Here is a 57,671-nt window from a genome sequence, read left to right on the forward strand (position 1 = left end):
GTCATGGGTTCGCATGACAGACGTCATGCGAACCCATGACAGACCGCACTGCCGTCCGCCGCGTACCGCCGGGAGTGTGGAGGGCATGAACACCGTCATTGAAGCCGTCGGACTGAGGCGGAGCTACCGGGGTTTCGACGCCGTACGCGGCATCGACTTCACGGTCGCCCGCGGAGAACTCTTCGCGCTGCTGGGAACCAACGGAGCCGGCAAGACCTCGACACTCGAAATCCTGGAGGGCCAGGCCGCCCCCACCGGCGGGACCGTCCGGGTCCTGGGCCGGGACCCGTTCCGCGAGCGGGCGGCCGTGCGACCGCGCACCGGGGTGATGCTCCAGGAGGGCGGATTCCCTCCGGAGCTGACGGTCCTGGAGACCGCGCGGATGTGGGCGGGCTGCACCAGCCACGCCCGTCCCGTGGACGAGGTTCTGGACCTGACCGGCCTCGGCGAGCGCCGTACGGTGCGGGTCAAGCAGCTCTCCGGCGGTGAACGCCGCCGCCTCGATCTCGCGCTCGCCCTGCTGGGGCGCCCCGAGGTGCTGTTCCTCGACGAGCCGACGACCGGCCTCGACGCGCAGTCCCGCCGCGACACCTGGGAGCTGATCCGCGAACTGAAGGCCCAGGGCACGACCGTGCTGCTCACCACCCACTACCTGGACGAGGCGGAACAACTGGCCGACCGGCTGGCGATCATGCACCAGGGGCTGATCGCCACCACCGGGCGGGTGGCCGACGTGGTGGCCGAACGGCCCTCCCGGATCAGCTTCGAGCTCCCCCAGGACTGCTTCCTGGGGGAACTGCCGCCGCTCGCGCCGATGGGCGTGACCCGTCACGAGACCGTGGGCCGGACCGTGCGTCTGGAGACCCGGGACCTGCAGCGCACCGCCACCGAACTGCTCGTCTGGGCGCACCGCGCCGGGATCGCGCTGCACGCCCTGGACGCCCGGTCCGCATCGCTGGAGGAGGCGTTCATGGAGATCGCCAAGAACCTGGACACCGAGGAGACACGATGACGTCGACCGCCCCTGCCCGACCGGCCGCCGCCGCACGCGTACGATCCGGTGCCGCGTCCCGCATGGCCGCCCTCGGCCGCGCGGAGCTGGCACTCCTGCTGCGCAGCAGGGCCTCCCTGATCACCGCGCTCGCGCTGCCCGCCGTCATGGCCTTCTCGTCGCGCAGCCTGGTCAACGGCCTCGACCTGGGCGGCACCGGCCTGTCGATCGCGACCGTCCTCCTCTCCGGCACCCTGGCCATGGCCCTGTTCTTCTCCGTCTACACGAACCTGGTCGGCGTGTACGTCACGCGCCGCGAGAGCCTGGTGCTCAAGCGGCTGCGCACGGGTGAGGTGCGTGATGTGGAGATCCTCGCCGGTGCGGCGCTCCCGGCCGTGGTGCTGGCGCTGGCCCAGTGCGTGCTGCTGGCCGTCGGTCTGACGGTGGTCCTGGACGCACCCCTGCCGCAAGCCCCGCACCTGCTCGTTCTCGGCCTGCTGCTGGGTGTGGTACTGCTCGTGGCCGGGGCCGCGCTGACGGCCGCCTTCACCCGGACCGCGGAGAGTGCTCAGTTGACGTTCCTGCCGTTCCTGCTGGTGAGCATGGCCGGATCCGGGGTCTTCCTGCCGCGCGGGGTGCTGCCCGGTGTGGTGGCCGACATCGGCGCCTGGCTGCCGTTCTCGCCCGTCATGGATCTCCTGCAGGGCGGCTGGACCGGCGATCTCGGCGGCGCGGACCAGGGCCGCGCGGTGCTCGTCGCGCTGGCCTGGACCGGTGCGGCGGCCCTCGGCGTGCGGCGGTGGTTCCGCTGGAGCCCGCGCTATTGAGTACAACGGACCGTGGGACAAGGGAGCTGGGACCGTGAACATGAGCATGAGCATGAACTTGAATGTGGACGACTGGGTGGAACGTCTCGGCGGCCCGGACGGCCCCGGCCGGTACCGCAAGTACGCGCTCGCCACGGTCGCCTACTTCGCGGTCTTCGAGCTCGGTCTGTGGGCGCTCTGGGTGGCGCAGACGGACACCGGCAGGGCCAATCTGGTGTCCGTCGCCGTACTGGGCGGGGCGCACGCCGTCGTCCAGGTGCTGCTCTGCCGGGCGGCCCTGCACCGCTACCTCGGCTCCGGTCCCCGGCCCGACCTGCTGCTCGCGGCGTACACGACCCTGACCGCGGCCATGGCCGCCCTGGGATGTGTGCTGCTGGCCACCGGCCACATCGATGACAAAGGTCTGGCGCCCTACCTGTTCTGGCTGCTGATGCTCTACGGCGGCCCGTGCGCGCTGGCACTGTCGCGCCGCGCCGGCGCGGCAGCGGTCGCGGTGGTCTCGCTGTCCATCGTGGCGGGCGGCGTGATGGCCGGGCTCTCCGGTGCGCAGTTGGGGCTCGTGACCGGCGCCGCCCTGTTCATGGCTCCGTTCATGGCCGCGGCGTTCCGGGCCACCGGCTGGGGGGTCCGGCTGATCGAGGAACTGGCCGCGGCCCGCCAGACACAGGCACGGCTCGCCGTGGCGGAGGAGCGGCTGCGCTTCGGCCGTGACCTCCACGACGTGCTGGGCCGCAATCTCGCGGTCGTGGCGCTCAAGAGCGAACTCGCCGTACAGCTGGCGCAGCGCGGCCGGCCCGAGGCGGTGGAGCAGATGCTGGAGGTGCAGCGCATCGCGCAGGAGTCGCAGCGGGAGATCCGGTCGGTGGTCCGCGGGTACCGTACCGCCGACCTGCACACCGAACTCGCCGGAGCACGCTCCGTCCTGGAGGCGGCGGGCATCGACTGCCGTATCGAATACGGTCCGGCGGCCCGCCTGCCCGGCGAGGTGCAGGCCGCCTTCGGCTGGGTGGTCCGCGAGGCGACCACGAATGTGCTCCGCCACGCGCAGGGCGCGTCCCGCTGCACGATGTCCCTGCGCACCGCGGGCCCGGCCGCGGCCCTGCTGCTGATGGAGAACGACGGTGCGTCCGACACGCCCCCCGGGGCCGGCACCGGCCTGAGCGGCCTGAAAGAACGCCTGACGGCGGTGAACGGCACGCTGACCACCGAGCAGTACCCCGGCGGGGTCTTCCGGCTCACCGCGGAGATCCCGTGGGAGGAAGGCGAATGATCACGGTCCTGCTGGCGGACGACGAACACCTCATCCGGGGCGCACTCGCCTCCCTGCTCGCCCTGGAGGACGACATCACCGTCGTGGCGCAGGCCGGAACGGGCGACGCGGCCCTGGAGCTGGCCCGGGCGCACCGGCCCGACGTCGCCGTTCTCGATCTCCGGATGCCCGGCCTCGACGGACTGGCGGTCGCGGAGCGGCTGCGTACCCTCGCGCCTGCTTGCGCTTCGGTGATCGTCACCGGCCACGCCCGCGCCGGTGCGCTGAAGCGCGCGTTGAGCGTCGGCGTGCTCGGTTTCGTGTCCAAGACGGTGTCCGCGGGGCACCTGGCACAGATCATCCGTACCGTTCACGCCGGCCGCCGCTACATCGACCCGGACATCGCGGCCGACGCCATCGACGCCGGCGCGTGCCCCCTGACACCCCGTGAGGCGGAACTCCTCTGGTACGCCGGGGAAGGGGTGCCGGTCGCGGAGATCGCCACCCGCACCTCGCTCTCCCGCGGAACCGTCCGTGACCACCTCTCCGCCGCCGCGATGAAGCTGGGCGCGGAGGACGGTCAGGCCGCCGCGCGCATCGCCCGCGAACAGGGGTGGCTCTGAGCATTCACCCCTCCTATTGTCACAGCGCTGTTATATTAGCGCTGTGACATCTTCCGACCCCACGGCGCTGCCCGATCCCTGGCAGCCGCTGCACGAACTGCTGGCCGCCATGGACGCCGAGATCGAGCAGGTCTACGTCGCGCGCGGCATCGAGGGGGTGCGGCCGCGGTTCGCCTATCCGCTGATCCGGCTCGCCCACACCGGGCCCCTGACCATCCGCGAGCTCGCGGAGTCCCTCGGCCGGTCGCACTCGGCGATCAGCCAGACCGTCGCCGCCCTGCGCAAGGAGGGGCTGGTCGTCTCCGAGCCGGGGCCCGACGCCCGCACGCGGCGGATCGACCTCACCGGGCGCGGCCGGTCCCTGGTGCCGTTCCTGGAGGCCGAGTGGCGCGCCACGCACGCGACGGTCGCCGAGCTGGACGGTGAGATCCCGTACGCGATGACCGCCGTGGTCGAGGAGGTGCGGCGGGCGCTGGAGCGCCGGTCGATGCGGCAGCGCGTCCTCGACCATCTCGTCGAACCACCCCGATGAAGGGACGTGTCCGGTTCCTCGACACCCGTCCGCTGCGCGCCAGCCGGCCGTTCCGTGATCTGTGGATCGGCTCGGCGGCCTCGCAGCTCGGCGGCCAGGCGGCCACCGTGGCGGTGCTGGCCCAGGTCTGGGACCTGACCGGCAGCCCGGTGGGCACCGGTGTCATCGGGCTCGCCACCGGCCTGCCGACGGTGCTGTTCGGGCTGCTCGGCGGCACGCTGGCCGATACCGTCGACCGCCGTACGGTGGTCCGCGCCACCAGCGTCGGCCAGCTGCTGGCCGCCGCTGGGCTCTGCGTCCAGGCGCTGGCGGACAACCGGAACGTGGTGCTCCTCCTCGGCCTGGTCGCGCTGGGGACCGCGTGCGGCGCGCTCGGCGCCCCCGCCCGGCGCACCTTCCCGGTCCGGCTGCTGCCGGCCGACCAGGTCGCGGCCGGTCTCGCCCTGTCCAACGTCTCCTTCCAGGCGGCGATGCTGGCCGGGCCCGCGCTGGCCGGGCTGGTCATCGCCCGCTGGGGTCTGCCCGCCGCCTACGCCGCGCACGCCCTGGCCGTCGCGGTCGCGGCGCTCCTGGTGATCCGCCTCCCGGCCATGAGGCCCGAGGGCGCCGGTACGGCGGGTGGCGGGCGCCGGGCGGAGCGCGGCGGCTGGCGGATCGTCCTGCGCCGCCCGACGCTGTGGGGCTCGCTGGCCACCGATCTGTCCGCGACGCTGCTCGCCATGCCGATCGCGCTCTTCCCGCTGGTCAACGAGGTCCGCTTCGGCGGCGACCCGGGGACCCTCGGGCTGTTCCTCTCGGCCGTCGCGGTCGGCGGGATCACCGCCGGACTGCTCTCCGGCACGGTGACGCGGCTGCGCCGCGGCGGCCTGGTCCAGCTGACCGCGGCGGGCGTCTGGGGCCTGGCCCTGGCCGGCTTCGGTCTGGCCGGGCCCCTGTGGGCGGCGCTCGGCTGCCTGGCCGTGGCCGGGGCGGCCGACACCGTGTCGGTGGTCACCCGCGGCGCTCTGGTCCAGCTGGAGGCTCCGGACGCGCACCGGGGGAGGGTCTCCTCGCTGGAAAACGTCATCGGCGTCGCGGGCCCCGAACTGGGCAACTTCCGCGGCGGACTGCTGGCGTCGGTCACCTCGGTCCCCTTCGCCCTGGTCGCGGGCGGCCTCTCCGCCACCCTCGCGGTCGCCGCCGTGGCGGCGGCCAACCCTTCCCTGCGCTCCTACCGCACGCCCCTGGTTTCCGGGCGGACCGTTCCCGGGCCGACCGCTCCGGGAGCCGCCGACACCGCGACCGGAGCCGCGACGGCCCCGGGTCCGTAGCGACGTTCCACAGGCCGGCACGAGCCTGACGCGCCCCGTCGTCACGAGCCCGGCACGCGCTCGATCCGCAGATGCCGGGGGCCGCGCAGGATCGGGCTGCTGCGGTACGGCGGTGGCTCCTCGGCCAGTTGGAAGCCTTCCAGCCGGGGGAGGAGCGCGCGCAGGGCGAGTTGGGTCTCCAGACGGGCGAGCGGCGCGCCGAAGCAGTTGTGGACTCCGCCGCCGAAGCCGAAGTGCTGGTTGTCCTCGCGGGCCGGGTCGAACCGGTCCGGCTCGTCGAACCGCAGCGGGTCACGGTTGCCGGAGGCGAGTACGAGGATCAGCGGGGCGCCTTTGGGGACGGTGACCTCCGAGACCTCGACATCGGCGAGCGGGGTGCGCTGCGGGAGCAGATGAACAGGGGGCTCGTAGCGCAGGAGTTCCTCGACGGCCCCGGGCATCAGCCCGGGGTCGTCCCGCAGTCGCCGCAGGGCGGCGGGGTGACGCAGGAGCGTGAGCGCTCCGTTGGTGATGAGGTTGACCGTCGTCTCGTGCCCCGCGATGAGCAGCAGCGTCGCGGTCGCCATCAGCTCACCCCTGGTGAGGTGCCCGTCGGGGCCGGAGTCGTGCACGAGGGCGGAGAGCATGTCGTCCGACGGATCGTCCCGGCGCCGGTCGGCGAGGTCCCCGAGATACACGCCCATCGCCTGCCGGGCTTCCAGACCCTTGGCGGCGCGGTCGTCCGCGTCCTTCCCGGGCCGCAGGTCGAGACCGGCGACGACGTCGTTCGTCCAGCCGCGGATCCGGGGCACGTCCTCGTGCGGCACCCCCAGCAGCCGGCAGATCACGGTGACCGGCAGGGGGTAGGCGAAGTCCTCGACGACATCGATCCGGTCCCTGTCCCGGAAACCGCCGACCAGCTCGTCGGCGATCCTGGTGATGTCGGTGCGCAGGGCGTCGATCCGGCCGGGGGAGTGGGGCGGCCCGAAGGGCCGCATCGCGATACGGCGGAGCCGGTCGTGCTCGGGGTCGTCGAAGCCGATGAAGGCCGCCGGCTGCGGGCCCCTCCGGAGCAGCGGAACCGTGTCCTGGTCGGTGCGGTTGCGGGAGTCCGAGCTGATCCGCGGATCGTGGAGCAGCGCGGCGATGTCCTCGTACGTACCGACCAGATAGCTGCCGTCCGTCTGCCGTGTCACCCCGTTCTCGCGGAGTTCGGCGTACAGCGGATAGGGGTCGGCGCGGTTCGCGTAGTCCGTGATGCGCTGGAGAAGGGTGTCCGGGGGCATGCGCGGGGCTCCTCATGGACGGTGGACGGCGGCGGGTGTCGGTTCGTGCCGGACCAGGGTCAGGCGCCGGTCCGGCAGATGGCCGGTGAGCGCCACGGTCGGGCCGTGCGAGAGCTGCCGGGGGTCCGGCACGTCGGAGGGGACGGGTTCGGCCGATTCGGGCCGGTCGGCCGCGCCGCGCGCGGGCGGGAAGGGGGCCGCCGTCTCGATGAGGTGCCGGTAGTGCTCCAGCCACTTGGCCCGGTTCACACTGACCGCCGCGGTGACGCGTCCCCGGTAGCCGTAGACCGCGACGAGACGGCCCTCCCGCAGCGACCCCTGGGCGATGACCACGTGGTCGGAGAAGGTCGGTACGCCGACGGACTTGATGTTGAGACCGAACTGGCTGGACCAGAAGGCGGGCACCGCGAGGTGCGGACGCCGGTCCGGCCCCGTGGCGACCATGTTGTGGGCCGCCACCTCGGCCTGCGCGATCGCGTTGCCCCAGTGTTCGAGGGCGAGCATCTGATACTCGAACAGCGGATGCGGGAAGCGGGCGACGTCACCGGCGACGAACACGTCGTCGGTGACGATCCCGTACATGTTGAAGGCGCGGCATCCCGCGTCGCACGCGACGCCCCGCGGCCCCGCGGCCAGATCCGATCCGGCGAGCCACTCGGTGTTCCGTACGGCGCCCAGGGCGACCACGGCGACATCGGCCTCGATCCGGCCGCCGTCGGAGAACTCGGCGCCCGTGAGCCGTCCGTTGCTGCCCTTCAGCGCGGTGACCGTCACACCGCAGCGCAGATCGACGCCGTGCGCGCGCTGCAGCGTGGCGGCGAACGCCCCGAGGGTTCCGCCCAGCGCGCCGACGAGCGGTGAGGGGCCGCGCTCGGCGACGGTCACTTCGAGGCCGCGCTCCCGGCAGGCGGACGCGATCTCCGAGCCGGTGAACCCCGCGCCGATCACCAGGACGCGGCGCGGCCCGGCGTCGAGGCGGGACGAGAGCGCCGCCGCGTCCTGGCTCGTACGCAGCGTCAGTACGCCGTCGAGACGGGCTTCCCCGGGGTTCGGCCAGGGGCGGGCCCGCGTTCCGGTGGCGATCAGCAGCCGGTCGAACGGCAGCCGTTCCCCGTCGGCGAGGATCACCCGCTTCCCGACCGGATCGACCCCTTCGGCGCGCACCCCGAGCTTCCAGCGGGCATCCACCTCCCGGCGCAGCGGCAGCCCGGTGTCCGCCGCGCCCGTCCGCCCGAGCAGGACCTGCTTGGAGAGCGGTGGTCTGTCGTACGGGGGCTCCGGCTCGTCCCCGACCAGGGTCAGCGATCCGGTGAAACCCTTGTCGCGCAGCGTCTCGGCGGCCCGCAGACCGGCCAGGGACGCCCCGACGATGACGATCCGGCCGCTCCTCGGTTCACCCTTCACGGGGGCCCGCCCGTTCGCCGACGAGAATGGCCTGCACGGGACACGCGGCCGCGGCCCGGCGCACGCGCTCGTGCGGGTGCTCGTGCCCCTGCTCGGGCCGGCCGTCGGGGACGACGGGCGTGAACATCAGCGCCTCCTCGCCGTGCAGCTCGAACACCTCCGGAGCGAGGAACGCGCACTGCGCGTATCCCTGGCAGCGATTGAGGTCGACAACGATCTGCATCCAGGTCCACTCCTCCGCGTGTCGCCCGCAGTCTCCGTCTTATGGCCTGCGGGCAGGAGGCGCGAGCGGTACTGCGCAAAGGGGGGAACGAGCGCCGGTACGGGCCGGCCGCCGGCCCAGGGCCGCCGGCCGCTGCCCCGGGCACTCCCCGGCGGTCACCCGGGCAGGCCCGGAGCACACGTCCGGTACGTGCCTCAGGGCTGCTGGGGCGTCCTGGCCCGGAGGATCTCGCCCAGGGACTCCTCGCGCCAGCGCTTCAGGAACTCATGGAAGGCGAAAGCGCCGTAGGGGTAGGCGCGCGGTCCGTTCGGCCGGCCGCGTCCCTCGCCGTTGTAGTAACCGGGGGTGCATTCGGCGTGGAACCACTCGTGGTCGGGGGCGTCCTTCGACAGAAGGGTGATCCAGTCGTCCTCGGCCTCGCGGGACGGTTCGACGAGGGCCCCCTCGGCTTCGGCCCCCGCGACGAGGGCGGCGGCATGGACGGCCTGCTCGTCGAGGATGTGCGTGTAGTTGACGCTGCTGGCGTTCTGCACGGATCCCATCTGGATCAGGTTCGGGAAGCCGTTGCTGGTGAAGCCGTGCAGGGTGCGCGGACCCTGTCGCGCCCAGGCGTGCAGCAGTTGGGTTCCTTCCCGGCCGTGGACGGGGAGCTTGCCGGAGAGGATGCCGGAGGTACCGACGGAGAAACCGGTGGCGAAGACCAGGCAGTCGAGCTCGTAGGTGGTGCCCCCGACCACGACCCCGTGTTCGGTGACGCGCTCGATGCCGTGGGTGTCCGCGGTGTCGACCAGGGTGACGTTGGCGCGGTTGAACGCCGGGTAGTACTTGTCGGAGAAGGTGGGACGCTTGCAGGCGTACCGGTACCAGGGCTTGAGCCTCTCCGCCGTGTCCGGGTCGGCGACGGTCTGCTCGACGCGCGTGCGGAGTTCGTTCATCTTGGCGGCGTCGGCCGCCTCGTAGGCGGCCTCGAAGGTCTCCCGGTCGCCCTGGCGGCGGAAGCTGGGCAGGAGCTTCTCCAGGAGACCCGCCGACATGGTCCAGCGGTCCGCCACGAGATCCTCCTCGGCCGGCTCGCCGGAGACGATGCGCAGATAGTTGTCGCGGCGTTCGCGTGCCCAGCCGTCGTGGTCGGCGCCGACGTCCTCGGCGGTGGTGCGGCGGTTGGCGCGTACGTCCACGGTGGAGGGGGTGCGCTGGAAGACGTAGACGTGTCCGGCGTCCTCGGCCAGCATCGGAATGACCTGGATGCCGGTGGCGCCGGTGCCGACGACGCCCACCCGCTTCTCCGAGAGCCCCGTCAGGCCGCCGTCCGCGGTGCCGCCCGTGTAGCCGTAGTCCCACCGCGAGGTGTGGAAGGTGTGGCCCTTGAAGTCCTCGATGCCGGGTATCCCGGGGAGCTTCGGCTGGGAGAGCGTGCCGGTGGCGGTGACGACGTACGTGGCCCGGAACGCGTCACCGCGGTCGGTGGCCACGATCCACTTCTCGGATGGATCGTCCCAGGTCAGCGAGGTGACTCCGGTGGAGAACAGTGCGTCCGGGTAGAGGTCGAACTTCTGCGCGATCCGCACCGCGTGGCGGCGGATCTCCTCGCCGGGCGCGTACTTCCACTCGGGCACGTATCCGGTCTCGTCGAGCAGCGGCAGGTATACGTGCGACTCGACGTCGCAGTGGATGCCCGGATACCGGTTCCAGTACCAGGTGCCCCCGAAGTCGCCGCCGATCTCGACGATCCGGACACGCTCCAGGCCCTGCTGCCGCATCCGCGCCCCGGCGAGGATGCCGCCGAACCCGCCACCGACCACGGCGACATCGACGGTGTCGTGCAGCGGCTCGCGCCCGGCCACGTCCCCCACGTACGGATCGGCGGCGTAGTAGCCGAACTCGGCCTCGGTGGGCCGGTACTGGCCGGCGCCGTCGGGCCGTACCCGCCGCTCGCGTTCGAGGTGGTAACGCTCTCTCAGGGCGGCGAGTTCGTCGGAGGTTGGCGCTTGAGGAGTCGTCATGTGGGGGCCCTCGATCCTGTTGGTCCGCTGCCGTGCGGGCCGCCCGGGACGAGCGGCCTTCCGCTACGGTAGCAACTACCGGACAGTGGTGTCCGGTTGGAGTGCGGGTGCGTACCGCGGCACTCGGAACGAGCGCGTCCGCCCTCCGGCGGGCCCACGCGAAGCTCCCTGCCGACGGCGCCCGCAGAGACACGGACAGGAAGAGTGACCCCCCATGCGACGACTCCCGATCCGATCCGTTGCCGTGCTCGCCGCGATCGGCACGCTGGCGCTCACCGGATGCGGCACGGACACAGGCGATCCCGGCGACCGGGGGGAGACGACGGCCTCCACCGGCGCGGGCCGGACCATCCGCGCGCAGAAGGTGATGCAGCTGACGAAGGTGCACGAGGAGACCGGGATGACCCTGCTGGAGGGGCCGACCTTCGACGAGGACGGCAGCCTGATCGTCGTCGACGTCACCGCCCCCGAGGGCAAGCCGAAGGTGATACGGGTCGACGTCGCGAAGAAGACGTCGCGCGCCGTCCGCACGGACGGCCAGGGGGCCTACACCTCGGCGCAGTTCAGCCCGTACGACGGACGGCTCTACCTGACCGACTTCCGCGGTGAGATCGTGAGCCTGGCCCGGGACGGCGGCGACCCGCGGACCTTCTTCTCCGGCGAGGTCGACGGGGCGCCGATGAACCCCGACGACCTCGCCTTCGACCGGGAGGGCAACCTGTACGTCAGCGACTCACGCGGCCTGTCCGAGGGCAAGGACCAGGGCCGGGTGGTGCGGATCGATCGCGACGGCAAGGAGGCCACCGTCCTCGCCGACGAACTGGCCGCGACGAACGGCATCTCGTTCGACGTGGACTACCGCGGGCTGTGGATCAGCGAGCTCACCCAGAACCGGATCTCCTACCTCCGTCTCGACGCGAAGGGAGCGGTGACCTCCCGGCACACCGCCATCCGCGTCGACGGCGGGATCGCCCAGACCGACTCGATCGCCGTGGACGCCGACGGCAACCTCTACCAGGCGCTGCACGGCCGGGCCGCGATGGTCGTGTACAACCAGCACGGTGAGCGCCTGGCGACCATCGAGGTCCCGGGCCGTGCCGAGGGACTGGAGTCGGCGACGAACGTGGCCATCACGCCCGGTGGGAAGAAGGCGTACCTGACCGTCAGCGGGCCCGCCGGCGGGTATCTGTACACCTTCGACGCTCTGGCGGAGGGCGTCCGGCAGTCCAACGGCGGCTGACGCCGCCGCGCGCTCACCCCTCTTCGAAGGGCCGCACCGGTCCCACCTCGACGTCGAGCAGCCGCCAGGCGGCCAGCGCCCGGCGTTCCCGCTCCTCGCGGGTGGGGCCGGTGACGGCGCCGGAGACCATGGCGACGGCTAGCATGAGGTCGTTGCCCGCGGCCAGCCGATGGCCGTCCCGCAGATGTCCCCGCAGGGCGCGCTCGACCCGTTCCGACAGGGCCAGGGCGTACGCGCGGACACCGGAGCGGCCCGCCTCGTCGGCGTGCAGGAGGCCGATGAAGGCGGCCGACTCCGTCAGATGCCAGGTCACCACCCCGAGGACGCCCGCGAAGGTCAGGTCCTCGGCCGCCTTCTCGACCTGCCGTACGTTCTCCTCCAGAACGGCGGTCGCCACCGCGGCCCGGTCGGGAAAGTGCCGGTACAGGACGCCCTGCCCGACCCCGGCCCGCCGGGCGACGGATGAGAGCGGGGCGTCCAGACCGTGCTCCGCGTAGATCGCCCGGGCGGCGGAGATCAGGGCGGCCCGGTTGCGGGCGGCGGCCTTCGGCCCGTCGTTCGCGGGGCGGTGCTCGTTCGTGGGGTGCTGCGTCACCCCGGAAGGGTAGCCGCAGGCCGGCCGTCCCGCGCGAGGCCGTACGTACGGCTCGCGCGGATCGACGCCTACGACAACAGCATCGGAACCCAGTGGAAGGACCCCTTGTCCATCTCCGTCCGGGCGACATCCTCGCCCCCGTCGAGCCTGTTCAGCGCGGCGCCCCATGGCTGCCCCTCGTCGGTGTGTGTCGGGAAAAGCGGTGCCGCAGCGCGGTGACGGAGAACGGTGACGGGGAGCGCGGTTCCGCGGATCGTGTCCGCCGTACGTTCATGGTGGCGGGCTGTCACCCTTCCGGGTCCGAACCGGCCGGTAACAGCCGGTGTGCGGCATACGCTGACATCCTGTCGACACGGGGAGCACGCATGCCGTTACCGCCACCCGAGCAGCGCCTGCCGGACTATCCGCCCAGGACACCGCCCCCGCCCAAGCGCCCCGTGCAGCCGCCGCGGCCCGAGCCGGACACGAAGCCGAAGAGCCCGCTGGTGACCGCGCGCCGGCGGGTGACGATGGCGAACCGGCGCGGCGCCAACTGGACGCTGGAATCGGCGCCGTGGTCGGTGGCCACCGCCCGGCGGCGCGTCCTGGCGCAGCTCCGCGTTTGGGGTCACACGACGGCCGACCGGACGGCCGGGGATCTGGTGACGGTGCTCATGCGGACCGCGGTCGCGGACGGGGGCCGGCGGGTGAGCGTCCACCTCGCCGAGCAGAACCGGCAGGTGCTGATCCTCGTCCTCTCGCATCAGGCGGCTCCGGCCATGACCGACGCGGAGGTGCTGCCGCGGCTGGCCGAACTGGGCGCGTCGACGTGCGGCACGGATGTCGCGGAGGACGGCCGGCGGCTCTGGGCCGTACTGGACCTGTAGGGGGAACAGGAGAAGGTCATCAGGAGCTGGCACGAAATCTTGCGCTAATGGCAAGATGGCCGCATGGATCAGCGGACGGACGACGACGTGCTCGGGGCGGTGGGGCCACGGCTCCGTGCGCTCCGCCGGGACCGGGGCATCACCCTCGCCGCCCTCGCGTCGATGACCGGGGTGTCGGAGAGCAGCCTGTCCCGGCTGGAGAGCGGACAGCGCCGGCCGAGCCTGGAACTGCTGCTCCCGCTGGCCCGTATCTACGACGTTCCGCTGGACGACCTCGTCGGTGCCCCGCGCACCGGCGACCCCCGGATCCACCTCAAGCCGATCAGCCGGTTCGGAATGACCTTCGTGCCCCTGTCCCGGCGACCGGGCGGTGTGCACGCCTTCAAGATGATCATTCCGGCCCGGCCGGAACCACTCGAACCGACCCCGCAGACCCACGAGGGCTTCGAATGGCTCTACGTGCTCGGCGGACGCCTGCGACTCGTGACCGGTGAGCGCGATCTGACGCTGCCGCCCGGTGAGGCGGCCGAGTTCGACACGGCCCTGCCCCACTGGCTGGGCAGCGCCGACGGCGGCGCGGTCGAGCTTCTCATCCTGTTCGGGCTGCAAGGGGTGCGCGCGCACGTACGCGGTGACCCTGATCGGCCGTCCCGGTCCGGGAACCGATGATGAACTCGGCGTGGGGAAAGGCCTGTCGCCGCCACGCCGAGCTCAACTCACCGCCTCTTCACGCGCATGCCGGGGTCATGGCAGGGGGACGTCCTCGGGCTCGCCGTTCAGCGCGGGTGAACTCGCCGCCGCGGTCGTCCGGTCGGCGGCCGGACCGCTCGCGCCGCTCACGCCGCTCGCGCTCCGAGGAGCCGGCCCGGTGGTGCCGTGCTCCGGTGTCTTCTCCCGCCGTGTCTCTTCCCGCGGTGACTTCTCCAGCGGTGTCGTTTCCAGCGGTGACTTCTCCGGTGGTGTCTCCTCCCGCGGTGCCTCCTCCTCCGGTACGAAGGTGATCTCGCCGTCCAGCATCTTCCGGGCGCGGGCCGTGTCCAGCGCGCCCTCCCACCGGGAGACGGCGAAGACGGCGACGCAGTTGCCGAGGAGGTTGGTGGCGACGCGCATCGAGTCCATGATGCGGTCGACGCCCAGGAGCAGCGCGACGGCGCCCACCGGGATGACGCCGAGCGCCGACGCGGTCGCCGACAGCGCGAGGAACGCCGAACCCGGTACGCCCGCCATCCCCTTGCTCGTCAGCATGAGGATCAGGACGACCGTGACCTGCTGGCCGAGGGAAAGGTCCACGCCCACCGCGTCGGCGATGAACAGGGTGCCGATCGAGAGGTAGATCGAGGCGCCGTCGAGGTTGAAGGAGTAGCCGGTGGGCAGGACCAGGCCCACGGCGTCGTCGCGGCAGCCGGCCTGACGCAGTTTCTGCATCATGCGGGGCATGACGGTCTCGCTGGACGCGGTACCGAGGGCGAGCAGCATCTCCTCGCGGGTGTAGCGGACGAACTTCCACAGACTGATGCCGGCGACCCATTTGAGCGCGACGGCCAGCAGGAGCAGGAAGACCAGCGCGGAGGCGTAGCAGACGGCGATGAGCTTGCCGTACGTGGACATCACACCGACCCCGTACTCGCCCACGAGGTGGGCCGTCGCGCCGAAGACCGCGAGCGGGGCGAGCTTCATGATGAAGCCGACGACGGCGAAGACGACGTCCTGGGCCTGCTCCACGGCCGGCAGGATCTTGGGCACTTTGGTGTGCCCCAGATGCAGGACGGCGGCTCCCACCAGACAGGCGAGCACGAGGACTTGGAGGAGTGAGTTCTCGGCGAACGCGCCGACCGCGCTGTCGGGCAGGGCGTGCAGGATGAACTCGGACGTCGAGGGCAGCGACCCGCCGCCGGTCTTCTCGTCGACCGCCGACGCGTCCAGCCTGGACGGGTCGACGTTCATGCCGGCCCCGGGCTGGGCGAGGTTTCCGGCGAGCAGGCCGACCAGCAGTGCCAGCGTGGTGGCGACCTCGAACCAGATCAGGGCCTTGAGGCCGATCCGTCCGAACGCCTTGAGGTCTCCCGCTTTGGTGATGCCGACGACGACCACGCAGAACACCAGGGGCGAGATCATCGCCTTGATGAGGCGGACGAAGCCGTCACCGAGCGGCTGGGCGGCCGTGGCGACATCGGGCCACAGCTTTCCGACGGCGACGCCGAGGACGAGGGCACAGGCGACCTGCGCGAACAGTGAGGTGCGCAGCGTGCGTGCGACGCGCCGCGGCAGGGACGGTACGGACGGTGGCACGGTATTCCTCCAGAGCGAGTTCTACGATACGGAAACTCACTTCCGCATCGTGATGGGCGTCACTCTCGCTCAGGAGCGCCCTTCGCGGAAGTCCCCCGTCGACGGCGGCTCCAAATCTTGTACGTTGCTCCAAATGGGGCCTCGGGGAGGGTGGTCCCGGCATGCATGTGTCGCTCACCCGGCAGGCCCGCCGGGAGTACCCCAAAAGAAGTGTTTGACAGTGCGTCGGCCCGGGCCGGATACTCGGGGCCATGTCCGCCGCCGAGAGACGCGCGGAGCTCGGCGGGCTGCGCGCGCTGGCCCATCCGCTGCGCCTGCGCCTGCTGTCCCTGGTCACCGCACACGCCATGAGCGCCAGCGAGGCCGCCCGCGAGCTGGGTGAGTCGCAGGCGAACATCAGCTACCACATGCGTCATCTGCACGCCGCCGGCCTGCTGGAGATCGTCGAGGAGACCTCCGTGCGCGGCGGCCGGGCCAAGCGGTACCGCCACAATCCGGCGAGCGGGGAGTCCGTCTCCGGCGGATCGCCCGACGACTACGCGGTGCTGGCCTCCGCCCTCTCCGAGGAACTGCGGCGCCGCAGCCGCGAGCGGTTGGCCGGGTCGCCGGGGGCGTTCACCGACGCAGAGATGTGGCTGCCCCCCGAGGCGTGGGAGCGGGTGCGGGAACTGGCCGGGGAGCTAGGGGTGATCATGCACGCCGAGGCCCGGCCGCCGGACACACCCGGGACCGTACATGCCAGCGCGACGCTCATGCTGTTCGAAATGGCCCGGAAGGGGACCGCAGAGTGACCGAGCGAGCTGAGAGGGCGTCCGTTCTGGCGTCCTTACGCCACCGGAACTTCCGCAACCTGGTGTTCGGCCGCACGATGACCCACTGCGCCAACTCCATGGCGCCCATCGCCCTGGCCTTCGCCGTCCTGGACATGACCGGCTCCGCGGTCGACGTCGGGATCGTCGTCGGCTCGCGGTCGATCGCCAACGTCCTCCTCGTGCTCTTCGGCGGCATCCTCGCCGACCGTGTGCCCCGGGCCCTCATCCTGCAAGGGTCCAGCCTGTCCGCCGCGACGGTACAGGGGGCGGTCGCGGTGGTGCTGCTCACCGAGTCCGCCTCGCTCGGGGTGCTCATCCTGCTGAGCGTGGTCAACGGGGCTGTGGCGGCCGTGTCGATGCCCGCGTCGGCCTCGCTGGTCCCGCAGACCGTTCCGGCCGGGGAACTGCGCGCCGCCAACGCCCTGAGCCGCATGGGCGTCAACGCCGGCATGATCGTCGGCGCCTCGGTCGGCGGCATGATCACGGCAGTCTTCAACCCCGGCTGGGGCATGGCCGCCAACGCCGTCGTCTTCGCGGGCGCCGCCCTCGCCTACCACGGCGTGCGGGTGCCCCGGGCGAAGTCGACGCCGGACGCGCCCTCCCAGCCGCTGCGCGAACTCCGCGAAGGCTGGACGGAGTTCACCGCACGCACCTGGGTGTGGGTGGTGGTGCTCCAGTTCTTCGTGGTGAACGCCGTGACCGCGGGCGGTATCCAGGTGCTCGGGCCGACCATCGCCAACAGCACGTACGGGCGGACCGCCTGGGGGCTGGTGCTGGCCACCCAGATGGCCGGCGCGCTCATCGGCGGGTTCCTGGTGGGCCGGTCCCGCTCCCGGCACGCCCTGCGCATCGGCGTGGCCGTGGTGGCCCTCGACGCCCTGCCGCTGCTCGCGCTGGCCGAGGCGGCCCCCCTGGCGCTGCTGGTGGTGGCGATGTTCGTCAACGGCCTCGCGCTGGAGCAGTTCGGGGTCGCCTGGGACGTGTCGCTCCAGGAGAACGTCCCGCCCGACCGGCTCGCGCGGGTCTACTCGTACGACATGCTCGGCTCGATCCTCGCCCTGCCCGTCGGTGAGATGACGGCGGGCACCCTCTCCGAGCGCTTCGGCTCGCGCGCGACGCTTCTCGGCGGCGTGTGCCTGGTCCTGTCCGTCACCCTCGCGGCGCTGTGCAGCAAGGACGTCCGGTCACTGACCGTCAAGGGCGGGGTGGTGGGCGGCGAGGTGCCGGAAGTGGCGGTCGCCGCCCCCGGCACCGTCGCGGCTACCGAGCCGACGCGGGATCCGGCGGGGTGAGGACCGTGAGGCCGGGGAGAGTGAAGCGCGCGCCGACCGGGCCGGACGGTTCCGCGTCGAACGGTTCCGCTCCGGAGCCGGCGGGTACGGGCCCCGGCGGCTCCGCCCGGCCGGTGCGGTGGGCGTGGTACGCCGCCACCAGCCCGCGGACGAAAGGCCCCGCGCCCGACCCGTACGCCCCGGGGCGCCGGGAGACGACGGTGAGCCGGTGCTCCTCGGGCCCGAGGGCGAACAGCGCCGCCGACTCGTCCGGCAGTTCACCGGTCAGCCGGGGCAGCGACCCCGCGGCGGCGTTGCGGGCCCGCAGCAGTACCGAGGGGCCCATCCGCGCCCGCAGCGCGCTCAGCCACGCTCCCCGGTCCACCCGGCCCGACAGGCGCAGCGAGAGCCCGGCCCGGCCGTCGGGCAGCGGCCGCCACGCCCAGGCGTCCGGCCGCGGGTCGTGCTCCACCGGGAACGCCGCGGGCAGTTGGTCCGCGGCCGGGAGTCCGGGCAGGACGACGATGGCGCCCGGCGACCGGCCGTCCGGCAGCCGCTCGGCGAGGTGGGCCCTCAGCGCTGCCACCAGGGGCGCCGTCGGGTCGATGGCCGCGGGCGTGGCGGCGTACTCCGTCAGCCGGCCGGGAGCGGGCGGCCAGGCCGGACCGTGACCGCCGGGCGGCACCGAGGCGCCTGCCTCGTCCGCCTCGCTCGCTCTGTCCGCCTCGCTCGTCTCGCCCTCCGTCCGCGCTCCGCCCCGCCGGAACACCGCGTCGAGGGCGGTGGGATCGGTCGGCGACCAGCTGACGGTCACGGCGTACCCCAGACGGGCACCGAGTTCCCGCAGGGCGTCCGGCTCGGGCAGCGAGGGCGGCGGTGCGGTGTGGAGCAGCGCCTTCGCGGCGCCGACGCCGGCGCCCGCGTCGAGCGCGCGCAGGGCGGCGGCCTCGGCGGCGATCCGGGCGTTCGGGACGGACTCCAGGCGCAGGGCTCCCGCCCCCGGGCGGTGCCCGGCCAGCAGCTCCGCCACTTCCGCGAGCGTCTCCGCGCCCTCGCCCCAGCGCACCCGCCGGGCGGCGGAGCGGCCGGCCGTCGGGCGCGCGGTGCGCAGCACGACGTCGTACCGGTAGCGCGTCAGCTCGTTGTGCGCCGGCCCTTCCTTGATCTGGAGGTCGACCGCCGTGATCCGCGGGAACACGGCGGGCAGCGCGGTGAAGAACCCGGGGTCGAGGTGGAGTTCCTTGTCCTGCGCCAGGCCGTCGGCGAGGTCGCGGAGCAGCGTGGCCCGGTCCGACGTCCCGTCGGCGCGGTGGAGCCTGACCGCGCAGTGGAAGCACCGTTCGAGGGCGGCGGTGCGCACATCGCCGAGGAACAGCGAGCCGTCGGGCGCGGTGAGCGAGAGCGCCCTGCCGATGACGTCGAGCAGATGGCCGTCGTCGGGGAAGTACTGGACGACGGAGTTGAGCACGACGGTGTCGAAGTGCCCGGCCGGCAGCCCGTCGACGACATGGGCGGGAGCACACCGCAGCCGTACCCGCCCGGCGAGCGAGGGGTGCTCCCGCAGCCGGTCGTCGAGCAGCGCGACCGCGCGGGCCGAGTAGTCCGTGGCCCAGTACTCGTCGCAGTGCGGGGCGAGTTCGGAGAGCAGCAGCCCGCTGCCCGCGCCGATCTCCAGCAGACGGCGCGGGCGCAGGGCCAGGACGCGGGCGACCGTCGCGTCGCGCCACTGACGCATCTCGTCCAGGGGGATGGGGCTGCCGTCGTACGTGCTGAACCAGCCGCCGAAGTGCTCCCCGAGGGGCAGTGGCTCCGGGGCGGCGTACAGGGACTCGAACACCTGATGCCAGTCGGTGAGCTGTTCCGGACGCAGTTCGTCCCCGCTCCAGGCCCGGGGCACCACGTACGAGGCGCTGCCGTCACCGGTCGTCAGGGCCTCGCGTACCCAGGGGTGGTCGAGCAGCGCCGCGTCGATCTCCTGGGACTTCTGGGACTTCTTGGACTCCTGGGGCTCCTGGGATCGGGGTGTCGGATCCATGCCGTGTCGTTCCGTCCTTATCTCTCGCTGCCGCTGCCGCTGCCGCTGCCGGCGGCGCCGTCTGCGGGCGACGGGGCGGGCGACGGCCGGGGCCGCAGGGTGGCGCGCAGGCCGTACGGCGCGCGCACGGCCTCCGGCTTCCCGGGTGGGGCCGCGGCCCCCGGGGCGTCGATGTCGTAGTGGGCGAGCAGGGTCGTGACCCCGCAGACCAGCTGGACCATGCCCAGTTGGGCACCGGCGCAGATCCGGGGGCCACCGCCGAAGGGGCGGTAGGCGCGTGGAGCGTGCGCGGGGGTGTCCGCCAGCCAGCGCCCCGGGCGGAACCTCCCGGGCTCGCTCCACCAGCGGTCGTCGTGGTGGAGCAGATAGAGGCTGAACGCCACCCGCTCGCCGGGCTCCAGCCGTACGCCGCCCACGGTGACCGGCCGCACCACGTCCCGCTGGAGCAGCCAGGCGGGGGAGTGGAACCGCAGCACCTCCTTGAGGAACGCCAGGCTCCGTGGGGCGGCGCCCAACGGGTCCCGGACGATCCCGGCGTACCCGACCGAGGCGATCTCCTCGCGCAGGGCCTCGGCTTCCGCGGGGCGGAGCGCGAGTTCCCGCACCGCCCAGGCGAGAGCCGCGGCGGGGGAGGCCAGGGAGGCGACCAGCAGGGTGCGCATCATGGCCGGCAGCCGGCCGCCCAGTTCGTCCCCTCCCGCGGTCAGCACCTGGAGGAAGTTCCGCGCGGCGGGGTCGTCGGGCGGTGCGTCGCGCGCCGCCGCGTCCTCGATCAGCTCGGCCAGCCGCGCGCCGGTCGCGCGGACGCGGCGGGCGCGGGGCAGCGGGAGCCAGGACGGCAGCAGCCCGGAGGTGGCCGCCCCCGCCAGCAGCGCGCGCAGGTGGTCGGCCGCGGCGCGCTCCAGCCGCTCCCCGTACGGTCCGGCGCACAGGTCCCCGACGGTGCTGCCGCAGAGGTCGAAGAACGTGCCGACCACGTCGATCTCGGAACCGGCGTGGCGCGCGAAGTGCGCCTGGAAGGCCGCCGCGACGGACTCGCCGGAGGCCCGTGCCGCCGAGGCCCCGAAGAGATGGGTGCTGTGCGCGCGGGCGCTCATCCAGGCCTGTCCGCCGGTGATGTCCCCCTCTTCGGTGGTCTCGCCCGCGTCCGGTGCGAAGGCGCCGTGGGCGTCGGCGAAAATCTCGTGAATGTGGTCGGGGTGCTGGAACACGGTCAGGGTATTGCTGAAGCGGAATACGTCCCCGTGTAATCGCAGCTGGCCACGGAGAAATTCGACGGGATCCTTCTCGAAGGCGCCCGCATTACGGATCTGCTGGCGCCGGGTGAGCGGAGCCGGCGATCGGCTGTTTTCCATTTCCGTCTGCTTCCCGTCCGCCGTTGCCAAGGGGCCCGTCGGCGCAGCGCCGGGCCCCTTGGCTTCCATCTCGGGAGGTCAGAGCCAGACGAGCGGGGTGTAGGCGACGCGGCGCATCCCCTTGTCGGTGCGGCCCATGACGTGGAGGATCGTCGCCTTCATGCGAGCCATTTCAGCAACTCCTTCGGTGGGAAAAAACCGCCGGTCGGCGATTCGGGACAATACTAGCGACGCCGTACTTGGTCGTCCATAAGGGGTGGAGCCGGGATATCGGGTGTGTCATCCGGGGTTTCTTCTTGTCGCTCGATTTCTGTTCCGCGCAGCGATGTCAGCCAGGACCGTGTTTCCCGCGCGGCCGAGGACACGTGCGGTCGGCGCATGACGCTGTGGTGGTCGCCGGGCACCTCCCGGATCGCCAGGCCCTCGCCGAGCACCGGCCGCCACGGCTCCCAGCGCTCGTCGGCCCGCTCGGCACGGCAGGCCAGATAGAGCGCCGGTCCCCGATGCGGTGTGACGCGGTGCCGGGACAGCGCCTTCAAGTGGGCCCGGAAGACGTCCAGCCGCGCCCGCAGCCGGTCGGGCTCCGTCTCCTCGCCCAGCACGCCGCGCCGGCGCGCCCACGCCAGCAGCGCGGTCACGTCGGGCCACTTCCCGTCGGGTATGTGCTCGGTCAGCCCCGCCCCCGCGGCCAGCTGGGCGCCGAACTCGGCGAGGGGGTCGGCGACGTCGAACTCGGGGCCGGGCACCGTGCTGTCGATGAGCACCACCGGGGGCGGCCCGCCGCCCGCCGCCCGCAGCAGGCGCGCCATCTCCACCGCGACCACACCGCCCATCGACCACCCCACCAGCGCCGCCGGCCGGTCGATGTCCCGCTGACGCAGCAACGTCAGGTAGTGGGCGGCCATCTCGGGCACGGACTCCGGCGGACGCGGGCCGGGTACGGGATCGAGGCCCGGCGCGACGATTCCGAGGACGGGGAAGCCGGCGCCGAGCGCGGTGGCGAACTCGGCGTACCCGAGGATGTCCCCGCCCACCGGCGGCAGACAGACCACGGGCGCCCGGCCGGAGCCCTCCCGCAGGACCGTCACGCGCGCCGCCCCCGGTGTCTCGGGCGCCCCCGGCGTAGGTGCCGCCGCCAGCAGCCCCGCGTACAGCTCCACGGTCGGTGCCTCGAACAAGGCGGTCGGGGCCAGTCGCGCACCGGCCTCCCGGTTCAGGCGGCCGACCGCCCGCAGCGCCGTCAGGGAGTTGCCGCCCAGCACGAAGAAGTCGTCCGCCAGGCGCAGCCCGTCGCGGCCGAGCACCTCGCCCCAGACCGCCGCGACCAGACGCTGCTCCGCCGTGCGCGGCGGCGGCGAGTCCGGCCGGTCGGCCGGTGTCCCGGGGTCGGGCAGCGCCCGCCGGTCGGTCTTCCCGCTGGCCGTCAGCGGGAGGGCGGGCACCACCACGTACTGCGACGGCACCAGGTGCGCGGGGAGCTGCGCGCGCAGCGCCGTGGCCAGCGCACGCGGGGCGAGCGTCTCCGGCCCCGCCACGTACGCCACGAGCCGGGCCTCCGGGCCCTTCCCGTGCACCGTGACGGCCGCGCCGCGCACACCGGGCGCGCGCAGCAGGGCGTGCTCGATCTCGCCGGGCTCGATCCGCAGGCCGTGCAGCTTGATCTGGTGGTCCACGCGGCCGAGATGCTCCAGCTCCCCGTCGGGACGGAGCCGGACGAGGTCCCCGGTGCGGTACATCCGGCCGCCGGGCTCCGCCGCGAACGGGTCGGGCAGGAAGTGAGCCGCGGTGAGCGCCGGCCGGCCGAGATAGCCGTGCGCCAGCCCCGTACCGGTGAGGTACAGCTCGCCGACCGCGCCCTCGGGCAGCGGACCGCCGCGCTCGTCGAGCACGTACGCGGCACAGCCGTCCACCGGCCGGCCGATCGCGGGCCGGGCCGTCTCCGGCGGCACCTCGCTCCAGGTGGAGTAGACGGTGTCCTCGCTCGGCCCGTACAGGTTGACGACGCGTCGCACCTGCCCGCTCGCGTGCACCGCCCTGGCCAGCGTGGCGGGCAGCGGCTCGCCGGCGAGATTCACCGTGCGGACGGTCGCGGGCAGGGAGTGCTCCAGCAGATGGTCCTGGAGGAGGCTGGGGACGGTATTGACGAGGGTGATCGGCGGGGCGCCGTCCGGCGGCGCGGACAACCCGCCCAGACCGTCGGCGAGCACCACGGTGCCGCCCCCTGCCAGCGGCACGAACAGCTCGAAGGCGGAGATGTCGAACGAGAGCGGCGTTGCGGCCAGCACGCCCGCCAACTCCCGTGCCGTGTAGGTCCGCAGGGCCCACTCGACCATCGCGACGACACCGCGGTGGTCGACCGCCACACCCTTGGGGCGGCCGGTCGAACCCGAGGTGTAGAGCACATAGGCGAGGTCTCCGGGGCCGACCCGGGGAGCACTCCGCCGCTGCTCCCGCTCCCGTTCCCGGGTCGCCGACGGGTCCGCACCGCTCACGTCGACCCGTACCGTGCGCACCCCGGCCGCGTGGAAGGTGTCCCGCCCCGCATCCCGACCGGTGACCACGAGGCGTACACCGCAGTCCTCCAGCACCCAGGCCAGCCGCCCGGCGGGCAGGGCGGTGTCGAGCGGTACGTAGGCCGCCCCGGCCATGAGGACGCCCAGCACGGCGACGGGCAGCCGCGCGCTCCGCTCCAGACGGATCCCGACCCGGTCGCCCCGTCCGACGCCGAGCGCCACGAGCCGGTCGCGGAACGCGCGGGCCCTGCCGTGCAGTTGCCCGTACGTCAGCCGCTCCGCGCCCGCCGCCAGGGCGAGGGCGTCCGGCGTACGTTCCGCCTGCCGCACCACCAGGTCGCACACGGTGGCCCCGGGCGGTCCGCCGGGGGCGGCGCCCCGCAGGGCGGCGGGTCGGTCCGCCGTCCCCAGCCCGGACAGAGCGCGCGCCGTGCCGTGGTCGGCGACCGTGGTGAGGACGGCGACGACATGATCCAGCAGGCGCCGCGCGGTCGCCTCCTCGAAGCGTTCCCCGGCGAGGCTCAGACGCAGGGCCAGGCTGCCGTCCGACCGCTCGCTCACCCACAGATCCACGTCGAACCGGGACCCGCCGCCGGGCGGGGTGATCTCCTCACCCGGCACGCCGCCCAGCGCCACCGGGTGCTCCGTGAAGCCCTCGACGGACAGGAACGCCTGGAAGAGCGGATTGCGTCCGGGCACCCGCCGCGCGCCCGCCGCGTCCACCAGGACGTCGAAGGGCACGTCCTGATGGGCGTAGGCGTCCAGCGCCGTGCGCCGCGTGCGCGACAGCAGTCCGCCGAAGGTCTCCGTCCCCGCCGTCGTGCTGCGCAGCACGACGGTGTTCACGAACAGCCCCACCGTGGCCTCGCCCGCCTGGCGGTGGCGACCGGAGACAGGCGATCCGACCAGCACGTCCTCCTGCCCCGTGAACCGGTGCAGGGTCAGGGAGTACGCGGCCAGCAGCACCATGAAGAGCGTGGCGCCCTCGGTGCTCCCGCGCTCCCGCAGCCGCCCGGCGGTCCGCACCGGCAGCTCCGCGGCGGCTCCCACGGCCCGGCTTCCTCCGTCCGACCCGCCTGCCGTGCCCGGTCTGTTCCGGATGTCCGGCCCGTCCGCCGTGCCCGGCCCGTCCGCACGGTCGGCGGGCAGCGTGAGGAGTTCGGGGGCGCCCGCCAACTGCCCTCGCCAGTAGGCGATCCCCCGCGCGGCCTCCGGGCCTTCCAGCCACGTACGCTGCCAGGCGGCGTGGTGCGCGTAACGGTACCCGCCCGCCGCCGGTGGCGCCGCCCGCCGTCCGGCCGTCTCGGCGTCGTAGAGCGCGGCCAGATCGGCGAGGAGGATCTCCAGCGACCAGCCGTCGGCGACGCTGTGATGCAGCGTCAGCACCAGGACCGTGGCCTCCCCCGTGAGCAGGATCTCCGCGCGCACCAGCGGTCCCCCGTCGAGACGGAAGGGGGCGCCCGCCGCCGCCGCGACGCGCCGCCGTACCTCCCTCGTCGCCTCCTCCGGCGACGCCGCCCCGCGCAGGTCGGTCACGGGACACCGCAGCGGCTCCCCGGAGGGCAGCTGGACCGGCACCCCGTCGATCTCGGTGTACCGCATCCGCAGCATCTCGTGCCGCTCGACCAGTGCGAGCAGCGCCCGGCGCAGCGCCGCGGTCTCCACCGGCCCGCGGAAGCGGTACGCCAGCGGGATGGTGTAGGCGGCCCGGCCGGGCGTCAGCTGCTCCATGAACCACATGCGCCGCTGCGCCGCGGTCAGCAGGACCTCGTCACCGAGCCGATCGTCGCCCCGGACCCGGGCGAGGAACGCGCTCCGGCGCTCCGGCGGGAGGAGCGAGAGGCGCTCGAAGGGGCCCTCGGCGGACGGGCGCGCGCCCTCCGCCGGCCGGGGCCGTCCGGTGTCCGTCACCGGTCACCGGTCGCCGACGAGCACATGCCGGGTGTCCTTGCTCCAGGCGGACCAGCAGCGGTCCAGGTCCCTGCTGACGCTGATGCGCTTCAGCCAGCGGTCCCTGCCGTCGTACCGGGCGGCGAAGGGCCGGCGCCCGTGCACGGCGCTGCGGTTGTCCACCAGCAGCATGTCGCCCGGCGCCAGCGCCACCTGGCGCAGGGAAGCCTCCACCGTGTCGTAGAACCTCCGCAGCACCTCGCCCAGCCGGCCGTCCTCCGGGGGCTCCAGGAAGTACGGGTCCACGCACGCGTACGGGCGCTCGCGCGGCCCGAAGAGCACCGGGCGGCGCTCCGCCCCGTCCCCCGTCACGCCGTGGGAGTGGTCGGGGAGCTGGCGGAACCTCGGCTCGAAGAGCACGTCGAAGGCCGGATCGCCCAGGTCCCAGTCGGCCGCGCAGCTCACCGTCGTGGCGGCGGCCGTGGGGTTGCGCAGGCACAGCAGGCCGACGTAGTCGGGCCGGAAGGCGTGGAAGGCGTCCTCCGTGTGCCACCAGATCGGCTCCTGGCTGGCGAAGTTGATCTGGGTGTTCTCGTACTCCCGCATCGGCAGTACGTCGTGCACCACCGCGCCGTCCTGCTGGCTCCGCCAGCCGAAGACCTCGCCGAGCAGGGAACCGATCAGCACCGCCTGGATCTCCTGGCGGCGGGTGCGGTCGCGGGCCGGCCCGTCACCCCACGACGCGGGGGTGGAACCGACGGCGTCGTCGTCGACCGCCAGGCCGCGGACGAGGGCGTAGGCGGCCGGGCCGTCCTGCCGCAGGGTTCCCAGCGCCCGGCGCAGCCGCAACGGCAGTTCGTGGGCGGCCACCGGGGCCTCGCGGCAGACGTCGTACGGCGCCGACACGGGCACCTCGCCGGCCAGCCGGGACGTGACGTCCTCCAGCACCTGGCGCTCGGCGTCCGTCAGGGTCAGCTCGATGCCGGGGGCCTCCGATGCGCTCATGCCCTCCCTCCCGGGCTGGCCGGCCGTCTCAGGCATGGTCTCCTCCGCTCGATGCCAGGGCGTCGCGTACCGACTTCGGGCGCAGGTCGGTCCAGTGCTCCTCGATGTAGGCCAGGCAGGCCGCCTTGTCCCTCGCCTCTCCCACGGTCCGCCAGCCGTCGGGAACGGGCCGGCCGGCCGACCAGACCGAGTACTGTTCCTCGTCGTTGACCACCACGAAGCAGGCGTTCTCCACGCCCTCGTCGGTGTCCGTCTTCTCCATGGAGCCGTTCCTCCTCACTCGCGCCGTTCCGCGCCGGGCTCACCGGCGGGGCCCAGCAGTTCGTCGAGCAGCATGTCCAGCCGCGCGGGACCCGCGCCGTCCTCCGCGGTGCCCGGATCGTCCGGCGCGGTGCCCTCCTCGGCCTCTGCCTCGGCCCGGGCCACGAGCCCGGCGAGGCCCGCGACGGTGGGGTCGCCGAAGAAGTCCGTGAAAGGGACGGTGACCGAGAACTCCTCCCGGATCTGCGTCAGCAGCCGTGCCACCAGCAGGGAGCTGCCGCCCAGCCGGAAGAAGTCCTCGTCGCGCCCCACCGCCTCGGTGGAGAGGACGGCCGCGAACCGCCGGGCGGTGCGCCGCTCCCGCTCGCCGCAGGGCTCGACGCGCTCCCCGCCGTTCCGCCGGGCCGAGCCGAAGCGCGGCTCCGGCAGCCTCCGTTGGTCGACCTTGCCGTTGACCGTCAGCGGGAACTTCTCCAGCAGGACGTACGCGGCGGGCACCATGTACGCGGGCAGCCGTGCCCGCAGATGCTCCCGCAGCCCCTCCTCGTCCGGGTCCGTCCCGGGCGCCGGGGTCGCGTACGCCACGAGCCGCCGGTCGGCGGAGCGCTCGCCCCACACCCGGACGAAGGCGGTGCCCACCTCCGGATGTTCCTCCAGCACCGTCCGCACCTCGCCGAGTTCCACGCGATAGCCGCGGATCTTCACCTGGTCGTCGGCGCGGCCGAGGAATTCGAGCGTGCCGTCGGGCCGGTACCGCGCCTGGTCGCCGGTCCGGTACAGGCGGGCGCCCGGTTCGCCGGAGAACGGGTCGGGCACGAAGGCGGCGGCGGTGGCGGCGGGCATGCCGAGGTAGCCGTGGGCCAGGCCGGCGCCGCCGACGCACAGCTCTCCGGTGACGCCGACGGGCACCGGGCGTCCCCACGCGTCCAGGAGATACACCCGGGACGCGGTGACGGGCCGTCCGATCGGCGCCCAGGCGGGCCAGCCGGCCGGATCGCGCGCGAGGGTGTGCGCCGTGGTGACATGGGTCTCCGAAGGCCCGTACTCGTTGTGCAGCCGTCCGTCCGGCAGGCCGGCGAACAGCTGGCGGAGGTCGTCCGTGACGACGAGCTGTTCCGATCCGGAGATCACCGTCCGCAGGCCGGCCGGGAGCCCGCCGCCCGCCCGGTGCCCCTCGGCCATCTGCTGGAGCGCCGCCGCGGGGATGAAGAGCCGCTCCACGCGGAGCGCGGTGAGCAGCTCCGCCAGGCCGTGGACGTCGCGCCGCTGGTCCTCCGAGATGAGGACGAGCGTCCCGCCGCCCGCGAAGGTGGAGAAGATCTCCTGGAACGAGACGTCGAAGCTGAGCGAGGCGAACTGGAGGGTCCGCTGCCCCGGCGGCACCGGAGCGTAGCGCTCCAGCTGCCAGCCGACGAGGTTGCTCACCGCCCGGTGCGGCATGCAGATGCCTTTGGGACGGCCGGTGGAGCCCGAGGTGTACGTCACGTACGCCACCGCGTCCGCCGGGATCACGGGCGCCGGGCCGGGGGTGGTGGGTGCCCGCCCGGCGGCCTCGGCGACGTCCAGGAGGCGCCCCGTGGTCGGCGGCAGCGCGGCGCGGGTGTGCGCGTCGACGAGCACCACGGGGGCGGCCGTGTCCTCAAGGATCATGGCGAGGCGTTCCGCCGGATGGTCGAGATCGAGGGGGACGTACGCGGCGCCCGCCTTCAGCACCCCCAGGACCGCGGCGACCATGGCGGGGGAGCGCCGCACCGCCACGGCCACGAAGTCACCCGGCCGCACGGACGCCTCGCGCAGCGCGTGGGCCACCGCCTCGGCCAGGCGGTCGAGTTCGCCGTAGGTCACGCGCCGGCCGTCCTGCTCCAGTGCCGTACGGCCGGGCTCCGACGCCGCCCGCCGCTCGAACCACCGGTGTACGAGCGGTACGGGGGAGGGCGCGGTCCCCGTGTCGTTCCAGTGGCGCAGGACGAGGTCGCGTTCGGCGGCGTCGAGCAGGTCGTGGTCGCCGACCGGGGTGTCGGGGGAGGCGGCGAGGGCGTCGGCGAGGCGGGCCAGCCGGCCGGCCATCCGCTCCATCGCGTCCCGGTCGAACATCGACGCGTCGTACTCAAGGGTCAGCCGCGTGCCACCGTCCCCGTTCTCGGCGCCGCTGCCGGTGCCGCTGCCGGTGCCGGTGCCGGTGGCGAACAGCGCCAAGTCGAACTTGGCGTCGCCGCCCCCGGCCGCGATCTCCCGGCAGGTGACGCCCGCCAGCTCCAGGGCGTCCACGCCTTCGCCCTCGGCGGCGAACCACACCTGGAACAGGGGGTGACGGACGTCCTGCCGGGGCGGGTCCACCGCCTCGACGACCGCGTCGTAGGGAGCGGCGCCCTGGGCGTGGGCCCCCACGAGGGCGTCGGAGGTGTCCGACAGCAACCGCCGGAAGGAGGCGCGGGGCGGCACCGCGAGCCGCAGCGCGAATGTGTTGAGGAAGAAACCGACCGTCCGGTGGGTCTCGGGCCGGTCGCGCAGTGTGGCCGGGGTCCCGACCACCATGTCCCGCTCCCCGGTGACCCGGTGCAGCAGGGCAGCCCACACCGTGAGCAGCACCGTGAACGCGGAACAGCCCGCCGCGCGGCCGAGCTCCAGCAGCGCGCCGAGCGCGGCGGGGCGGGCGGGGACGCGGACATGGGCCGCCGGGGCGTCCCCGGGCGGACCGGAGACCGGCAGGTCCATCCGGCGGGGAGCGTCCCGCAACCGCTCGGCCCAGTAACGCACCTGGGCCTCCGTCACCTCCCGCCGCTCGCCCTCCCGCTCCGCCCACTCCAGGTACGAGGGGCCGGGATCGCCGCCCGTCTCGTCGCCGCCGGCCACGACGGACCGGTAGAGCGCGGCCAGATCGGTCAGGAGGATCCCCATCGACCAGTCGTCGACGAGGATGTGGTGCACCACCATGCCGAGCGTCCAGCGGCGTCCGGGGTGCCGGTAGAGCGTCAGCCGCACCGGGGGCGCCTGTGCCAGGTCGAACGGTGTGCCGGCCCGCTCCGCCAGCGCCGCCGCGAGAGCCGCACTGTCGTCATGGTGACCCGGGTCCGAGACGACGAGTTCCACGGTCTCCACCGCGGGCGGGGCGTCGAGCACGATCTGCTCGACCTCTTCCCCTGCGGTTTCCCCCGCCGTGCGGAAGACGGTCCGCAGCGCCGCGTGCCGCAGGCACAGCCGCTCCAGGGCGCGTACGAGCGCGGGCTCGTCCAGATCGCCCTCGATCCGCCAGGCCGACGCGACGTTGTACGCGGAGCTCTCCGGGCGCATCGTCTGCGCCAGCCACATCCGCCGCTGCCCCCGGGAGAGCGGGCCACGGCTCCGGTCACTGCGCGGCGCCGCGCCGTCCCCGCCGGGCCGGGGGAGACCCCGCTGGGCGAGCAGGGCGGCGATCCGTTCCTCGCGACTGTCCACACTCATGGCGGCCGTCCTCTCCAGCCGCTAGACGCGCGGGAATCCGGCGACGAGCGCGTCGTCGCCAACGGTCAGGACCGGGTCGGGGGTGCGGCTCGCGAGGAACTCGGGGCGCGGGTCGGGCACCTCGCGCAGCCGGTTCTCCACACTGTTGTAACTGATCAGCACCATCGTCCTGTTGTCCGGGGACATGTTGGGCCCGGAGCCGTGCAGGATGCTGCTGTGGAACAGCAGCACGGAGCCCGCCGGGGCCTTGGGCGCCACGATGCCCCGTTGTTTGGCGGCGGACGCCAGCGCCTCCACGCGCAGCGAGTACTTCAGCTTCGACGTGAGGGTCTGGGTCCAGTCCGCGTCGCGCGCGTCGACGGAGCACAGCCCGTCCCGGTGCGATCCGGGGACGAACATCAAAGGGCCGTTGAACTCGTCCACATCGTCCATCAGTATCGCCGCGCTCAGCGCCCGGTCGGTCGGCATTCCGTCCTCGTCACGCCAGAACCGGTAATCCTGATGCCATTCCCACACCTCGCCCACGAGAGCGAGCTTCGCGTTGATTTTGAACTGGAACACATGGACATCACTGCCCAGCAACTGACGTGCGGGCTCGACCAGTCGGGGAAGCCGTACCAGCGTGCGGAAGACGGAGTTGGTCTCATGGACGCCGTGCACCCCGCGCACGACGCCGCTGCCCTCCTCCAGCACCCGCTGGGGCGAGTCCTCGTCGAAGACCACCGGGAGTTCTCCCCGCAGCACGTCGAGTTCCGCGCGGTCCACGTACCGGGGCAGCAGAAGGTAACCGTCCTCCTCGTACCGCTCCACCTGTTCCTCGGTCAACAACGGAAAGCCTGCCTCTCTGCTCGGAGGTCTCTCGTGCCTTCGCAGGATTTCAAGGACGCCGACGGGCTGTTGAGTCACGGAAAATCGGGACTTGACACCGCCGGGGAATTCGGATGAGGGCGAAATGCCTTCCGGAGCGGGGCGGGACCCGCGTATCACTCCCGCTCGTCCGGCGCGACGGTGAAGTAGACGCGGCTCACCGCGATTCCCAGGTCCTGCACCGCGAAGGGCAGCAGACAGTACAACTGGGGTACGGCGTCCGGTTCGATCTCGACCGTGAACTCCGCCCGCGCGGGCTGCCCCGCCGACACATCCACGCGCCGCAGCGTCGGCCGTACCCGTACGCGGATGGTCGGCGACGGCACGATGCCCAGGTTCACCGTCCCCGCGCGCCGCCCGACGGCCTCGACCCGCACCGTCACGCTCGTCCCGGGCGCGCCGCCGAGCGGGGCCACGACGCGCAGCAGCGGGGCCCCGGCCAGCGCGTTGTACACGTCGCCGCACCGCGCGCAGACCCCGCGCACCGTGTCCGGCACCTGGGGCACCACCCCCCGGTGCAGATAGCCGTCCAGCGGGCCGCCGCACGCGCACGCCGCGTCGAGGACGGTCCGCTCCGCCGCCTCGCTGCGTTCCCCGAAGTACGTCGAGAAGTCGAACACCGGGTCGTCGCGGTGCTTGGCGAACCGCTGTGCCAGCGCCAGGTCGAGTGAGGTCACCTCCTTCGCGACCGAGGCGAGGGCCGCCTCCCGCTCCGGGGCGGAACCGGTGACCGTACGCACCGTGTCGCGCAGCACGGTCTCCGCGAGGGGGCGCAGACGGGGACGCAGCGGGTGGTCCCCTGCCATCAGCCCGCTGTCGAGCAGACCCGACAGCCGTCCCCCCACGTCACGCAGGTACGAGCGCGCGGCGGCGCGGCCCTCGCCGCCGTCCCCGCCGGGCTCCTGCGGCTCGTCGGCGGCGGGCGCCTGGAGCCCCACCTGGACGAAGGCGGGGTAGGGGTTGATGTCGGCGAGCCGGTCGTTGAGCGCCCGTGCGGCGCTGCCCTTGCCGGGTGCTCCCAGCCAGGCGAGGAGCTCCGGGCGCTGCGCGTCGCACGCGAAGAGGGTGGCCACGACGGTCTGGGCCGTTCCGTCCACGGCCGCCAGCAGGCCGAGGTACTTCGGGTCGTACGCCCCGTGGCCGGCGAGCGGGCCGCTGAAGCAGTTGGCGAGGACGAGTTCGGCCGCCCGCACCGCGCGCGCCGGCACCAGCTTGTCCTCCGGCTTGACGCATCCGAGCCCGAAGGCGCACTTCGGTCCCTGCCGGCCCGGCGCTCGGTCCCCGGCCGGGCTGAGGCCGCACACCGTGAACTCGCCCAGGTGCAACTGGTCCTCCGTGCCGTTGCCGTGGAAGAGCAGACGGCGCCAGACCCGGTTCAGGGCGAGCCCCTGGACGTCGCGGTGGCGTATGTCGTCGGCGCCGAACCACTCCACGCCGGGCACGGGCGACGCCGCGTCCAGCGCGGAGAACATCCCGACCGGACCCCGGGCGTCCGGTGCGGCGAACTGCTTGGCGATCATCCAGCTCACACTGTGCGCGTCACGTCCCGTGAGCAGGAAGAGGTTCCGCGACGAGCGGTGCGTGGCGTCGACCAGGGGCCGCAGCCTCTCGGCGGTCAGCTGCGGGTACGCGCCGACGACCAGCACCGAGCCGGACCCGGGGAGGTCGGCCACGTCGGTCACCCAGCTCCGGGCGAGCGGACGGGCCGCGCGCAGGACGGGCTCGGGGAGGGCGTCGCCGAGGACGACACCGGTCGCGCACGGCCGGACCGCGCGGCGCGCCGCGTAGACGTCCTCGGCGAGCGCCACGCCGTCCAGCAGGTCGTCCCGCGTCCCGGTCCACACCGGCACGGGTGACGTGACGGAGTCCGCGAACCGTGTCACCGCCGCCCGGTACTCGGCCGGCGACGCGCAGGGCAGGAAGACCGCCTCGGCAGAACTCATGGGATGCCTCGATTCCTGAAGGGTCTCGGAAAGGCCCGGCGCTTGCCGCCGCGCCGTCCCGGCGCGGCGGCAAGCGTGGCGGGAGCGCCGGGGGCGGGTGTCAGGCGTCGTCCGTGGCGTGCTCGATGACGTACTCGCGGCACAGTTCGCGCAGATCCTCGGCGTGCACCTCGCGCCAGCCGGCCGGCACGGGCGGGCCGCTGGGCCACACCGCGTGCCGCCCCGCCCCGTTCGCCACCACCCGGAAGGTGGCGTACTCGTCCTCGTACGGGTCCTCGGGCCAAGGTTCGGCGAGTATCTCCACCCGGCCGTCCGGGCACCGCCGCGCGGCGCGGGCCGCGCGCCACATCCGGGCGCCGGGCCGCCGATAGGGGTCGGGGAGGAACCGCTCCGCGCTCTCACCCGGCAGCTCCGGATAACCGGAGGCCACGCCCGCGCCCGCGACACAGAGCGCGCCGGTGCCGCCCGGCGCCACCGGCCGCAGCGCGGCGTCCAGCACGTACACATGGTGGTCCGGCGCGACCCGCACCTCCCCGTCGGCGCCGTGGACCCGTACCAGGCGCGCCTCCTCCGGGCCGCCGCGGTGGACGAGGCGCAGCCCGAGGGCCCGGGCGGCGCGGACCAGCTCGGGATCGGCGTCGTACGCGTCGCCGGTCACGGTGAGGGAGCGCAGCGCCTCGGGGCGCTCGCCGCGCGCGGTGAGCGCCTGGCAGAGCCGGAGCGCGGTGTCCTGCCCGGCCATCGCGTCCTGCGCCCCGGTCTCCGTCAGCCAGGCGGCGAGCCCCGGCGGATCCCCGAGCGCGCGCGGGCGGGGGACGAGCACGGTGTTGCCCGCGGCGAGCGCCGCGAGGAGGTCCACCGCCCCCGCGGTGGAGCCGTACGTGCCCTCGGCCAGCCAGGCGGCCCGCGCGCCCGGCAGGGTCCGCCGGCGGTACGCCGCCGCCGCGGCCACCCGCCGCGCGCCGATCCGGCAGTCGCCCGCGACCGCCCCCGCCTCGGCGCGGAAGGCCAGGCCCTCCTCGGCCCGGCCGGCGGCCACCAGGGCGGCCACCCGGTCGATCGGGGAGGCGAACACGGACGGCGGCCCACCGGGACCGGTGTCCCGCCCGGCAGGCCCGGCGCCGGTGGCGATGGCGGCGGCAACGGCAAGGGCTTCGTCAGCCTGGCGCGCCAGTTCCGCGTAGGTGGCCACCGTCCCGGCCGACCCCGTGGCGTCGGCGCGCACCAGCGCCGGTGTGCCGGGGGTCTCGCGGATCGCCGCCTCCAGCAGGCGCCCCGCCGTGCCCGGTTCCAGGGGCCGCTCCTCGCCGTTCCACTGCCTCTGCGCCCGCTCCAGAGCCGCCGGGGTGATCAGATCGAGGCGGCCGACGGGCCGTTCGGGGTCGTCCATGGCCGAGTCGAGAAGGGTGATCCACGCGTCGACGAGGCCGGCCGCGGTCTCCCCGGCCACCGCCGCGCCCCGGAAGAAGGCCGTGACGCCGATGCCCTCGCGGGCACCGGTGTGGCTCTGCTCCTCCGTCAGCACCAGGCTCAGGTCGGCCCCGTCGCACGGAGCGGGCGGCGGCTCGGCCGCCGCCTCCACCCCCGCGGCCTCGGCGGGCGGGACGGCCGGCCGCCACAGGGCGAGGGCGACGCCCCCCGGCAGGGCGGGCTCCGCGTCCGGCCGCAGGCATGCCCGTACCACCGCCTCGTGGGTCCGCCGGACGAGCACGCCGAACGACGGGTCGTCCGAGGCGTCGACCCGCAGGGCGCGCGCGGTCGTCAGCGGTGCCACCGTCCGGCGGGTGGCCGGGCCGCCGGGGCGTGCGACGGGGGCCGTGGTGACGACCGGGCCGTCGGCGCCGTGCCGGGTGAGGAGCGCGGCGACCGCCGCGTGCAGCAGCGTGGACAGGGTGGTGCCGTGCTCGGCGGCGTACGCGGCGAGCCTGCCGTGCAGGTCGGCGCGGATACGGGCGTGGTGGACACCGTGCCCCGGCACGTCGCCGTCCGGCCGGCCTCCGGCGGCGGGCAGGGGAGTGGGCCGTACCGCGTCCGCCGCCGCGGGACGCTTCCCGGTCTCCGGCCCGAGCGGGGGCAACGGCTCCCAGCGCGGCGCGTGTTCGTTCACCCGGGAGCGGTACGCCTCCAGCAGGTCGGCGCCGAGCGGCGCCAGTGACCAGGTGTCGGCCAGCCACGGGTGCAGCCGGACCAGGAGCAGATGGTCGTCGGGGCCCATCGCGTGCAGCTCGGCCCGCCACGGAGGGGTGGTGCCGTACGGATCGGGCAGTGACCGGCCCGCCGCGCGCAGCACGTCGGCGACGCGGGTCCCGGACGGTGCGCGGACGACGGGCAGGTCGACGCGGACCGCGTCGGCGGCGCCGGTCGTACGCGCACCGCCGCCGCCCGGCCCGTCGGCGGTGAAGGTGGCGCGGAGCATCTCGTGGCGCCGTGCCACATCCCGCAGCGCGGTCCGCAGGGCCTCCGCGTCCAGAGGGCCCGTCAGCCGCAGCGGCAGCAACCGGCAGACGTCCCCGTCCGGCCGGGTGCCGTGCTCCGGCCGGGGCGGTGACGCCGTGCGCATCCGCGCGCCGTCGGGGCGGGAAGCCCGGCCGGACTTCGCGCCGAGGAGCGCGGCGAGCGCGGCCGGGGTGGGCGCCTCGTACAGCGCGCGCCCGCCGGGGTCGAGCCCGAGGGTGGTCCGCAGCCGGGAGAGGAGCCGCGCGCCGGCGAGGGAGTGGCCGCCGGACAGGAAGAAGCCGGAGTCGGCGTGAAGGTCGCGCCCGGGCGTGCCGAGGGTGTCGGCGAAGAGGCCGCACAGGGTCTCTTCGAGGGGGGTCGCGGGTGGCAGTCCGGGTGCGGACTCGCGGCGTACGGGCTCGGGCAGCGCGTGGCGGTCCACCTTGCCGTTGGCGGTGAGCGGGAGGGCGGCCAGCGTCGTGATGGTGGCGGGGACCATGTAGTCGGGGAGGTGTTCCCGCAGGTACCTGCGGAGTACGAGAGCAGGGTCGACGGTACGGTCGAAGGCGGCCGGGGTGTTGGCGCAGTCGCCCGGCGCGCGGGGGTCGTCCTCCGGGGTGAGGAACACGGACGTCAGCGGGCCCGGCGGAAGACGCCTGGGGTCGAGCAGCACCACGTCCAGCGAGCCGGTCCGCGCGCCGTCGGTACCCGGCGCACCCGACCAGGTCGCCAGGGCGCGGTATCCCAGGCGCTCGGCCAGCGCGCACAGCTCCTCCGGGTCCGCGGCCCCTCCGGCCCCGGCGCCGGTGGGTGCTGCCAGGGCCGCCAGGGCCTCGGCGGCTCCCGCGCCCGCGTCGAGCGTGGCCATGGCCGCCCGTTCCCCCGCGGTGCGCGCGTCGGGCACGCCGGTGACACGGAGCCGGGCCGGCCGGTGTTCCTTCAGATGGAGGGCCAGTTCCTCCGCGTCGGCGATGTCCGTACCCCAGTCGGCCCGGGGCGCCTCCCGCAGATCGGCGGCGGGCTCGGCGGTGCCCAGCACCGCGTCGAAGCGGTAGCGCGTCAGTTCGTTGTGGCAGTGGCCGCGCTTGACGCGGACGTCCGTGGACCGGATGCCGGTCAGGTCGCGCGCCAGGATGCCGAAGAAACCGGGGTCGAGCAGCAACTCGGTCTCCACGGTGACGCGTTCGTGGATCTCGCGGCGCACGGCTTCGGCGTCCCGCGCCGTGTCGCCACGGGCCAGGGTCACCCCGGTCTGCAGGGGGTGCTGCAGCGCGGCGTTGCGCAGGTCGCCGAGGAACACGGAGCCGCCGGGTGCCAGCAGCGGCAGCACGCCCTCGATCACGGCGCGCAGGTAGCCGGCGTCCGGGAAGTACTGGACGACCGAGTTGAGCACGACGGTGGTGAAGTGGCCATGTGGCAGCCCCTCGGTGACATGGGCCGCCTGGTGGCGCAGGGTCACCTTGTCCCGCAGCCCGGGCCGTTCGCGCAGCCAGAGCCGGAGCGCGTCGAGTACGGTCCCGGAGAAATCGGTCGCCCAGTACTCGTCGGCGCCGGGCGCCAGTCGCGCGAGGAGGAGTCCGGTGCCGACCCCTATCTCCAGGACGCGTCGGGTGTCCAGTTCGCGGATGCGCGCCACGGTGGCGTCACGCCACTCGCGCATCTCGTGGCGGGGGATGGGCGCGCTGTCGTAACTGCTGTTCCAGCCGACGAAGTTCTCGCCGAAGTCCGCCGCGTCCGGTTCGCTGTAGAGCGTCTCGTAGATCTCGTGCCACTCGGCGGTCAGCGCGTCGGCGTCCGCGGTCCCCGACATGGAGGGCACGACGTACGCGGCGAGGCTCTTGTCGCCGGTGGGCGTCCGGCGCGGGACCACGGTGGCCTGGGCGACGCTCGGATGCCGTGCGAGCACCGCCTCGATCTCGCCCGGTTCGATGCGGAAGCCGCGCAGTTTCACCTGGTGGTCCACGCGGTCCTGGAAGACGAGGGCGCCGTCCGCGCGCACCGTGACCCGGTCTCCCGTGCGGTAGAGCCTGCCGGCACTGCCGCTGCCACCGGCTTCGCCGGCCGGGTCGGGCACGAAGCGTTCCGCGGTCAGGGCGTCCTGGCCCAGATAGCCCAGGGCGAGACAGGGGCCGCCGAGGTACAGCTCCCCGGTGCCGCCCGGCCCCACCGGGGAGCCGTGGCCGTCCAGGACGCGGGTGACGGTGGCACCGATGGCCCCGCCGATGGGGATGGGCCGGGTGGTGTCGTCGTGTTCGCCGATCTCGTGCCAGGTGGCGAAGGTGGTGGCCTCCGTCGGCCCGTAGACGTTCAGCAGCCGGGCCGGGGGAGCGGCGGCCAGCACCCGCCGTACCGTACGGGGATCGCACACCTCGCCGCCGAAGAGAAGGGTGCGCAGCGGGGCGAAGGCCGACGGCCGTTCGTTCGCGATCTGCTGGAAGAGCGCGGTGGTCAGGAAGAGCACGGTCACCCCGTGGTCGCGCACCGCGGCCTCGAAGGCGACCGGGTCCAGGACGACGTCCTTCTCCAGCCCGACGACCGTGGCGCCGGCGCACAGCGTGGCCCAGATCTCGAAGGTGATGGCGTCGAAGGCGGGGTTCGCCGCCTGCGCGACATTGTCGTCCGCCGTGATGCGGACGTAGTCCGTGGAGGCCACCAGGTCGAGCACGGCGCGGTGCGGGACCACGACGCCCTTGGGCGTGCCGGTCGTCCCGGACGTGTAGCACACGTACGCGGTCGCCTCGGGCCTCACGGGCACCGGCGCGAACGCGCTGTCGCCGCGCGCGATGTGCTCGGCCGCGGTGTCGACGGCGATCACGGCCGGGCCCGTGCCCGCGTGGGCGTCGGCGAACCGGGACAGGGTGACGACGGCCCGCGCCGCGCAGTCGCGTGCGATCAGCCGCCGCCGCTCGGCCGGGTGGCCGGGATCCAGCGGCACGTAGGCGGCCCCGGCGCGGACGACCGCCAGGAAGGCCACCACCAGGTGCGGGCCCGGTGGCAGACAGAGGACGACGTGGTCCCCGGGCCGCACGCCCCGCTCCGCGAGGTGGGCGGCGAGCCGCGCGGCCCGCCGGTCCAGCTCGCGGTAGGTGAGCGTGGGCCCCTCCGCCGGATAGGTCACCGCGATCGCGTCGGGTGCCGACTCCGCGTACCGGCGGACCGCGTCGGCAAGCCCTGCGACACTCCTGGATTCACCACTCTCGGGCATACGCGCGCCACCCTTCCCCGTTTATTCGCCCGGCCGCGCTTCATGCGGCGGCGGAGCCGCCCATGTCATTCGTGAGTGAAATCCCGAGACGGACGATATCCGCATGCGTTTCCACTTCGCATTTCTGACGTACTCTCCGGATGTATGTATTGACGGTATGTACGCTGATCCCCAGCCTGGTGGCGATCTGACTGTATGTAAATCCCCGGGCGACGTACTTCACGACCTGGAGTTCCCTGGGTGACACGTTCAGGGCATTTGCGCATACCCTATTTTCGGATTTACTCGCCGGCTTGTGCAACGCACATTCCCCCTGTTGCTCATCGGTAAATCGAGTTCGGTCAACCCTCGACGGATGTCAAATATAGGGCACGTGACTCGCGCTCGCCATTTTAGGACCTCTTGACTTTCCTATCGGGTTATGGTTGGTGGTCATCTGTCATTTCCGGTGGTGATATCAGTTCGAAAGCGGTCCGGGCCACTCCGGGGTCACGCAGAAGATCTTCCTGACTTACCGGGAAGCGGATTTCCCGACCGGTGCGCCCGCCGGTGCGCCCACCGGTGGCGCCCACGGAGAGCAGTGAGGTCGCCGACGCCCAGCCGGGCCCCGGCCCGAGGTGCCGCGCCGCCGAAAGGTATCCGGCATAGGAGCGGAACAGCCTGGTGAGCTGTTCGGCGAAGTCACCGCCGACCCCCATCCGCGCGAGGGCGGTCGCGTACGCCTCGCGGTACAGGGCGACGAACGCCTCCGCCGCCTTGTCGAAATCGTCGCCCGCCGCGTCGCGGATCCGGCCGATTCCGCGCAGCAGTTCGGCGCGCTCCTCCTCGCTCACCCCGTCCATCCCGCCCACCGCCCTCCGGATGTCCCGGTCGAGGTTGGGCACGCCGGGCACTTCCGGGTCGAAGAGCAGCAGCACCGGGCGCTCGCCCTGCCGGCGTTCCACGATGTCCGCCAGACGCGAGGCGAACACGCACCCCGCGCAGTAGCCGAGCACCGCGCGCACCGGGCGGGCGGCGGGCCCGTACGCCACCTGGCCGGCCCATCGGTGCAGGTAGTGCCGCGCCCGGTCGTCCTCCGCTCCCGTGTCGGGCACGTCGGGCGGGGGGACCGCCTGCCGCACGTCGAACGAGCCCGGCAGCAGGCCGGCGAGTTCGGCGAACGTCGCCTCGCGCCGCCCCGTCGCGGCGAAGTCCACCGCCAGCACCACATCCCCGTCGGCACCGGCGACGAGCGGGGACCAGGCGGGCCCGGTGTCATGGCTGCCCGGCATCCGTCCCCTCCCCGTACACCTCGGCGGCCACGGCCACGATCTCGGCGAAGTGGGGCACCTCCGCGGCGCGCGCCTCGACGGCGTCCGCGAGCGCGGCCACGGTGCGGTGGCCGAACAGGGTCGCCACCGGCAGCTCGATGTCCAGGACGGCCTGGACCCGGGCGAGGACCCGCACGGCGCGCAGCGAACTCCCGCCCAGCGTGAAGAAGTCCGCGTCCACCGGCGGCACGGGTGTGTCGAGCACGTCGGCCCAGATCGCGGCCAGCCAGTGCTGGAGATCGCCCGCGGGAGCGGCGGCGGCCTGCGCGGGTGCGGCCTGCACGGGCGCGGCGGCGTCGTACGGCCGCTCGCCGGTGTCCGCCGGGACCGCGCCCTCCGACGGCGACGGCGACGGTGACGGCGGCTCCATGACCGGTACGAAGCGCAGACACACGCTCTCGTCCGGAAGTATCCGCGCGGTGTGGGCGCGCAGTTCCGCCTCGTCGGGCGGCGACCCGGGCTCGGGCACGTAATAGACGGTCAGCTCGGGGCCGGTGGTCTCCCGCGGCGCGGTGCCGCCCGCCGTGAGGAGGTCCTCCAGCGCGACGAGCTGGGAAGGGGAGAGGCCGGCGATTCCGGGGAAGGACACTCCAGTTCCTTTCTGCTGCTGCCACTGCCGACGTCACTGTCGGTGTCACCGCGGTGTCACTGCTCAGCGGGTCGCGGTCACGACGGTCATCCGGTCCGTCCACCAGTACTGACAGTCCGGCGGAGGCCGCAGATCGTCCACGACCTCCACCGCGAACGAGGAGAAGTACCGCAGCAGGCCGCGCTGATGACGGCGGCTCAGCGAGTCCCGCTCATTGGTGTAGTACGTGAAGACCCCACCGGAGCGCAGATGGGCGGCGGCCTCGCAGAAGAACGCCTCCGCCACCGTGCTGTCCCGCAGCACGTACTGGTCGAACTCGGCCTCGCTGGTGGGGAAGGCGTCCCACAGGATGCCGTCGAAGTCGCCGAGGCCCGGCAACGCGGCCTGCCAGTGCCCCCGCAGCAGCTCGATGTCGGATCCGGGGCGCCCGGCCGCCCACTGCCGGGCCTTGTCGAGCACACCGTCGTTGTACTCCACGATGGTGTGCGAACGCACCCCCTGTTCCTCGATGAAGGTCGCCGACAGCCCGAGGCCGAACCCGATCTCCAGGATGTCGCCGTGGGAGGCGGTCACACGCTCCGCCATGCGGTGCATGAGCCGTTCCTCCCAGTCCTGCATCACCTGCTGGCCCTCGATGATGAGCTGGTCGGCGTGGTAGTCGGCCGCGCTCTCGTGCCAGTTCGCGTGGATCTCGCCACGCGTGGTGCCGCCGATGAAGTCCGGCGCGATGACGTCGAGATGGCGCAGCTGCTCGGCCAGTTCGTCGACGGCGCGGTGGATCACCCAGCGCCGCTGTTCCGCGCGCGGCGCGTCGATGAAGGCGTCCCGCCGGATGTCGAGATCCACGGCGAAGTCCTTGTAGCGGCGCAGCATGGTCACCTTCCGGTCGGCGGGGTGGTCGGGAGGGTGTCCGCCCCGGTCACCGCGCGCAGCGCGGCCGCGGCCAGTGCGGGCGGTGCGGCGCCCAGGAGCGCGGCCGTCCGCTGTGGCCGGGGGGCGTCGGGCGGTGTCGCGGCCACGGTGGCGGACCGTACGCCCGGATGGCCGGCGAGGTGGGCGGCGATCAGGTCGAGCCGCACCCGGACGCCTCGGAGCGTGGCCAGGTCGTCGGCCGTACCGCACAGCTCGATGCCGCCGGACGGCCGCATCCGCGCCAGCTCACCCGTCCGCACCAGACGGGCGCCGGCCGGCAGTTCCGGATGACGGCTCTCCACGAGACGCCGTCGGACGAGGGCGGCGCTCGTCACACCGCCGGCCCCGGTCCCGGCCTCGGTCCCGGCCCCGTCGTCGTCGGCGGCGTCGGCGGTCAGGCAGAGTTCGCCGAGAACGCCGTGGGGCACCGCCCGGCGCCGGTCGTCGACCACGACGGCCGAACCGTCGCCGACGACCAGTCCGCGGCTCTCCTCCGGGTCGTCGGACAACGTCCTGACCAGCGCGGCCAGGCCCCCTCCGGGGTCCGTGTGCAGGTGGTACAGGCGCGCGGACGGAGCCAGTGCGGCGAAGCGGCGTGCCGCCTGCTCCCGGGGGGCCTCACCGGTGGTGATCACCGTCCGCAGTCCCGCGAGGGCCTCCGCGAGGCCGGGCTCGGCCGACACCTCGCCGATCAGTTCGGCCAGCGTGCTCGGCAGGAGGAAGAGCGTGTTCGCGCCGTCCCGGACCAGCGCCGCCGCCAGCGCCCTCGGATCGGTCCGCGCGCCGGGGCCGGGCAGGACCGCGGTACCACCGTGCGCGAGCGGCCACAGCAGCTCCCACACGCCGTGCGCGCGGGCGGTCGGTGTCGCGTGCAGGACCGTCGGCGCGTCCGTGCCGAAGTACCGTACGGCCCACGCGGTGTGGCGGGCGAACGCCCGGTGCGCGACGACGGCCAGGTCGGGCGGGTCGGCCGGCCCCGTCGTGCACACCGCGTACATCGCGCGCCGCTCGTCACCGGGCGCGTCCGCCGCGTACGGCGCGGCGTCCGCCGTCCCGTACGGCTCACGCGGGCCCGGCCGCGACCGGTCCCCGACGGCCAGCGGCCGGGTGCCGGACGGCAGTGCCGTGGCCTGCGCTCCCTCGGCCACGACGGCGAACGGGTTGCCCGTACGCGTGACGACGTCCGCGACGCGCCGCCGCGGCCAGCGCGGGTCGACGGGCACGAAGGCCCGTCCCAGGCTGTTCACCGCGAGCATCGCGGCGACCAGCGCGGGCCCCTCCGGGAGCACCAGCGGGACGAAGGCCGCCATCGGCCCCGCGTCGCGCAGCCGGGCGCGGACCTCCTCGACGAGCGCGGACAGCGCGCCGTACGTCACGCCCCGGCCGTCCGCGACGAGTGCCGTGCGCTCCGGCCACCGCCGGGCGGCGGCCTCGAACCGGGCAGCCAGCGGCGCCCGTTCCTCGGGCCCGGGGTCCGGGGCGCCGGCCGTGGCCAGCGACCGGTCCGCCGGGCGCGCGGCGTCCATGTCCCGCACCCGCAGATCCGGGTCGGCGACGACCTGGTCCACCAGGGTCAGGAAGCTCGCCACCATGCGCTCCGCGGTCCCCGGGCCGAACACCTCGGCGCAGTACCACAGCCGCCCGCTCAGCGTTCCGTCGTCGCCGTCGCCGACGGCCAGTGTGAGATCGAGCGCGGAGGACCGTACGGGCACGTGCGCGGGCCGGACCTCCGCACCGGCCAGCCGCAGCGAGCCCCGCTGCTCCTCGTCCATCACGAACAGCGTCTGGAACATCGGGTTCCGGGTCGCGGACCCGTGCCTGCCGACGGCGCGGGCGATCTCGTCCACCGGGACGTGTCCGGCGGCCTGTGCGGCCAGCGTGCTCCTGCTGACGCGGCGCACGGCCTCGGCGAAGGTGGGATTGTCCGCCAGCCGCGCCCGCACCGGAAGGGTGTTGACGAAGAACCCGATCAGCTCCTCCAGCTCCTCCGCGTCACGGTTGGCGGCGGGCACGCCGACCGCCAGGTCGTACGTTCCGCTGTAGCGCGCCAGCAGTACGGAGAAGAGCGTGAGGAGGGTGTGGTAGCGGGTGGCCCCCTCGCGCCGGGCGAGGGCCGCGAGGGCGGCGGCCTGACGGCGCGGCACGGTGAAGCGCCGCTCGTCACCCGCGCGGGTGGGCTGCTCCGGCGGAAGCAGGTCGGCGGGGAGGGCCAGTTCGGGCAGCCCCTCCAGATACTCCCGCCAGAATCCGAGCCGCTCCGTCACGCGCCGCCGGAACGCCGGGTCCGCCTGCCGGCCGCAGAAATCCAGATAGCGGGCGCCGAGCGGGCGCGGCGCGAACGGCGCGCCGCGCAGGGCCGAGGCGTACGCCTCGCTCACTTCGTCGAGGAAGAGCCCCGCCGACCACTCGTCGAACGCCACGTGGTGGACGGCGAAGGCGAGGAGGGCGCGCCCGTCGGCGCACTCGACCACCGTCGCGCGCAGCACCCGGCCCGCCCGGAGGTCGAACGGGCGCGCGACGAACGCGGCCAGCACACCGTCCGCCGACTCCAGTTCCTCCCGGACGGTGTGCGGGACGGCGGCCGTCTCCACGGGGATGTCCGGTGCGACCACGACCTGGCTCAGCCGGGCGCCGTCGAGCCGGACGGCCGTACGCAGCGGCTCGTGCCGCGCCGCCACCGCCCGCAGCGCGGTGCGCAGCGCGGGCACGCTGACCCCGCCCGTGACCTCGAAGGCGAGCGGGATGTGGTAGGCGGCGGACTCGGGCAGCAGGCGCTGGAGGAACCACATCCGCTCCTGGCCGGACCAGCACGGCCCCTCGTCCCGCACCGTGCGCGGCAGCCGGGGCGGAGCGCTCATGTCGTCGCGCCCGCTCTCCTCCGTCATCGCGCCCGCCGCGACGAGGGCCGCCGCGAGAGCCGTGACCGTGGGCTCCTCGAAGAACCGGGCGACATCGACGGCCACGCCGTACCGTCCGCGCAACCGGGTCAGCAGCTGAAGGGCGAGCAGGGAGTTGCCGCCGAGGTCGAGGAAGCTGTCCCCGGCCCTGATCTCCTGGTCGCCCAGCAGTTCCCGCCAGGCGCCGGTGACCGCCGCCACCGCCGCGCGACGCGCCTGCCCGGCCCCCGGAAGATCCTCGGCGGCCCCGGCGGCCTCGTCGCCCGGAAGATCCCCGGCGGCTCCGGCGGTGCCCGCGCTCCTCGGCGGGCGGGCCGACGCGCCGAGCGTGCGCGGCGTGCCACCGCCGTGGGAGTGCACCACGTACCGCTGCGGGCAGGCATAGCCCGGCAGCCGCTCCGCCGCCCGCCCGCTGAGTGCCCCGACGAGCCGCTCCGCCGCCCCGGCGGCCGCCGTGCCGACCACCTCGGCGACCAGCAGGTCCCTGCCGTCCGGCCCCGGCTCCGTGGTCACCGCGACCTTCTCGACCCCGGCCACCTCGGCCAGCACGCCCTCGACCTCACGCGGCTGCACCGTGAAGCCCCTGATCTTCAGGCGGGTGTCGATGCGCCCGGCGAAGCGGAAACCGCCGTCGGTGAGGGCCACCGCGCGGTCCCCGGTCGCGTACATCCGCGCGCCCGGGCGATCCGCGAACGGGTCGGGCAGAAACCGTTCCGCCGTGCGCGCAGGCTGTCCCACATAGCCGCGGGCGGTGGCCAGTCCGCCGACGTACAGCTCTCCCGGCACGCCCGGCGGCTGCGGACGCAGCCGCGCGTCGAGCACATAGGCGCGGACACCGGACAGCGGCCGGCCGATCACACCGCTGCCCACCGGGTCACCCGGTGCCAGAGGCCCGTCCACGACGGAGGTGATGGCCTGCTCGGTCGATCCGTACATGTTGAACGTGCGGCACCCCGGCCCCGAGACAGCACCCCACCGGGCGATGTCGTCGGCGGCGACCTCCTCACTGCCGACCGCGACCACCCGGACGCATCCGGGAGGCGGCGGCACGTCCCCCGCCTCGACCGCCGACAGCCACGCGGTCCAGAAGGAGGTCGGCAGATCGAGGGCGCTGACCTGGAATTCCGCCAGGAACGCGGTGAAACGCACGAGGTCGCCGGCGGTCGCGGGATCCATCAGGACGAGCGCGGCCCCCGCCGTCCACGCGCTGAACGCCTCTTCCAGTGTGATGTCCACGCCGAGCTGGGTGAACTGCAGCACCCGGTCCGCCGGGGTGAGCTCCCAGCGGTCGGCCATCCGGGCACAGGTGTTGGCCAGCGCGGCGTGCTCGGTCAGTACGCCCTTCGGCACGCCGGTCGAGCCCGAGGTGAACACCAGATAGGCGAGGTCCGTGCCCGTCCCGGCCCACCGCGCCACCGGCGCCCGGCGCTCCGGCGCCGACGCCTCCTCCACCGGGAGCACCACCGACAGCCCGGCGTCGCGGGCGAGGGCGGTGTGCTCCGCGTCGACGAACACATGCCGCAGGCCCGCCACTTCGGCGACCTCCGCGATACGGGCCGGCGGCCACGACGGGTCCAGGGGCACATACGCCGCACCGCTGCCGAGCACCCCCAGCACCGTGGCCAGGAAGTGCGGGCGGCGCGCCCCCAGATAGCCCACGGGCAGCTCCGCGCGCTCGGCGGGGGTGCCGAGCGCGCGCACCGAGGCCGCGACGGAGTCCGCCATCGTGCCCAGCCGCTCAAAGGACAGATCACCGTAGGCACCGGTGACGGCCACGGCGTCGGGATGTGCCGCGCGCCGTGCGGTGAACGCCTCGCACACGGACGCCCATGCCCCCGAACCGACCACTGCGGTCTCCTCACATCATCCGACGGTTGGTCACATGCGGTTATTCATCACGGCTTTTCGTTGTTCGAGGATTACTACGCAAAGCTCTCGCCACTCCGCTAGACAGATTGACCGAAGGCCGCTGCGCACACCATTCACCAGAACCTGTGACTTGACAGGTTTGGGCGCCATCGATCTAGTTCCTTCCGGTACGACGCCCCGTTGACAGCCCCCCACCCCTGTGGCAGCTTCGGCACATCGCGGCTCCGCCCTCCCACCACATCTGCGACGCACCGTCCTGCCGAACGCGCGGGGGAACTCCCCGCCGGCGCGCACGCGGTGTCCTGCCCCGTTGGGAGCGCCGAGAGTTGTCACCGTCATCCGCCGTACCGGCCACCGCCCGCGTTCCGTGGCACGGCTCCCCCCGCTGGCTCCCCCCGGTCACACTCCCCGAACTGTTCGAGGCCCAGGCCGCGACCACCCCCGGCCGCACCGCCCTGGTCTTCGAGGGGAGCGGGACCCGCTACGACCGGCTCGACGCCGACGCCAACCGCCTCGCGCACCTCCTGATGGCGCGCGGCGTCCGCCCCGGCGACCGGGTCGCGGTGGCGGTGCCGCGCTCCGCGGACCTGGTGGTCGCGCTGCTCGCCGTGCTCAAGAGCGGAGCGGCGTACGTACCGGTCGACCCCGACCACCCCCGCGACCGGGTCCGCCGCCTGCTGCGCGACTGCGCACCCCGCGCGGTGCTCACCACGACACCGGGCGCCGAGGCCCTGGACGTGCCCGACGGCGCCGTCGTCCTGGACGACCCGCACACCACCGCGTCGTTGGCGGCCCTCCCCGCGTCCTCGCCCACCGCGCCGGGCCGTGGAGCGCCGCCCGCCCCCGACGATCCCGCCTACGTCATCTACACCTCGGGATCCACCGGCCACCCCAAAGGCGTCGTGGTCCCGCACCGCGCCGTCGTCAACCGCCTGCTGTGGATGCAGGACACCTACCGGCTGGAGGCCGACGACCGCGTCCTGCAGAAGACCCCCGCCGGCTTCGACGTGTCGGTCTGGGAGTTCTTCTGGCCCCTGATCACCGGCGCCACACTGGTCGTCGTCCGGCCCGGCGGACACAAGGACCCGGGCCACCTCGCCCGGCTCATCCGCGCCGAGCGGGTGACCACCGTCCACTTCGTACCGTCCATGCTGCGGTACTTCCTCCAGGCGCCGGGCGCGTCCGGCTGCGACACCCTGCGCCGGGTGTTCTGCAGCGGTGAGGCACTCCCGGCCGACCTCGTGGAGCCCTGCCTCCGCACCCTCGGCGCCGACCTCCACAACCTCTACGGCCCCACCGAGGCGACCGTCGACGTCACCGCCTGGCACTGCCTCCCGGGCAGCGGCACCGCCTCCGTCACGGTCCCGATCGGCAGACCGGTCTGGAACACCGGCGCCTACGTCCTCGACGGGGCGCTGCGCCCGGTCGACCCGGGCGGCATCGGCGAGCTGTACCTGGCGGGTGTCCAGCTCGCCCACGGCTACCTCGGCAGGCCGGGGCTGACGGCGGAGAGCTTCGTCCCGGACCCCTTCGGACCGCCGGGCACCCGCATGTACCGCACCGGCGACCTCGCGGCCTGGCACGGGGACGGGTATCTCCTCTTCCACGGGCGCGCCGACCACCAGGTGAAGGTGCGCGGCTTCCGTATCGAGCCCGCCGAGATCGAGGCGGCGCTGACCGCGCGTCCGGAGGTCGGCCAGGCGGTCGTCGTCCTGCGCGAGGACCGGCCGGGCGACCCCCGCCTGGTCGCGTACGTGACCCCCGGCCCCCCGACCGCCCGGCGCGACGGGCCCGACACCGCCCTCCTGCGGGACGCGCTGGCGGCCCGGCTGCCCGACCACATGGTGCCCGCGGCGTTCGTCACCCTGGACGCGCTGCCGCTCACCCCCAACGGCAAGCTGGACCGCCGCGCCCTGCCGGCGCCCGGGAGCCCCGCCCCGGCCCGCGCCGGCCGGGAGCCGCGCACACCCGAGGAACGCGCGCTGTGCGCGCTGGCCGCCGAAATCCTGGGTGCCGACGGCCTGACCATCGACGACAACTTCTTCCACCTCGGCGGGAACTCCCTGCTCGCCGTCCGTTACGCCGCGGGCATCCACACCGCGCTGGGCACGCCGATCGAGGACGTGAGGGTCTTCTTCGAGGCGCCGACCGTCGCCGAACTGGCCGCACGCCTCTTTCCCGCAACGGGCTGACACAACACCCACACGGCGGGGCTGACGCACGTCCCCGCACACCGCGCACCGCACACACACCACGTACACCACACACACCGCACGCCCGCCGACACCCGGCGGGCGTGCGGTGTGTTTCCGCGCGCACGCGTGGGCAGGCGCACCTCCTCACACGCGTCGGCGGAGAAGTGTTGACAAGGCCGATTCCGCAAACCTACCGTAAGGACTAGTCGTCTAGACTAATTTTTCTTCGCAAAGCTCCGACGCGGAGGTGACAATGAAGTCGCGTACATCGCCCTTGAAAGAAGCTCGCTACGAGCTGGTCGAGATTCCCGAGCCGATGGGCCCGGTCACCGTCACGGTGGACCGGCGCAAGGTGCTGGACCACGCCTACAGTGAGGACGACTTCGGGTCCTGGTACTTCGAGGACTCCCCGTTCGGCGGCGCGGTGGGACACCCGCTCGTGCTCGCCAACGACCTGCTCTTCCTCTTCTACGAGAACTACGACGGCAACACCGCCCAGGGCCTGCACACGCACGAGCACCTGACGTTCCACTCCCCGGTCGCGGTCGGTGAGACGGTCACGATCGAGGGCGGCTACACGGAGAAGTACGAACGCCGCGGCCAGGGCTATGTCGTCCTGGAGGCGGAGGCCCGCGGCGCCGACGGCCGGCTGCTCGTACGGCACGTCGGCAAGGAGATCATGCGGACGGTCGCCGGTGAGGTCACCGGCCGGAACCGGACGGCGGGCGAAACGCGGACCCGCACGGTGCTCGGCACGGTGGACACCGCCCTCCCCGTCCTCGGCCGTGCCCGCCTCGACGCTCCCGCGCGCGCCGCCCTGCCGCGGCGGACGACGGTCTTCACCCAGGACCAGATGTCGGTCTTCTCCTGGGCGGGACACGGTTACGCCAACGTACACACCGACGTGGAAAAGGCCGCCGCCTCCGGACTGGACCGTACGATCGTCCAGGCCCAGCAGCAGGCCGGCTTCGTCATCAGCAACCTCGTCGATGTGTTCGGCAAGACGTTCTTCACCTCGGGCGAACTCGATCTCCGTTTCGTCTCACCGGCCTTCGTCGGCGACGAACTCACCACCGGCGGCGCTGTCGTCGGTGTCACGGGCGACCGGCTCGATCTGGAGGTCTGGGTGGACAAGGCCGACAGAACCCGCACCGCGCTCGGATGGGCCTCCGCCCGCGTGGACGACGACCCGGAACGCCCCACTCGCCTTCTCTGACCCCTCCCGGTCGGCGTCCACGTTCCCCCCACCCCATTCCGCCCCCACACGTCAGTGAGATCGACAACGGAGTCATCCATGGCGCCATCAGTCACCACACCGCCTGCCACCGAGCAGGAACGCACCAGTCTCGCCAAACGCGCCGCCGTCGCCAGCCTCGTCGGCACCGCCGTCGAGTGGTACGACTACTTCATCTTCGGCACCGCGTCCGCCCTCGTGTTCGGGAAGCTCTTCTTCCCCAACGAGGACGACCCCATCATCGGCACCCTGTCGGCCTTCGCCGTCTTCGGTGTCGGCTTCTTCGCCCGCCCCGTCGGAGGAGTGGTCTTCGGACACTTCGGCGACCGGTTCGGCCGCAAGGCCGCCCTGGTCACGACACTCGTCCTGATGGGCGGTTCCACCTTCCTCATCGGTCTTCTGCCCACCACCGACCAGATCGGGCTGTGGGCTCCCGTCCTGCTCGTCCTGCTCCGGCTCATCCAGGGATTCGGTGTGGGCGGCGAATGGGGAGGTGCCTCCCTCGTCGCGGTCGAATACGCCCCGGCACACAAACGGGGCGCCTACGGCAGCTTCCCGCAGATCGGCAACGCGGTGGGCCTCGTCATGTCCACCAGCATCTTCGCCGCCGTGTCCACCCTGCCCGACGACGCCCTGATGAGCTGGGGCTGGCGCCTCCCGTTCCTGCTCAGCGCCGTACTCATCGCCGTCGGCCTGTTCATCCGGTTCAAACTCACCGAGACACCGACCTTCCAGGCCGCGCAGGAAGAGCTGGAGAAGCTGCCCGCCGAGGAACAGGCGAGAGCGCGCATGCCGATCACCGAGCTGTTCAAACGGTTCAAGAGGCCCCTGCTCCTGGCCATGGGGATGCGCCTCGGCGAGGCGGTCTTCGGCTACATCATCCTCACCATCGGCCTGACGTTCGCCGAGAACTACACGACCATCCCGGGCACCCACGTCCTGATCGCGAGCTGTGTCGCCGCCGCGCTCGCCGTCTACACGTACTACTTCTTCGGGAAACTCTCCGACCGGATCGGCCGGCGCACGGTCTTCATCGCGGGCTCCCTCGTCGGCATCGTCGTCACCTTCCCCTTCTTCTGGATCCTCGACGCCGACTCCATCGTGCTGATGTACGTGGCCTACGCCGTGGCGTACGCGATCGGCGTCGGCGCCGTCTACGGCGTCGAACCGGCCTTCTTCGCCGAGCTGTTCGGCACGAAGGTGCGCTACACGGGACTCTCGCTGTCGGCACAGATCCCCAGCGTCCTCATCGGACTGTGGCCGCTCGCCTCGACCGCTCTGCTGGCGGCGACCGGAGGGGATCCGTGGCCGATCGCCCTCATCACCGTCGTGGCGCTGCTCATCGGACTGGTGTGCGCCGTCATGGCCCCCGAGACCAACAGGGTCGACATGACACGTGTCGGCGAAGAGACGGAGCAGGCACGATGACCGACCCGACTCCCCGCCCCTGGCGCGACCTGACCGACCCACGCCGCGCCGGCGCCGCGGACCGCCTCGAAGAGGGTCTCAAGGAACCGGAGTTCGAGAACCTCGCCATCCCCGAGGAACTCGGCACCGTACGGGTCGTCGTCGACGACCACAAGATCAAACGGTATGCCTTCACCCACGACGACCATTCCCCCTGGCACCTGACGGAGAGCCCGTTCGGCGGGCGGCGCGTCGGACACGCGGCGCTGCTGGGCAACGACCTTGTCCAGCTCTTCACCCTCGTCTACGCGGCCAGCAAGGTCGTCGGGTACCACACCGAGGAACAGATGTGGTTCGACAGCCCGGCGGCACTCGACGAGATCGTCACCCTCCACGGCACCTACACCGAGGCCTACCGCCGTCGCGGCGAGGGGTACGTCGTCATGGAGGCCGAGGCCACGGGCGAGGACGGGCGCAGTGTCGTCCGCCATCGCGGCGTCGAGATCCTCAGGACCGTCCCCGGCACCATCGGCGGACGCGGATCGGCGGCACCGGAACGCCGCGTCACCGGCGAGATCCCGCCGGACGCGCGGACCGTCGGAACACTGGGACCGGACGTACGCCCCGGCGACGTGCTCGCCCCGCTGCACAAGACGGTCACCGCCGAGCAGGCCGCGGTCTTCAGCCGCGCCGGCGAGTACGTGCGCAACATCCACAACAGCCTCGACGCGGCCCGCGCGGGCGGCCTGCGGGTGCCCATCGTGCAGGGACAGCAGCAGTTCGGCGTGCTCGCCCAGCTGCTCACCCTCCGCGCCGGACCGTCCTTCTTCACCGGCGGCTGGCTGCGGGTCAAGTTCCTCGCGCCGCTGGAGGTGTTCGAGCCGTTCACGTCGACGGGGGTCGTCACCGCCGTCACCCCCGTCGACGACGGCCTCCGCGTCGACCTGGAGGTGTGGGTACGCCGCGACACCGACGATCGTCTGATCACAGCCGGCTGGGCCGCCGTGACCGTCCCCGCGTCCTGACGGACCGGCCACCGAATGACCGGCCACTGAAGGAAGGACCGGCCAATGCCACACCGACCGTCCGACCGCACCGACACAGAAAACGGATCTTCACAGATGAGTACTTCCAAGACCGGCGGCCAGCTCGTCGTCGACCTCCTGACCTCCCTGGGCGTCGAGTACGTCTTCGGCGTCGTGGGCGGCCAGACCCTCGCCATCACCGACGCCATCATCGACACCCCCGGCATCCAGCTCGTCCACACCCGGCACGAGAACGCCGCGGCCGTGATGATGGACGCCTACGGCCGGCTCACCGGGAAGCTGGCCGCCTGCATCGCCACGACCGGCCCCGGCGCCACCAATCTGCTCACCGGCGTCGGCGGCGCCTACCGCGACTCCAGCCCGGGCATCGTCCTCACCTGCAACAACAACGGCGAGAACATCCACAAGGACGACGCCCAGAACGCCGACCACGTGGAGCTGTTCAAGCCGCTGGTGAAGTACTCCCGGCTGGTGGCGCACAGCTCGTCCATCAAGCAGGCGGTGGAGGAGGCGTACGTCAACGCCCTCACCGGCAACCCCGGACCGGTCCACCTCGACTTCGCCCGCGACACCATCGAGGGCCAGGTGGACAACCCGCCGGCGATACCCGGCGTCCACCCGAGCCGCGCGTGGGTCACCGAGCGTCCGTCCGCCAACCCCGTCGCGCTGGCCAGGGCCGCCGAACGGGTGCTGCGCGCCGAACGCCCGGTCATCTGGCTCGGCAACGGCGGCAACCGCGCCCGGGCGAGCGAGGACGTCCTGGCGCTCGCCGAGGCGCTCGGCATCCCGGTCGTCACGACCTTCAACGGCATCGGGGCGGTGCCGACCACCCATCCGCTGGTGTTCGGGGCCGTCAGCCGCATGGGCACCACACTCTCCGGTGAGGTCCTCGACGACGCCGACCTCGTACTCGCCCTCGGCAACAGCCTCAACGCGGTGTCCACCACACGCTGGCGGCGCACCCTCCCCGAGGTGATCCAGGTCGACGTCGAGCCGGCGATGATCGGGCGCTACTACTCCGAGATCACCCAGGGCGTGGTGAGCGACCTCGGCTCCTTCGCCCGCGACCTGGTCACCGCGACCGCAGGGCAGGCGGACACCGCGAAGGCCGGACGCGCGGAGTGGATCAGCTCCCTCGGCACCGCACGCACCACCTGGTGGCAGGGGTCCGAGGTGACGGACCCCGGAGCCGAGGGACCGCTTTCCCCCGCCGACATCGTCCGCACCCTGCGCGAGGTGGCGCCCGAGGAGACCCTGCTCATCCCGGACGCGGGCAACCCGGGCGTGTGGTCGTTCCTCTGGGAGATCCAGCGGCCCCACAGCTACATCAAGCCCGTCGGTTTCGGCAACATGGGATTTGCCCTCCCCTCGGCGATCGCGGCGGCGCTGATCGACCCGGAGCGCCCCGTGCTCGCGCTGATCGGCGACGGCTCCCTCGGCATGAGCCTGGGCGAGATCGAGACGCTCGCACGGGTCGGCGGGAACGTCTGCGTCGTCGTCCTCAACGACTCCAGCTACGGCAACATCCGCCAGGAACAGGAGCTGCACTTCGACGGACGCACCACCGGCGTCGACTTCGGAACGGTCGACTTCGGCATGGTGGCCCGGGCGATGGGCGTCACCGGCGAGGTCGTCACCGGCCTGGCCACCCTGCGGCAGCGGGTCGCCGACGCCTTCGCGGCGGGGACGCCGGTGATACTCGACGTACCGATCGACCGCGAGGTGAACGCCTGGACCTTCCCGTCGTTCGTGGCCCGGAAGAAGCAGTAGAAGAAGCCGTAGGACCGACAGGAAGGAGGTGACGGCGGACATGCCGAACACGACCGCGGCACCCCTCGACGGCGTGAAGGTGCTCGACCTCTCGCGCTTCATCGCGGGCCCGCTCTGCACACAGGTCCTGGCCGACTTCGGGGCCGAGGTGGTCAAGATCGAGCGGCCGGGCGGCGAGGACTCCCGGCACCACGGGCCGTACCACCGGGACGAGAGCATCTACATGTTCCTCTACCACCGGAACAAGTACGACGCCTCGCTGGACACCCGCCACCCCGAGGCACTCGCCCTCCTCGAACGGCTGATCACCTGGGCCGACATCGTCGTGGAGAACTACCGCCCCGGCACGATCGAGAAAATGGGCATCGGCTACGAGCGGATGAAGGAGCTCAACCCGGACATCATCCTGGTGTCCATCTCCGGCTTCGGCCAGACCGGCCCCGACGCGCGCCGCGCCCTGTTCGACGCGATCTCCCAGGCGTCCTCGGGGCTGATGAGCATGACCGGCGAGCCCGACGGCAAACCGACCCTCAGCGGCACCTACATCGCCGACTACACCACCGGCTACCAGGGCGCGATCGGGGCCCTGCTGGCGGTCCTGCACCGGGAGCGGACCGGCGAGGGCCAACTCGTCGACGTCGCCTCCTTCGACACGATGTTCTCCGCGCTCGGTGTCCGCCTCATGTCCCAGCTCATGCTCGGCCAGGACATGCCCCGCAGCGGATCACGCGACCTGCTGACCGCGCCGGTCAACGTGTACGAGGCCGCCGACGGGCCCATCTACATCCAGGCCGGAACCGCCTCGCTCTTCCCGAAGCTCTGCGCCGTGATGGGACGGCCGGACCTGGCCGGGGACCCGCGCTTCGCCGCCGTCGAGGGCCGGATGACGCACCAGGAGTTCCTGGAGGGCGAGATCGGCGCGTGGGCGGCCGGCCGTACGACGGAGGAGATCGGGCGGATCCTCGACGAGGCGGGCGTGCCGTACGCCAAGGTCGCCTCGGTCGCGGAAGTGGCCCGGTCACCGCAGATCGCCGCCCGTGACATGATCGTTGAAGCGGAACACCCCGAACTCGGTACCATCCGGATGCCCGGTAATCCGATCAAAATGGAGAAGACTCCGCCCATGGTCCGCAAGGCGCCCCCTCGGGTCGGCGAGGACAACACGTACGTCTACCGGGACATCCTCGGGCTGTCCGCCCAGGACCTGGACCGCCTGCGCGAGTCGGGGGCTGTCTGACCATGGCACGCGCACCCAGGTATCAGGTGATCTACGACGACCTGGTCCTCCAGATCCGGTCCGGGGCGCTGGCCCCCGCCGCGCGGCTGCCCAGCGAGACCGACCTGGCCCGGCAGTACGGGGTGAGCCGGATGACCGTACGTCAGGCTCTCGACCTGCTCGACTCCGACCGGTTCGTCGTCAGGCGGCAGGGAAGCGGCACGTTTGTCAGCGGCCACGGCGAGCGCGGGCGGCGGCTCAACCGGCTGCGTTCCTTCGCCGAGGAGATCGAGGGCACGGGCGGCGAGCCGTCCACCCGGCTGATCCACTGCGCGACCACGCCCATCCCCGCCGACGTGGCCGAAGCCCTCGGCGGCGGGCACGACGAACCGGCCCACCGGCTCACCCGGGTCCGCCTCGTCGACGGTTCGCCCGCCGCGCTCCAGGACGCCTGGATCCCGTACGCCGTCGCGCCGTCGCTCTGCCGCGAGCCGCTGCTCGACGGCTCCCTGTACCGGACCCTGACCGAACGCTTCGGGGTCGAACTGCGCTACGCCGACCAGTCCATGGCGGCCACCCTGCTCACCGGCGAGCAGGCGGAGCTGCTCGGCGCCGAACCGGGCACGCCCGCGCTGGAGGTGCACCGCACCACCTACGGATCGCGCGGCGAGACCGTTGAGTTCACCACGAGCTGGACACTGCCCGGGTTCCCCTTCCTCCTGCGGATCGACGCCGAATGAGCGCCCATGTCGTCGCGGTCGACGTCGGGACGTCGGCCGTGCGGGCCATCGCCGTCGACACCGGGGGACAGGTCCTCGCCCACCGGCGCATCGCCCGTACGTCGGGACTCGGCGGGGACACCTTCGACGCCACCGACCTGGACCGGGACGTACGGGCCGCGCTGGCGGGGGTGTCCGGCGGACCGGCTCCCACGGCGCTGGCCATCGCCGCCCACATCGGCACCGTCGCCGTCGACGCGGACCACCGGCCCGTCGGCCGCGGTGGCGGCTGGGCCGACTCCCAGGGCGTGCCGCGGCTCGCGGCGTTCGGCGACGCGACGGTGCGGGCGCTGCTGCACACCGCGGGCCGTCCGGCGCTCACGGGCGGCGCCCTCGCGTATCACCTGGGGATGGAGCCCGGCCTCGCGTCGACGGTGCGCGCGCTGCTGTCGCCCAAGGACTTCCTCGTGGCCCGGCTCACCGGCCGGCTCACCGCCGACACGATCAGCGCCGCCTACACGCTCGCCTCCGACGTACGCCGTCGCGCGTGGAACACCGGCCTGCCGGCCGGGGCCGGCCTGGACCCCGGGCTCCTGCCGCCGCAGTCGGAGCCGACGTCGGTGGTCGGCACCCTCACCGCGGAGGCCGGGGCGGCCACCGGCCTGCCCGCCGGACTTCCCGTGGTCGCCGGCGGCCCGGACGGCTCCGTCGGCATCGGCCTGCTCCTGGGCGGGGCCGACGACGTCATCGCCGATGTCGCGGGCACCACCGACGTCATCGGCCGACTGCTCCCGGACCCCGACGGGGTACCGGACCGTGCCGTACTCAACCCCTCCGTCCTGCCCGGCCGGTTCGTCGCCGGCGGGGCGACCGGCCTCACCGGGGGCGCGGTCGCCCAGTGGCGCTCCCTGGTCGGCACCGTCGAGGACGAGCGGCTCGCCGCGGTGCCCCCGGGTGCCGACGGACTCACCGTCCTGCCCTCCATGACCGGGGCGCGCTTCCCGACCTGGCGGTCCGGCGCCCGCGGCGCGCTGCTCGGACAGCGACCCGGCCACGATGCCGCCTGCCTGCTCCGAGCCGCCCAGGAGGCGGCGGCTTTCACCGTCCGTGAAGGCGTGGACCTCCTCGATCCCTCGGGCAGCCTGCCGGTCGCGATGGCCGGCGGCTCGACCCGCGGCGCCCACGTGGCGCAACTGCGCGCCGACATCCTCGGCCGGCCGCTCCTGATCTCCCCGGAGCCGGACGTGACCCTGCTCGGCGCGGCGGCGCTCGCGTTCCTCGGTTCCGGGCTCGACACCGACCTGGACGCCGTACGGGACCGCCTCGTCGGCCCCCCGCGCACCGTCGAGCCCGACGCCGCCCGCGCGGAGCGCTACGGGCGGCTCCACTCCCGCTGGCGGGAGCTGCGCGACGCGGCGGACTCCGCGTACGGTGGTGATCGCTGACCGGCGCGCGCGGACTCCGCGCACCGCGGCGACCTCTGACGCGCGTGGCCCGTCAGAGGTCGCGCGGTCTCTTCGTCACCGGGCCCCTCCGAGCGCCTGTTCGATGATCTCCAGCGCGCGGATGCTGTCGGCCGGGTCGACGGGCAACGGGCCGCCCTCCCGCAGAGCGGCCGCGAGCAGACGGTAGAACTCGCGGTAGTCGCCGGCCCGCAAGGGCACGGCCGCCACGCCGTCGGGGCCTTCCACGACGGCGGTCCGTCCGTCCTCGTGCACCCCGAAACCGGCTTCGCCGGGTCTCCGTCCGGCGATGGACTGCGCCTCCTGCGGGTCGAGGCCGTCCGAACGGAAGACGGCCCGGGAGCCGCCGACCCGGAACCGGGGGCGTGGCGCGGGCGCCACCGCGCTCATCCACAGCCGCGTCCGCACACCGGAGACGTGCCGCAGGGTGAGGAAGGAGTCGTCGTCGCTGAAGCCGCCGGGGCGCCGGCGGTCGAGTTCGGCGTGGACCTCGGTGACCTCGCCGAACAGTTGCAGGGCCTGGTCGATCAGGTGCGGCCCGAGGTCGTAGAGAATGCCGCCACCCGCCTCGGGGCCCGTGAGGTCCTTCCAGC

The 57,671-nt window shown here is 73.4% G+C and carries 39 protein-coding genes and 1 pseudogene (1 of these 40 running past the window's edge); 19 read left to right on the top strand and 21 right to left on the bottom strand.

Annotated elements, in window-relative coordinates:
* The first annotated feature begins 85 nt into the window (after positions 1-85).
* From ACFTZC_RS29220 to ACFTZC_RS29245, 6 genes are read left to right on the top strand one after another with little or no spacing between them, the layout of a single operon-like run.
* A complete protein-coding gene (locus tag ACFTZC_RS29220) occupies positions 86-1,012 on the top strand; it encodes an ABC transporter ATP-binding protein (RefSeq protein WP_382894722.1) in 927 nt (308 codons plus the stop codon).
* A complete protein-coding gene (locus ACFTZC_RS29225) occupies positions 1,009-1,818 on the top strand; it encodes an ABC transporter permease (protein WP_382894724.1) in 810 nt (269 codons plus the stop codon). The genes ACFTZC_RS29220 and ACFTZC_RS29225 overlap by 4 nt, the downstream gene beginning before the upstream one ends.
* A 52-nt stretch (positions 1,819-1,870) precedes the next feature.
* A complete protein-coding gene (locus ACFTZC_RS29230; protein WP_382894725.1) occupies positions 1,871-3,088 on the top strand; it encodes a sensor histidine kinase in 1,218 nt (405 codons plus the stop codon).
* Complete coding sequence (locus ACFTZC_RS29235; RefSeq protein WP_382894727.1) at positions 3,085-3,690, top strand: DNA-binding response regulator; 606 nt, start codon at positions 3,085-3,087, stop codon at positions 3,688-3,690. The genes ACFTZC_RS29230 and ACFTZC_RS29235 overlap by 4 nt, the downstream gene beginning before the upstream one ends.
* Before the next feature lie 43 nt (positions 3,691-3,733).
* The gene (locus ACFTZC_RS29240; protein WP_365819630.1) at positions 3,734-4,222 is read left to right on the top strand and encodes a MarR family transcriptional regulator; all 489 of its coding nucleotides are present in this window, start codon (positions 3,734-3,736) and stop codon (positions 4,220-4,222) included.
* Positions 4,219-5,532 carry an MFS transporter gene (locus tag ACFTZC_RS29245; protein ID WP_382894729.1) on the top strand — a complete coding sequence of 438 codons (1,314 nt, stop codon included), beginning with the start codon at positions 4,219-4,221 and terminating at the stop codon, positions 5,530-5,532. The genes ACFTZC_RS29240 and ACFTZC_RS29245 overlap by 4 nt, the downstream gene beginning before the upstream one ends.
* A gap of 41 nt (positions 5,533-5,573) precedes the next feature.
* On the opposite strand, the gene ACFTZC_RS29250 is transcribed toward ACFTZC_RS29245, so the two are convergent.
* From ACFTZC_RS29250 to ACFTZC_RS29265, 4 genes are all read right to left on the bottom strand, one after another.
* Positions 5,574-6,797 (bottom strand): cytochrome P450, encoded by a 1,224-nt coding sequence (locus ACFTZC_RS29250; RefSeq protein ID WP_382894731.1) that lies wholly within the window; start codon positions 6,795-6,797, stop codon positions 5,574-5,576.
* 12 nt (positions 6,798-6,809) lie between these two features.
* Positions 6,810-8,201 carry an NAD(P)/FAD-dependent oxidoreductase gene (locus ACFTZC_RS29255; protein WP_382894733.1) on the bottom strand — a complete coding sequence of 464 codons (1,392 nt, stop codon included), beginning with the start codon at positions 8,199-8,201 and terminating at the stop codon, positions 6,810-6,812.
* Positions 8,191-8,424, bottom strand: coding sequence for a ferredoxin (locus ACFTZC_RS29260; RefSeq protein WP_382894735.1), 234 nt, complete (start codon positions 8,422-8,424; stop codon positions 8,191-8,193). The genes ACFTZC_RS29255 and ACFTZC_RS29260 overlap by 11 nt, the downstream gene beginning before the upstream one ends.
* 194 nt (positions 8,425-8,618) lie before the next feature.
* The gene (locus ACFTZC_RS29265; RefSeq protein WP_382894736.1) at positions 8,619-10,427 is read right to left on the bottom strand and encodes a flavin-containing monooxygenase; all 1,809 of its coding nucleotides are present in this window, start codon (positions 10,425-10,427) and stop codon (positions 8,619-8,621) included.
* A 214-nt stretch (positions 10,428-10,641) separates the two neighbouring features.
* Here ACFTZC_RS29265 and ACFTZC_RS29270 point away from each other — a divergent pair, with 214 nt between their 5' ends.
* The gene (locus tag ACFTZC_RS29270) at positions 10,642-11,667 is read left to right on the top strand and encodes an SMP-30/gluconolactonase/LRE family protein (protein WP_382894738.1); all 1,026 of its coding nucleotides are present in this window, start codon (positions 10,642-10,644) and stop codon (positions 11,665-11,667) included.
* A gap of 13 nt (positions 11,668-11,680) precedes the next feature.
* Here the strand turns inward: ACFTZC_RS29270 and ACFTZC_RS29275 are convergent, their stop codons facing one another.
* Positions 11,681-12,262 carry a TetR/AcrR family transcriptional regulator gene (locus ACFTZC_RS29275; protein WP_382894740.1) on the bottom strand — a complete coding sequence of 194 codons (582 nt, stop codon included), beginning with the start codon at positions 12,260-12,262 and terminating at the stop codon, positions 11,681-11,683.
* 365 nt (positions 12,263-12,627) lie between these two features.
* Here ACFTZC_RS29275 and ACFTZC_RS29280 point away from each other — a divergent pair, with 365 nt between their 5' ends.
* Both ACFTZC_RS29280 and ACFTZC_RS29285 read left to right on the top strand, forming a co-directional pair.
* Positions 12,628-13,128, top strand: a complete 501-nt coding sequence (locus tag ACFTZC_RS29280; RefSeq protein WP_382894742.1) for a hypothetical protein — start codon at positions 12,628-12,630, stop codon at positions 13,126-13,128.
* Positions 13,129-13,191: 63 nt separating this feature from the next.
* A complete protein-coding gene (locus tag ACFTZC_RS29285) occupies positions 13,192-13,797 on the top strand; it encodes a helix-turn-helix domain-containing protein (protein WP_382894744.1) in 606 nt (201 codons plus the stop codon).
* Positions 13,798-13,872: 75 nt separating this feature from the next.
* Here ACFTZC_RS29285 and ACFTZC_RS29290 read toward each other — a convergent pair whose 3' ends face one another.
* The gene (locus ACFTZC_RS29290) at positions 13,873-15,417 is read right to left on the bottom strand and encodes a cation:dicarboxylate symporter family transporter (RefSeq protein ID WP_382894746.1); all 1,545 of its coding nucleotides are present in this window, start codon (positions 15,415-15,417) and stop codon (positions 13,873-13,875) included.
* Positions 15,418-15,668: 251 nt separating this feature from the next.
* Here ACFTZC_RS29290 and ACFTZC_RS29295 point away from each other — a divergent pair, with 251 nt between their 5' ends.
* Positions 15,669-16,208 carry an ArsR/SmtB family transcription factor gene (locus ACFTZC_RS29295; RefSeq protein WP_382894747.1) on the top strand — a complete coding sequence of 180 codons (540 nt, stop codon included), beginning with the start codon at positions 15,669-15,671 and terminating at the stop codon, positions 16,206-16,208.
* Positions 16,205-17,521: an MFS transporter gene (locus tag ACFTZC_RS29300; protein WP_382894748.1), complete on the top strand. Its 1,317-nt coding sequence runs from the start codon at positions 16,205-16,207 to the stop codon at positions 17,519-17,521. The genes ACFTZC_RS29295 and ACFTZC_RS29300 overlap by 4 nt, the downstream gene beginning before the upstream one ends.
* Here the strand turns inward: ACFTZC_RS29300 and ACFTZC_RS29305 are convergent.
* The 14 genes from ACFTZC_RS29305 to ACFTZC_RS29370 all read right to left on the bottom strand — a co-directional run bounded on the left by ACFTZC_RS29305 (position 17,490) and on the right by ACFTZC_RS29370 (position 46,007).
* Positions 17,490-19,535: a methyltransferase gene (locus ACFTZC_RS29305; RefSeq protein ID WP_382894749.1), complete on the bottom strand. Its 2,046-nt coding sequence runs from the start codon at positions 19,533-19,535 to the stop codon at positions 17,490-17,492. The two genes, ACFTZC_RS29300 and ACFTZC_RS29305, sit on opposite strands and share 32 nt — an antisense overlap.
* 17 nt (positions 19,536-19,552) lie before the next feature.
* A complete protein-coding gene (locus tag ACFTZC_RS29310; RefSeq protein ID WP_382894750.1) occupies positions 19,553-20,746 on the bottom strand; it encodes a cytochrome P450 in 1,194 nt (397 codons plus the stop codon).
* Between the two features lie 368 nt (positions 20,747-21,114).
* Positions 21,115-25,314, bottom strand: coding sequence for an amino acid adenylation domain-containing protein (locus tag ACFTZC_RS29315; RefSeq protein WP_382894751.1), 4,200 nt, complete (start codon positions 25,312-25,314; stop codon positions 21,115-21,117).
* A 3-nt stretch (positions 25,315-25,317) separates the two neighbouring features.
* A complete protein-coding gene (locus ACFTZC_RS29320; RefSeq protein WP_382894752.1) occupies positions 25,318-26,298 on the bottom strand; it encodes a TauD/TfdA family dioxygenase in 981 nt (326 codons plus the stop codon).
* A gap of 28 nt (positions 26,299-26,326) precedes the next feature.
* Positions 26,327-26,560: an MbtH family protein gene (locus ACFTZC_RS29325; RefSeq protein WP_382894753.1), complete on the bottom strand. Its 234-nt coding sequence runs from the start codon at positions 26,558-26,560 to the stop codon at positions 26,327-26,329.
* Between the two features lie 14 nt (positions 26,561-26,574).
* Positions 26,575-30,000 carry an amino acid adenylation domain-containing protein gene (locus ACFTZC_RS29330; protein ID WP_382894754.1) on the bottom strand — a complete coding sequence of 1,142 codons (3,426 nt, stop codon included), beginning with the start codon at positions 29,998-30,000 and terminating at the stop codon, positions 26,575-26,577.
* A gap of 21 nt (positions 30,001-30,021) precedes the next feature.
* Entirely contained in the window at positions 30,022-30,825 is an 804-nt protein-coding gene (locus tag ACFTZC_RS29335; RefSeq protein WP_382894755.1) for a phytanoyl-CoA dioxygenase family protein, read from the bottom strand.
* Positions 30,826-30,983: 158 nt separating this feature from the next.
* Positions 30,984-32,810, bottom strand: a complete 1,827-nt coding sequence (locus tag ACFTZC_RS29340) for a hypothetical protein (protein ID WP_382894756.1) — start codon at positions 32,808-32,810, stop codon at positions 30,984-30,986.
* Between the two features lie 100 nt (positions 32,811-32,910).
* Positions 32,911-38,451, bottom strand: coding sequence for an amino acid adenylation domain-containing protein (locus tag ACFTZC_RS29345; protein ID WP_382894757.1), 5,541 nt, complete (start codon positions 38,449-38,451; stop codon positions 32,911-32,913).
* Positions 38,452-38,491: 40 nt separating this feature from the next.
* Positions 38,492-38,698: a helix-turn-helix transcriptional regulator gene (locus ACFTZC_RS29350; RefSeq protein WP_365809918.1), complete on the bottom strand. Its 207-nt coding sequence runs from the start codon at positions 38,696-38,698 to the stop codon at positions 38,492-38,494.
* A 172-nt stretch (positions 38,699-38,870) separates the two neighbouring features.
* Positions 38,871-39,722 carry a hypothetical protein gene (locus ACFTZC_RS29355; RefSeq protein ID WP_382894760.1) on the bottom strand — a complete coding sequence of 284 codons (852 nt, stop codon included), beginning with the start codon at positions 39,720-39,722 and terminating at the stop codon, positions 38,871-38,873.
* Positions 39,706-40,350, bottom strand: a complete 645-nt coding sequence (locus ACFTZC_RS29360) for a phosphopantetheine-binding protein (protein ID WP_382894761.1) — start codon at positions 40,348-40,350, stop codon at positions 39,706-39,708. The genes ACFTZC_RS29355 and ACFTZC_RS29360 overlap by 17 nt, the downstream gene beginning before the upstream one ends.
* A 63-nt stretch (positions 40,351-40,413) precedes the next feature.
* Positions 40,414-41,223, bottom strand: a complete 810-nt coding sequence (locus ACFTZC_RS29365) for a class I SAM-dependent methyltransferase (RefSeq protein WP_382894763.1) — start codon at positions 41,221-41,223, stop codon at positions 40,414-40,416.
* Positions 41,224-41,225: 2 nt separating this feature from the next.
* Positions 41,226-46,007 (bottom strand): amino acid adenylation domain-containing protein, encoded by a 4,782-nt coding sequence (locus tag ACFTZC_RS29370; RefSeq protein WP_382894764.1) that lies wholly within the window; start codon positions 46,005-46,007, stop codon positions 41,226-41,228.
* 389 nt (positions 46,008-46,396) lie between these two features.
* Between ACFTZC_RS29370 and ACFTZC_RS29375 the strand changes: the two are divergent.
* From ACFTZC_RS29375 to ACFTZC_RS29410, 8 genes and pseudogenes are all read left to right on the top strand, one after another.
* A pseudogene (locus ACFTZC_RS29375) lies at positions 46,397-48,220 on the top strand (amino acid adenylation domain-containing protein); the annotation flags it as partial.
* A gap of 256 nt (positions 48,221-48,476) precedes the next feature.
* On the top strand, positions 48,477-49,439 hold the full coding sequence (locus ACFTZC_RS29380; protein ID WP_382894766.1) for a MaoC/PaaZ C-terminal domain-containing protein: 963 nt from the start codon (positions 48,477-48,479) through the stop codon (positions 49,437-49,439).
* A gap of 78 nt (positions 49,440-49,517) precedes the next feature.
* The gene (locus ACFTZC_RS29385; protein ID WP_382894768.1) at positions 49,518-50,885 is read left to right on the top strand and encodes an MFS transporter; all 1,368 of its coding nucleotides are present in this window, start codon (positions 49,518-49,520) and stop codon (positions 50,883-50,885) included.
* Entirely contained in the window at positions 50,882-51,889 is a 1,008-nt protein-coding gene (locus tag ACFTZC_RS29390; RefSeq protein WP_382894769.1) for a hypothetical protein, read from the top strand. The genes ACFTZC_RS29385 and ACFTZC_RS29390 overlap by 4 nt, the downstream gene beginning before the upstream one ends.
* Positions 51,890-51,985: 96 nt before the next feature.
* Positions 51,986-53,680, top strand: a complete 1,695-nt coding sequence (locus ACFTZC_RS29395) for a thiamine pyrophosphate-binding protein (RefSeq protein ID WP_382894771.1) — start codon at positions 51,986-51,988, stop codon at positions 53,678-53,680.
* Positions 53,681-53,720: 40 nt separating this feature from the next.
* The gene (locus ACFTZC_RS29400; protein ID WP_382894773.1) at positions 53,721-54,917 is read left to right on the top strand and encodes a CaiB/BaiF CoA transferase family protein; all 1,197 of its coding nucleotides are present in this window, start codon (positions 53,721-53,723) and stop codon (positions 54,915-54,917) included.
* Positions 54,918-54,919: 2 nt separating this feature from the next.
* Positions 54,920-55,636 (top strand): GntR family transcriptional regulator, encoded by a 717-nt coding sequence (locus ACFTZC_RS29405; protein ID WP_382894775.1) that lies wholly within the window; start codon positions 54,920-54,922, stop codon positions 55,634-55,636.
* Positions 55,633-57,060 (top strand): FGGY-family carbohydrate kinase, encoded by a 1,428-nt coding sequence (locus ACFTZC_RS29410; protein WP_382894777.1) that lies wholly within the window; start codon positions 55,633-55,635, stop codon positions 57,058-57,060. Before ACFTZC_RS29405 ends, ACFTZC_RS29410 begins: the two co-directional genes overlap by 4 nt.
* Before the next feature lie 75 nt (positions 57,061-57,135).
* Here the strand turns inward: ACFTZC_RS29410 and ACFTZC_RS29415 are convergent, their stop codons facing one another.
* Positions 57,136-57,671, bottom strand: the 3' portion of a protein-coding gene (locus ACFTZC_RS29415) for a Gfo/Idh/MocA family oxidoreductase (RefSeq protein ID WP_382894779.1). It continues 493 nt past the right edge of the window; only the last 536 of its 1,029 coding nucleotides appear in the window; its start codon lies beyond the right edge, outside the window; it ends in the stop codon at positions 57,136-57,138.

This window comes from Streptomyces sp. NPDC056987 (assembly GCF_042673865.1).
Taxonomy (GTDB): Bacteria; Actinomycetota; Actinomycetes; order Streptomycetales; family Streptomycetaceae; genus Streptomyces.

Coding starts and splice junctions, on each gene's coding strand:
- ACFTZC_RS29220 (WP_382894722.1), top strand. CDS start 86: ATGAACACCGTCATTGAAGCCGTCGGACTGAGGCGGAGCTACCGGGGT.
- ACFTZC_RS29225 (WP_382894724.1), top strand. CDS start 1,009: ATGACGTCGACCGCCCCTGCCCGACCGGCCGCCGCCGCACGCGTACGA.
- ACFTZC_RS29230 (WP_382894725.1), top strand. CDS start 1,871: ATGAACTTGAATGTGGACGACTGGGTGGAACGTCTCGGCGGCCCGGAC.
- ACFTZC_RS29235 (WP_382894727.1), top strand. CDS start 3,085: ATGATCACGGTCCTGCTGGCGGACGACGAACACCTCATCCGGGGCGCA.
- ACFTZC_RS29245 (WP_382894729.1), top strand. CDS start 4,219: ATGAAGGGACGTGTCCGGTTCCTCGACACCCGTCCGCTGCGCGCCAGC.
- ACFTZC_RS29250 (WP_382894731.1), bottom strand. CDS start 6,797: ATGCCCCCGGACACCCTTCTCCAGCGCATCACGGACTACGCGAACCGC.
- ACFTZC_RS29260 (WP_382894735.1), bottom strand. CDS start 8,424: ATGCAGATCGTTGTCGACCTCAATCGCTGCCAGGGATACGCGCAGTGC.
- ACFTZC_RS29265 (WP_382894736.1), bottom strand. CDS start 10,427: ATGACGACTCCTCAAGCGCCAACCTCCGACGAACTCGCCGCCCTGAGA.
- ACFTZC_RS29270 (WP_382894738.1), top strand. CDS start 10,642: ATGCGACGACTCCCGATCCGATCCGTTGCCGTGCTCGCCGCGATCGGC.
- ACFTZC_RS29280 (WP_382894742.1), top strand. CDS start 12,628: ATGCCGTTACCGCCACCCGAGCAGCGCCTGCCGGACTATCCGCCCAGG.
- ACFTZC_RS29285 (WP_382894744.1), top strand. CDS start 13,192: ATGGATCAGCGGACGGACGACGACGTGCTCGGGGCGGTGGGGCCACGG.
- ACFTZC_RS29295 (WP_382894747.1), top strand. CDS start 15,669: ATGTCCGCCGCCGAGAGACGCGCGGAGCTCGGCGGGCTGCGCGCGCTG.
- ACFTZC_RS29305 (WP_382894749.1), bottom strand. CDS start 19,535: ATGGATCCGACACCCCGATCCCAGGAGCCCCAGGAGTCCAAGAAGTCC.
- ACFTZC_RS29320 (WP_382894752.1), bottom strand. CDS start 26,298: ATGAGCGCATCGGAGGCCCCCGGCATCGAGCTGACCCTGACGGACGCC.
- ACFTZC_RS29325 (WP_382894753.1), bottom strand. CDS start 26,560: ATGGAGAAGACGGACACCGACGAGGGCGTGGAGAACGCCTGCTTCGTG.
- ACFTZC_RS29330 (WP_382894754.1), bottom strand. CDS start 30,000: ATGAGTGTGGACAGTCGCGAGGAACGGATCGCCGCCCTGCTCGCCCAG.
- ACFTZC_RS29340 (WP_382894756.1), bottom strand. CDS start 32,810: ATGAGTTCTGCCGAGGCGGTCTTCCTGCCCTGCGCGTCGCCGGCCGAG.
- ACFTZC_RS29345 (WP_382894757.1), bottom strand. CDS start 38,451: ATGCCCGAGAGTGGTGAATCCAGGAGTGTCGCAGGGCTTGCCGACGCG.
- ACFTZC_RS29355 (WP_382894760.1), bottom strand. CDS start 39,722: ATGCCGGGCAGCCATGACACCGGGCCCGCCTGGTCCCCGCTCGTCGCC.
- ACFTZC_RS29365 (WP_382894763.1), bottom strand. CDS start 41,223: ATGCTGCGCCGCTACAAGGACTTCGCCGTGGATCTCGACATCCGGCGG.
- ACFTZC_RS29380 (WP_382894766.1), top strand. CDS start 48,477: ATGAAGTCGCGTACATCGCCCTTGAAAGAAGCTCGCTACGAGCTGGTC.
- ACFTZC_RS29385 (WP_382894768.1), top strand. CDS start 49,518: ATGGCGCCATCAGTCACCACACCGCCTGCCACCGAGCAGGAACGCACC.
- ACFTZC_RS29390 (WP_382894769.1), top strand. CDS start 50,882: ATGACCGACCCGACTCCCCGCCCCTGGCGCGACCTGACCGACCCACGC.
- ACFTZC_RS29395 (WP_382894771.1), top strand. CDS start 51,986: ATGAGTACTTCCAAGACCGGCGGCCAGCTCGTCGTCGACCTCCTGACC.
- ACFTZC_RS29400 (WP_382894773.1), top strand. CDS start 53,721: ATGCCGAACACGACCGCGGCACCCCTCGACGGCGTGAAGGTGCTCGAC.
- ACFTZC_RS29405 (WP_382894775.1), top strand. CDS start 54,920: ATGGCACGCGCACCCAGGTATCAGGTGATCTACGACGACCTGGTCCTC.
- ACFTZC_RS29410 (WP_382894777.1), top strand. CDS start 55,633: ATGAGCGCCCATGTCGTCGCGGTCGACGTCGGGACGTCGGCCGTGCGG.